Source organism: Streptomyces sp. NPDC091209, from assembly GCF_044757755.1.
Taxonomy (GTDB): domain Bacteria; phylum Actinomycetota; class Actinomycetes; order Streptomycetales; family Streptomycetaceae; genus Streptomyces.
Genome location: NZ_JBIVVR010000024.1, coordinates 1 through 56,591 on the forward strand (window position 1 = coordinate 1; position 56,591 = coordinate 56,591).

Here is a 56,591-nt window from a genome sequence, read left to right on the forward strand (position 1 = left end):
GTCCTCATACTGGGCGTATTCGGGCGATCCGACAACGCGGCGAGGTGCCGTAGCTGTCGTCGTGCGCCCGCCGGGGATTACGGGACAGCCCTTAGGGGCCGCGCTCCGATCACGCGGCGCCCCCCGGAACACCGCGGCGCGGCCGTTCAGGCGAAAGCGGGGTCGGTGAAGCGTGTGCGGTCGGCGGCGTGTCGACAGAAAGGCTGTGAATCCGCCGAACTTGCCGCATCTGCCGCTGATCGCGCCGATGCTCGCGACCCCCGGAACCCTGCCGGCCGCCGGACAGGACATGCGCTGGGCTTACGAGACGAAGCAGGACGGTCAGCGTGCCGTCGTCTATCTGCCCGGGGACGGCACGGTGCTGCTGCGGGCCCGCTCGGGCGATGACATCACGGCCGCCTATCCGGAACTGCGGACGCTCGGCGGCGTTCTCGGCACGACCGCGGCGGTCCTGGACGGTGAGGTGCTGGTCCTGGACGAACAGGGCCGGGGCGACTTCCAGCTCCTGCAGTCGCGGATGGGGCTCGCCCGGTCGCCGGACAAGGCCGCTCGGGCCGCGGACCGGGCGCCCGCTCATCTCGTCCTGTTCGACGTGATGCGTCTGGGAGGCGATCTCACGGGCCTGCGCTACGCGCGGCGGCGGCAGACCTTGGAGAGCCTGTCCCTCGACGGCCCGTTCTGGTCCACGCCGGCGGCGCTCGTGGGGCACGGGGACCAGGCCCTGCGGGCGACGCGGGAGAGCGGTCTGGAGGGGCTGGTCTGCAAGCGGCTGGACTCGGTGTACGAGCCCGGCGTGCGCTCGCGGTCCTGGATCAAGATCCGCAACATGAGGACCGCGGACGTCCTCGTCGGCGGCTGGGTCCCCGGGAAGGGGCGGCTGTCGAGACTGCCCGGCGCCCTGCTCATGGGCCAGCGCGACGCCGGGAGGCTGCGCTATGTCGGGAGCGTGGGCACCGGCTGGAGCGAGACCGAGCGCGCCGAACTCGCCCGTCTCCTGAGGGCCGCCGAGACCGGCCGCTGCCCCTTCGACAGTCTCCCGCGTGCGGCCGAGGCGCGCTGGGTGCTGCCCCGGCTGGTGGGCGAGGTCCGCTACAGCACCCGTACCCGTGCCGGACTGCTGCGCCAGCCGTCGTGGCTGCGGCTACGTCCCGACCTCGCTCCCGAGAACTCGGCCGCCGATCTGCCGGAGGCGTGACAGCCGATCCGCCGGAGGCGTGACAGGCCGATCTTCCGGGGGTATGACAGTCGAACTCCCGGAGGCGTGACACGAGGCAACGTGAAGGAGCCGGCCGCGCGCGGCGGCCGGCTCCTCACGTCCCGGTCAGGTTCTGCCGGGTCCGCCGCTGCCGAAGGACCCGCTGGATCCCGGTTGCCAGCGCTTACGATGCTGGTCATCAGCGTGTTTGGTACTCGCGGAGTGCATGTTGTACGGCAACAGCCGCTCGCTCTCGTCCGCGGCGTGCGGAACCTCGTCGGGTTCTCGCATCTCCCGCTCCTCGTGCACCGCCCCGCCGTCGGGCAGCCTGGGCTGCTCCTCGGGAGTGGGCGGGCGCGATTCCAGGTTCCGCACCCTGATGCCCATCCGGACGGCCCAGACGAGCGCGCCGGCGATGATGAGGCCGCCGATGAAGGCGGCGCCCGCGTTCAGCGTCGAACTTGCTGCGATCAGATCGTGGCTCGCGGTGTACATGGTGTTCGCGTACCCCCAATACCAGGGGAAATGTGCGTACTAGTCCGTCAGCGACGGCCATTCCATTGTATTCCGGATCATTCCGAACGGTACGCCGCGGGCCGGAACAGGATCATTCCGGACGGTGCGCCACGGCCCCGAACATCGTCACGGACATGTGCAGACCGCCCTGTCGCGCGGCCTCCGTGAGTTCCTCGTACAGGCGGTCGCGCTGCGTCTCGCCGATGAGTCCACGGCGCAGCGCCGAATCGCCGAGCATGCGGATGAGCGGCCACGCGACCGATTTGTGATCCTGGAGCAGGGCTTGGGATCCGCGGTCGTCGACCACCATCCCGGCGGCCGTCAGCCGTCCCACCAGCTTGCGTCCGGAGTACGGGTCGGCGGCCGCTGACAGCGCGCCGGTGGTGAGCGCGGCGATCGTCTCGGGGTCGCCGGGGTGCAGGATCGTGGTCGCCCAGTCGGTGTCCAGCAGGGCGACCCGCCCGCCGGGGCGCAGCACGCGCGCTATCTCGAAGACGGCCTTCTCCGGCTCGACGAGGTGCTGGAGCACCCGCTCGCACCACACCACGTCGACCGTGGCGTCCGGCAGCGGAAGGGCGAGGGCGTCACCGTCGGCGAAGCGGGCGGCGCTGCGCTCCTCGGTCCCCCGCTGTTCGGCCACGGCGCGCAGTCCGGGGTTCGGTTCGATGCCGAGCACCCGGCCGCGGGGACCCACGGCGGCCGCGAGACGCCGGGTCTGCGAGCCGGTGCCCGCGCCGATGTCGAGCGCCCGCTCGCCCGGGCGTACGGCCAGTGCCGCGTGAGCCCAGGAACGCAGGCGCTGTACGCCGTCGTTGACGTCCTGAGCATCCAGGGCGCCCACCAGACGGGTGGTGCTGTCCGCGCTGGTGTTCTGCGCGTGGAATTCCGAGGTAGGTCGCGTGTCCCCCATGGCCGTCACTCTAGAACCACCAAGGTCCATTCCGTATTCAGATCACTATTCAGATTGTGTAACGCCTCAAGGCCGGTGTGACAAAAGCGAGCGCAAGCACCGCAATGATCACCAGTACGCCGCCGCCGGCGACCGCGGCGGGTGCCCCGAAGGCCGAGCCGGCCGTGCCGTGCAGGACGTCGGCAACGCGCGGGCCGCCCACGACGACGACCGTGAACACGCCTTGGAGGCGCCCGCGCATCTCGTCGGTGGCGGCGGAGAGCAGGATCGCGCCGCGGAAGACCATGGAGACCATGTCGGCGACCCCGGCCATGGCCAGGAAGGCCACGGCGACCCACAGGCTGTCGCTGAGCCCGAACCCGGTGATGGCCGCGCCCCAGGCGGCGACGGAGAGGATGACCATCAGACCGTGCCGGCGGGCGCGGGAGAAGGTGCCCGACATCAGTCCGCCGAGGACCGCGCCGATGGGGACCGCCGCGAACAGCAGCCCGAGCGCGAGCCCCTCTCCGTACGGGGCGTACGTCTCGGCGGCGAGCTGCGGGAACAGGGCGCGCGGCATGCCGAGGACCATGGCGATGATGTCGGCGAGGAAGGACAGCAGCAGCACCTTGTGCAGGGCGATGTAGCGGAAACCGGCCACCACTTCGCGCAGCCCCGCGCGCTGGGCGGACGCTGCCGTGAGGGGTGGCAGCGCGGGGAGCCGCAGGACGGCCCACACGGTGACGCACAGGGCGAGGGCGTCGATCAGATAGAGCTCGGGCAGGCCGATGAGGGGAATGAGCGCACCGGCGAGCATCGGTCCGGCCACCGAGCCGGTCTGCATGACGGTCGCGCCGAGCGCGTTGGCGGCGGGCAGTTCGTCCGCCGGGACGAGCCGGGCGATGGACGCGCTGCGGGCCGGGGAGTTGAGACCGAAGAACGCCTGCTGAACGGCGAGCAGGACCATCAGGACGAGCACCGACTCCAGTCCGATGGCGGCCTGGACCCAGAAGAGCAGGGAGGTGACGGCTATGCCGGTGTTCGTGAGGAGGAGCAGCTTGCGGCGGTCCATGCTGTCGGCGATCGCGCCGCCCCACAGGGCGAAGACCACCAGCGGCAGCAGGCCGGCGAGGCTGGCGTAGCCGACCCAGGCCGAGGAGCCGGTGATGTCGTAGATCTGCTTGGGCACGGCGACGGCGGTGAGCTGGCTGCCCACGGAGGTGACGGCGGTCGAGGTCCACAGCCTGCGGTAGGCCGGCCGGCGCAGCGGCCGGGTGTCCATGGCCCAGCGACGCCATCCGGAGCGGCCGGGCCGCTCGGCTTCCGCGCTCCCGTCGGGCGTCGCGGCGCCGTTGTCCGTACTGCTCTGGCTCGTGTCCACGCTCACCCTGATTGCTCGATACATCTTTCGATTCGGGGATCACTATGGCCGAGCGTGAGCGGCTTGTGTCCCCCGGGGGACCGGATTGGTGCACCGGGCGCCCCGCGCCGGGCCGCGCGGGACGGACGTACGACCGGTGTACGGCGGCTCAGGCGCCGGCGATCAGGGTGGCGCCCATCGCGATCATCGTCGTGGCGACCAGGCCGTCCAGCACGCGCCAGGACGCGGGCCGGGCCAGGAAGCGGCCGAGCAGCCGGGCGCCGAACCCGAGGGCCGCGAACCAGCACAGACTGGCGAGCGCCGCGCCGAGACCGAACGTCCAGCGCAGTGATCCGCGGTCGGCCGCGAGCGAGCCCAGCAGGAACACGGTGTCGAGGTAGACGTGCGGGTTGAGCCAGGTCAGGGCGAGGCAGGTGAGGACGGCGCGGCGCCAGGAGCCCGGGGACCCGGTCGCCGCCCGCAGGGCCGAGGGCCTCAGCACCCGCCGGGCGGCGAGAACGCCGTAGCCGATGAGGAAACAGCCGCCGATCAGCCCGACCGCCGTGAGCGCCGCGGGCCAGGCCACCACGATCGCGCCGACCCCGCCGACCCCGAGCGCGATGAGCAGCGCGTCGGACAGGGCGCAGATTCCCACCACGGCGAGGACGGCGTCGCGGCGCACGCCCTGGCGCAGGACGAAGGCGTTCTGGGCGCCGATGGCGACGATGAGGGAGAGACCGGTGCCGAATCCGGCGACCGCGGTGGTGAGGGCGTCTGTCATGTCTTCGACGCTAGAAAGCGGATCGCCAGGAGTACAGCTAAAGATTCTTACGTATCATTAGCGCTTGTGATGGCGGAGCTCCCCCTCGACCAGGTGCGCACGCTGCTCGCGGTGGTCGACGAGGGCACCTTCGACGCGGCGGCCACGGCGCTCCATGTGACGCCCTCGGCGGTGAGCCAGCGGGTCAAGTCACTCGAACAGCGCACCGGACGGGTCCTGCTGACACGGACGAAGCCGGTGCGGCCGACCGAGTCCGGCGAGATCGTGGTGCGATTCGCGCGCCGGCTCGCCCGGCTGGAGCGCGACGCGCACGCCGAACTCGGCATGTCCGGATCAGGTGAGCCCACCCGGCTGTCGATCGCGGTGAACGCCGACTCGCTCGCGACCTGGTTCCTGCCGGCGCTCTCCCGGGTGCCGCCGGAGCTCCGGCTCTGCTTCGAGCTGCGCCGCGAGGACGAGGACCACACCGCCGCCCTGCTGCGCGCGGGAACGGTGATGGCGGCGGTGACCTCGTCGCCCGATGCGGTGGCCGGCTGCTCCGTCCGGGCCCTGGGACGGCTGCGCTATCTGCCGGTGGCGAGTCCCGGCTTCGCCGAGCAGTGGCTCGGGACCCCGCCCGGCACCCCGCAGCGCGAGGCCCTCGGCGCGGCCCCCGTGGTGGCCTTCGACCGCAACGACGGCTTCCAGGACGACTTCGTCCGCGCCTTCGCGGGCGGTCCGGGAGCGAGCGCCCTGCGCCACTTCGTCCCCTCCTCGGAAGGCTTCGTCGCCGCCGTCGTGGCCGGAATGGGCTGGGGCATGGTGCCCGAGGTGCAGGCCGGACCGCTGCTGCGCGCCAGGAGGCTGGTCCACCTCGTACCGGGCAAGGGCGTCGACGTTCCGCTGTTCTGGCAGCAGTGGAAGCTCGACTTCCCCGCGCTCGGCGCGCTGGCCGAGGCCGTGGCGGCCGTCGCCGCCGAGACGCTGGCGCCCGGCCCGGCTTCCTGAATCACTCGCTTCCGGACAGCTCCCGAACCACGCCCGACCCGGTATGTTCACGCTGGGCACATCCGGGCGCGGCCGGTGAGAATGGCCTCACGTCCTGGTGCCGCGGAGGACGTCGAGGTGCGGTCAGCGACCTGAGAGGCGCATTCTTGCTGTGTTACCCCCTTGGCGGCGGGCGGACGAGGGCAGATCGATGACAGGGAGCGCCGAGCGCGATGGCCAGGCGCTGGACAGCCTGGCCGCCCTGCTCAGTGACGCCGTGACGGACGCGATCAGGGCGGCCCGCGGCTTCGCGGGCGGCGTCTATCTGCGCTCCGGAACGCCCGGACTCCTGCGTCTCGCCGTGCTGGCGGGGCTTCCGAGCCCCCTCTTCCGCCCCTGGTGGCGGATGCACGTGGACCGGCCGTTTCCGGTCGCGGACGCCCATCGGCTCGGTGTGGAGGTGCTGCTCGCCGATCCGGCCGAGACGATGCGCCGCTATCCGCAGCTCGCGGCGGGACTTCCGTTCCAGTTCGGTTCGCTCTACGTTCCGGTCGTGGGCGACTCCACCCCGTACGGCGTCCTCACGGTGCTGCGCCCGCCCGCCTCGGACGCCACGGAGGTCCTGCCCGACCGCGACCGGATGACAGCGGTGGCGGAGGAACTGGGAGCCGGACTGGCGCTGCTGGACAAGGACGGCTCGCCGGTCCTGTGGGACGGCGAGCCCCTCGGCACCCGGCCCCCCGCCGACGGCCCGTCCACCCGCTGTGTCGGGGGCTTCACCTGGGATCCCGGCGACGGCACACTGATCGCCGACGACGCCCTGTGGGCGCTCCTCGGGATCCCTCAGGAGGACTTCGCGGGGACGCCGGAGGCCTTCGCGGACGCGCTGGCCCACGACGAACCCCGCTTGTTGCTGGCCGCGCTGCGCGAGACGGCGGCCGGCCGGCCGCCGCCGCATCCCATGCCGGTACGCACCGGCAACGGCGGACTGCGGCTCCTCGAACTGTGGACGGCGGGGGGAGCGGGTGTCCCGCCGTACCGGGTCAGCGGCGCGCTCGTCGACCCGGGACCGGGACCGGCGGCGGACGGAGCGGCCGACCAGCTCCCGGAGGGCGTCTTCGCGATCGACCGGCTCGGGCTGATCACCTACGCCAATCCACGCGCCGCCGACCTGCTCGGCCGTCCGCGCGCCGAGCTGCTGGGGCGGCTGCTGTGGGACGTGGTGCCCTGGATGGACCGCCCCGCGTACGAGGATCATCTGCGCAGCGCGCTGCTTTCGCCGGACCCGGTGCACTTCCGGGCCCGGAGCCCGCTGGGGAACGGCACCGAGACCTCCCCGGGGGACACGGCGGGAACCTGGCTGAGCTTCTCCGTCTTTCCCGGGCCCCGCGGTGTGACCTGCAAGATCATGCCGCTGGGGCGGGCCGCGGAGGCCTCCGGGAACGCTCCGTTCGAAGCGGAGGCGACGCAGGCCGTACGGGCCGACCTGGAGGAACCGGACGCCGGTGTCACGGGCACGGCACCGCAGTACCGGCCCATCGTCCTCGCGATCGCGCTGACCGAGGCCGTGACCGCACGGCAGGTGTCCGAGGTGGTGATGCGCGAGCTGCTGCCGGCGTTCGGAAGCCGCCGCCTCGCCATCTATCTGCTCCAGGACCGCCGGCTCTATCTGGCCTGGGAGACCGGCTTCCCGCAAGGGTTCCTCGCCCCCTTCGACGGCGTGGGCCTGGACGCCAAACTCCCCGGGGTCGAGACGCTCACCAGCGGCCGGCCGCTCTTCTTCGAGTCGATGCAACAACTCGCCGCCGCCTATCCGGGCATCGACCTGGACGCCACGGTCGGGGCCCGCGCCTTCCTTCCGCTCATCGCCTCCGGGCGGCCGGTCGGCTCCTGCATCCTCGGGTTCGACCGGCCCCGCACCTTCAGCACCGAGGAGCGTACGGTCCTCACCGCGCTCGCCGGTCTGATCGCGCAGTCCCTGGAACGGGCTCGGCGCTACGACAACGAGTCCGCGCTCGCCCGCGGGCTCCAGGAGGCCCTGCTGCCGCACCGTCTGTCGGCGCATCCTCTGGTGCAGACGGCGGGCCGCTATCTGCCCGGTACCGTCGGCATGGACGTGGGCGGCGACTGGTACGACGTCGTCGAGGCCGGCGACGGGCTCGCCCTCGTGATCGGGGACGTACAGGGGCACGGTGTCCAGGCCGCCGCCACCATGGGTCAACTCCGCAGCGCGGTACGGGCGTTCGCCCTCGGCGACCATCCTCCGGACGAGGTGATGAGCGGCACCAACCGGCTGCTCATCGACCTCGACCCGGGCCAGTTCGCGAGTTGCTGCTACGTCCGGGTCGACCCGCTGACCGGGGTCGCGCAGGCCGCCCGGGCCGGGCATCCGCAGCCGCTGCTGCGCCATCCCGACGGCCGCACCGAGGTCCTGGACCTGCCCGGCGGTGTGGTGCTCGGTGTCGACCCGCTGGCCGACTACCCCGTGACGGATCTGATGCTGGAACCGGAGGCCGTGCTGGCCCTGTACACGGACGGCCTGGTCGAACGGCCCGGCACCGACATCGACGAGGGGGTCGAGGCCCTTCGCGCGACCCTGGCCGCGGCGGGCCCCCCGCAGCACCTGAGATCGGGTGGACCGTCCCTGTCCAGCGCCGCCGATCTGCTCACCGCGGAGGCCCGGAAGGCCAACGAGCGCCCCGACGACATCGCCCTGCTGCTCACCACCCGGCGCGCGCCCCGAGGTGACGGACGCCAGTAGCCCGTGCGGTGAGCCTCCCCTGCCGGCCCGGCTTCGACGGGGTCAGTGGGCCGCGTCCGGGCGGGCCCGCTGTTCCGGGGCGAGTTCCAGGTCCACCGCCGCCAGGTTCAACTCCAGCCGGGCCACCGAGGAGGCTCCCGCCCGATCGTGCGTTGGCGCATGGTGGAGCTCCCGTCCGGGCCCGAAGCCCTCAGGCCCGAACGGGAGTCTGGAGCCTGAAGTGCTCTCCAGGTCAAGCCTTCTTGAACGGGCCCTCCAGAGCGGCCCACTGCAACAGCATGATGGTCTTGGCGTCGGCGATCTCCCCGGTGCGGACCATCGCCAGGGCGTCGCGGAAGGGAAGTTCGACCATTTCGATGTCCTCGCCCTCCTCGTCCAGCCCGCCGCCCTCATGGGTGCGGGTGGACGGGCCGTAGGAGGCGGCGTAGAAGCTCACCCGCTCGGTGACCGAACCCGGACTCATGTAGACGTCGAAGACGTGCTCGACCGCGCCGACGGTGTGCCCGGTCTCCTCGATGACCTCACGCCGTACCGCGACCTCGGGGTGCTCGTCCGCCTCGTCGAGCAGGCCGCCCGGTGTCTCGATCAGCATGCCGTCCGGATGCCCGTTGACATACACGGGATACCGGAACTGCCTGGTCAGCAGCACGGTTTCACGCTCGGTGTCGTACAGCAGGAGGGTGGCGCCGTTGCCGCGGTCGTGGGTCTCGCGTTCCTGGGTGCTCCAGGTTCCGTCGGCGAGCTGGAGGTCGAAGGTGGTGGTGCGCTCCACGTACCAGTGGCAGGACAGGAGTTGTACGTCGCGGATCTTGACCCGTGGATTGCCGGTGAGGTCGCGGCCCGCCCGGTCGAGTCCGGTGCGGCCGCGGCGGTCGGGGGTGTCGATGCCCGCGGTCATCGCGCGCCGGCCCGGTGGGCGCGGGAGATGTCGTTCATGGGCACTGTCTACCATCCCGAGACCAAGATCCCGGTCACAGCGGGCCTTCGCCCGTTTAGGCTCACGGCATGGAACAGACGGAGATCATCCTGCGCGCCATCGGCGTGCTCACCGAGACCAACGCCATGGTGCGCAGGATCGCCCAGGACGAGGAGGACGGGGTCGAGTCGGCCGAGAACAACCTGGGCGCGCTCGTCACCGAGGTGTTCCCGCGCGTCGAGGTGCCCGGCGACGCGGGTCCCGCCGAGGCCGGGCAGGCGGTGGCGGACGCCTATCTGCCCGCCGCCATCTCGTTGGTGGGCGCCTTCGCGTTCCTCTTCTCCGAACTCGCCGACCTCCACGACTCCGGTCGGACCGACGTCACGACGGCCGATCTGCTCCAGGATCTCGCCCTGCGCATGTCCCGGGCCGACAACACCTGACCACCGCGTCCGTCCCGGGCCGCCTCACCCGCAGGCAGGGCGTGGGGAACCCGGGTCGGCCGGGTACCCGCTGCCGACACGCGTTCCCCACGCCCTGGGCTCAACTATGAGTGGGCCCTGCCGACTTGAACGCGCCCGGCGGCGGGCCGGCCGCGTCGCGACGGCCTTCAGGAGTGCGGAACCACCGCCACCGGGCACGGCGCGTGGTGCATCACCGCGTGGGCCACCGAACCGATCCGCGCGCCCACCGCGGAGCGGTCGGCCCGGCGCCCGACGACCATCAACTGGGCCCGGTCGGAGAGGGACAGCAGCACCTGGCCGGCGCTGCCCATCTCGATGTGCTGGGTGACGGGCACCCCGGGGAAGCGTTCGCGCCAGGGCTGGAGCGCCTCGGCCAGCGCCTTCCTCTCGTACGGTTCCAGTCCGCCGACCTCGTCCAGCATCTTCAACGAGCCGGGGCTGTAGGCGAACACCGGCGGCAGGCTCCAGGCCCGTACGGCCCGCACCGCCGCGCCACGGGCCGCGGCGGTCTCGAACGCGAAACGAAGAGCGGCCGCGCCGTCCTCCGGCCCGCCCTGCTGGCCCACGACGATCTCCCGGCCGCCCGCTTCCGTCTCGGGGCGGTCCTCCGAACGCACCAGCACGACCGGGCAGGGCGCCTCGGAGATCACCCGCTGTCCGACGGAACCGAGCAGGAAGCCGACGAACGCGCCGTACCCGCGCGACCCGAGGACCAGTGTCCCGGTCTCCGCCGCCACGCCCAGCAGCGCCTCGACCACCTCGCCTCCGATGGAGTCGATCACGTCGACCGTCACCGGCAGGTCGCCGTGCCGGTCGGTCACCGTGCGGGCCGCGTCCTCGATCATGCCGCGCACCCAGCGTGCCTGGTCCTCCCGGTCACCACCGCCGACCATGTCGTGCGGCGGCCAGTGCCAGGCGTACACCACCCGCAGGGGCACATCCCGGCGTAGGGCCTCACGGCCCGCCCAGGCCAGCGCCGCCCTGCTCTCGGGCGATCCGTCCACGCCCACGGTGATCGGGTGGGTCATGCGCCTGCCTTCCGTCGCCGGCCCGCCTGTCCGGCCGGGTACTCGTCCATCCTGACCGGTCCAGTGTCCGCCACCGGCACCGGCGAACCCGCGGACCGGAGGGCGCGTGGTGCGCGACGGCGCATCCCGCGCACCACGGCCGGGGGCCGGGGTCCGCTGACACGGCCGCCCGCAGGACGGCACGCCGAAAGCGGCGGCACCCGGCTACGCCGACGCTCGGACCACGAGTTCCGGGTCGAAGATCAACGACGTGGGTTCGGTGCGTACACCCCGGATGTGCTCGTCGAGCAGGGCGGCCATCGCCGCGGCCATCTCCTCCACCGGCTGCCGCACCGTGGTCAGCGGGGGCCGGCACGTCACCGCCACGCTGGAGTCGTCGAAGCCGACGACCGCGACATCGTCCGGCACCCGTCTGCCCCGCTCCCGGAGCACCTGGCACACCCCCTGGGCCATCAGGTCGTTGGCCGCGAACACCCCGTCCACGTCCGGGTGTTCGGACAGCAGCCCGGACATCGCCGCCATGCCGCTGTCCAGGGTGAACCCGCCCTCGGCGACGGGAACGTACGGATGCCCTCCGCGGGCCATCGTGTCGCGGAACCCGGCGAGCCGGTCCTGGCTCGCGGCCACACCGAGCGGCCCGGTGACGGTGACGATCCGCCGGCACCCCCGGTTCAGCAGGTGCTCGGCCGCCAGCCGCGCCCCCTCACGGTGGGCGAGATCGACGTAGCTCAGCCGCACGGGGCGGGAGGGCCGGGCGAAGAGGACGGCGGGCAGCTCGGCGTCGGCGAGGAGTGCGGGCAGCGGGTCGTCGGCGTGGGTGGAGACGACGAGCGCGCCGTCGGCGCTGCCCTGCCTCAGATCGCTCAGTACCTGGCTCCTGGTCTCCGCGGACTCGGCGAACATCAGGAGCGGATGCATCGAGCGCGGACGCAGGTACCCCACCACGCCGCTGACGACCCGTCCGAAGAAGGGGTCCGCGAACACCCGTGCGGCGAAGGCGTTCTGCTCCTGTTCCGGGGTGTCGCCCGCGCCGGAGACGATCAGCGCCACCGTCTGGCTGCGCCGGGTCACCAGCGATCTGGCGGCCCGGTTGGGCGCGTACCCGGTCCGCTCGACGGCCTGACGCACCACTTCCTGAATCCCCGGGTCGACATTGCGGACACCGTTGATGACCCGGGACACGGTCGCGCGAGAGACTCCGGCCACCCGCGCGACATCCTCCAGCGTGGGAGCCTGTCTGCTCATGGCGGCACCCTAACGGCACGGCACCGCCTCGGGATAGAGCGCTCTCCCCGGCCGCCCCGGCGCTCAATCGGGGGCCCGGACCAGCACGGTGGCCGTCAGCGGCAGAGCGCCCGCGGAGCGGCCGGCGAGCACGCGGTAGGGGCCGGGCCGGGTGCGCCACGCGTGCTCGTCCGGTGCCCAGTGACGCAGCGCGCGGGCGGGTATCCGCACCGACACCGTGGCCCGCTCCCCCGGTTCAACGCTCACCGCGGTGTATCCGGCGAGCCATCGCTCCGGGCGGTCCAGGGGGCCGGGGGGTCCGGCGAGATAGACCTGGACGACCTCGCGTCCGCGTCGCGCGCCCGTGTTGCGCACCGCGACCCGCACGGTGAACGGCTCGCCGGCCACGATGCCCTCGGGGACGTCCAGCCCCTCGTACGCCCAGGTCGTGAAGCCGAGCCCGTGCCCGAACCAGTACGCCGGTTCACGGTCGTGGCGTGCCCAGGCGCGATAGCCGATGTGCAGCCCTTCCGCGTAGTCGAGGCGTCCGCCCCGGGGCCGGGTGCGGGTGACGGGCGCGTCGGCGAGGGCCGCCGCCCAGGTCGTCGGCAGCCGGCCGCCGGGTTCGGCGCGGCCGAACAGCACGTCGGCCAGGCCCGCGCCGCCCTCCTGCCCGGGGAACCAGGTCAGCAGTACGGCACCGGCCCGCGCGCGCCAGGGCAGTTCGACGGGTCCGCCGCTGTTGACGACGACGACCGTGCGCGGTTTGGCGGCGGTCACCGCCCGCACCAGCTCGTCCTGTCGTCCGCCGAGCCCGAGGTCCGTCCGGTCGTAGCCCTCCGACTCTCCGTGTTCGGTGGTGCCGACGACCACGATCGCCGCGTCCGCCGCCCCGGCCGCCCGCGTCGCGTCGGCCAGGGCCGCCGCGTCGTCGGGGCGCGGTGGGGCAGCGGTGACGACGGTGGCCCGTCCGGTCCCGGGTGCCAGTTCACGGCGCGCCACGACCCGCGCCGGGCGTCCGGCCGTGAGCGGCACCCGCACACAGTGGACGGGCGGGTTCACATGGACGACCGCCGGATCGTCGGTCTCCATGCCGAACTCCCCGTCCAGGCAGACGTGTTCGTCGACCGTGACGCTCAGGCGACCGAACCCGCCGACACCGAGCGTCCATGGCCCCGAGGTTCCCGGAAGCAGGAGCGCGCTGATCTCGACCGTGTGCGCGCCGGGTTCGAGCGGTGGCTCCAACTGGCGTCCGCTGCGTCGGTGTTCGGAGTGCAGTTCCAGCCCCGCCGCGTCCAGCAGGCGCAGGCGGACCCCGGGGTTGCCCGTGACCGGATCGGCGCACAGGTCCGGCGTCAGGGGTGGCGGAGGGGCGTCCGTCGAGGGGCCGGGTGCGTACACGACACGCACGTCGTCGCCGAGCGCCGCCCTGATGCCGTCCAACGGCGTGACGACCCGCTCGGGGAAGACCCCCGCGCTGCCGCCGCCCTGGGTGCGCGGCCGCGCGGCGTGCGCTCCGATCACGGCGACACGGCGCAACCGGCCGGGGTCGAGCGGGAGGACATCGCGGTTGTGCAGCAGGACGGCGCTCGCGGCGACGGCGCGCCGCAGCAGCGCACGTGCGGCGACGCGACGGGGGGCGGGCGGGTCGGCCCCCGGCGACTCCGGCGCGGACGGCGGCTCCAGCGGCTCCGACGGCACCGGCGACGCCGGTTCCGGCGCGGACGGCGGCTCGCCGAGGGCGCCGCAGGCCGCGGCGAGGCCGAGCAGCCGCCGCACCTTGTCGTCGACGGCCGCCTGCGGAACACGCCCCGCTTCCACGGCCCGTACCAACTCCTGCCCCCAGGCGCTCTCCGGCCCCGGCATCGCGAGATCGAGGCCGGCGCGCGCGGCCGGGTCGCCGGAGCGCACGGCGCCCCAGTCGGAGACCACCACGCCCTCGAAGCCCCATTCCCGTTTCAGCGGGTCGGTGAGCAGCGGACTCGCACTCATCGTGGCGCCGTTGACGCCGTTGTACCCGGCCATGACGACCCGGACGCCGGCCTGGACGGCCGCCTCGAACGGTGCCAGATACACCTCCCGCAGGACCCGCTCGGACACCCGGACGTCGACGGTCAGGCGGTCGGTCTCGGAGTCGTTGGCCACGTAGTGCTTGGCGGTGGCGGCCACACCGTGTGCCTGGATGCCCCGGACGAGCGCGGCGCCGGTGCGGCCGGTCAGCTCGGGGTCCTCGGAGAAACACTCGAAGTGCCGCCCGCCCAACGGCGTCCGGTGCAGGTTGAGGGTGGGCGCGAGGACCACGTCGACGCCCTTGCGGCGCGCCTCGGCGGCGAGCAGACCGCCGAGACGCTCCAGCAGTTCCTCGTCCCACAGGGCGCCGAGGGCGGACGCGGAGGGCAGCAGCAGAGCGGGATCGCGCTCGTCCCAGGACTGTCCGCGTACTCCGGCGGGACCGTCCGACAGGACCATCTCCCGCAACCCCAGGGCCGGTTCGGCCCGGGTGCGCCAGGTGGTCGCGCCGGTCAGCAGCCGGACCTTCTCACGGAGCGTGAGTTTACCGAGGAGCCGCTCACGCTCCGCCTCGTCGTCCATGCTCCGCACCCGTCCGGCCTCATTCCTGGGAGAGCGCTCTCCCCCGATGTCGTGATTCAGTTGTAGACCCCGAACTCGTACAGCGAATAGCCCCAGCCGGTTCCTCGGGCCGTGCCGTTCACCCGTACGTAGCGGCCGGTGCCGGACACGTCGTAGTCGTCGACGCCACCGTTGCCGTCGGTGACCGTGCGGACGGTGGTCCAGTTCTGCCCGTCGTCCGAGGTCTGCAGGGTGTAGGCCTTGGCGTACGAGGTCTCCCAGACCAGTTGCACATGGCGGAACGAGGTGCGGGTGCCGAGGTCGACCCGGAGCCACTGCGGGTCGCTCCAGTCGCTGGCCCAGCGGGTGTTGAGGTTGCCGTCGACGGCGCCCGCCGCGGTGCAGGGGCAGTCGCCGCCGCCCGTCTGGTACGAGGAGGCGGTGGCCGGCTTGCCGAGGGCGACGTTCGTGCCGCTCGGGGTGGGCGGTACCACCCGCACGGAGCGGGTCTCGACACCGACGTTGCCCTTGCCGTCCTTGGCCTTGACGTAGAACTTCCAGACACCGGGCCGGTCCGGCGCGGTCACCCGGAGCCGGCCGCCGCCGAGGTCGGTGAAGGGCAGCGAGTTGAGCTGTTTGTTCTGGTCGATGTACATGCTGTTGTCCAGCACCTCGTACGTGATCGGATCGCCGTTGGGGTCCGTGGCCTTGACGGCGAGCGTGAGGTCGCGCCCGGCGGGCACCTTGCCCGCGTCCCCCTCGACGGACAGATCGGTGATGACCGGCGGGGTGTTGTCACGGGAGGTGTCCGCGCCGTACGCCTTCTTCACCGCGTAGTACGAGAGCCTCTTCTCCCCCGCGGGCAGCAGGTTGAACCAGATGCCGCCGAAGTCGTACTCGGTGCCGTAGTGGAACATCGTCGCGCCGAGGGCGACGCCCTTGTGCCCGGTGACGCAGTTCCACGCCCGGGTGTAACCGTCGGCCTTCGCCCGGTCGGTGGGTTCCGCGGGGACGCCGTTGGCGTCGTCCGGGACCTCCCACTCGCCCGCGGGACCGGTTTCGGTGACGATGTAGGGCTTGGTGTAACCACCCTGCTCCCAGGCCGACTTGACGTCACAGATCGCGTTGTAGGCGTTCACCGCGTACAGGTCCAGGTCGGGCGCGTTCCGCTTGTAGTAGGGCCAGGCGCCGGTCCACGCGTCGGTGGAGGTGACGGGGTGGTTGGGGTCGACGGCGTGGATCTTCTTGGTGATGTCGTCGACGAGCGTGGTGTACGCGTCGCGCTGGCGCTCCAACTCGGCGCCGCTGTAGCAGTTCTGGAGTCCGAGCACAGACTCGTTCCCGACATTCCACATCAGGACACCGGGGTTGTCCTTGTAGGTGGCGGCCCATTGGGGGAACTCGGTGAGCACCTGGTTCTTGTAGGCGGTGTCGGTCAGGTAGTTCACACAGCCGCCGCTGCCGGGACCGCCGCCGGGCTGCAGCCAGAAGCCGGCGATCACTCTGATGCCCTGGGCCGCCGCCGCGTCGAAGAGGGGTTTGCTGGAGGCGTCGGTGCCCCAGGTGCGGACGGTGTTGACGCCCATCGACTTCAGGTCGGGCATATAGCGCCCGGCGTCGGCGACGGCCGGCCCCCAGGTGAGGCCCTTGATCTGGTACGGGCTTCCGTCGACGGTCAGTTGCCAGTTGCCCTGCGAGCCGGTGACCTTGACGACGCCGCCGGCCGCCTGGGCGGGCTGGGACGGCAGGACGAGTGCTCCCGCGGCGAGCAGGCCCGCGGTGAGGGGCGCCGCGATACGGCGCCGGGTGGTACGGGATCCGGTCATGGGTGTCCGTCCGGTGTACGGGTGAGGGGTGCGGGTGAGGAGTGCGGGTGAGATGGGGTGGGGGAGCCGGTGGAGTGCGGGTCAGGTGGGGGGCGTCCCGCCGGTCCGGGTGCGGGCCGGACCGGCGGGACGCGTCCGCGTCAGGGAAGCCGGTAGTTCTCGTCGAGTGCCGCGCCCGCTTCGGGGTGCGTCTGGTCGTAGCCGCGGGCGTCGCACTGGAGTCCGCCGACGACGCAGTGGTCGACGAGCGCCTTGAGCGTCGGCGGGTCCCACACGTTGAAGAAGTCGTAGTGGAAGGAGTAGCCCGCGCCGCTCGAGAGCCTGACCTGCGACATGTCACCGTTGACCGGGAAGGCCATCTTGAACTCGATCATCGGCAGGGCGACCGGGTGGTCGTCCGGGCAGATGTTGTTGTTGGTGCCGGGGTTGACCACCGGGTACGCCATGTGACTCTTGTGGTCGGGTGTGTCCAGGTACTTGCCGTCCCAGCAACTGGGCGCCTGGAAGCGGATGTTGAGCTGGACGTCGGCGGTGTTCGGGCACTGCTGCGGGAAGTCCACGTTGAAGTAGCTGTTGCCGCACTCCCATCCCTCCACGAACCCCCGGTGGTTGCGGAAGTCGGCCGCGGACTGCATCGGGCTGCCGACGACGAACCGCAGCCCCTTCGGGAAGGGCCGGACACTGGTGTAGTCGGTGACGCCGGCCTTGTAGTAGATGACCTGCGGACCGACCGGCAGAACAGGGGTGTTGCCCTTGAGCAGGGTCGGCATCCAGTACCCCGACTTGTCGCCCGGGGCCTTGCAGCTGGTCGAACCGGCGTCGAGCGAGGCGGTGGTGCTGGCCGCTTCGGTCGTGGTGTTGCCCAGGAAGGTGTGGTCGTGGGACTTGCCCGGCTGACCGGGATAGACGATCGGATCGTCCGGCCTGGTGCGGGTCACCGAACAGTTCGCCTGGAACTCGTGGAAGTAGCGGTGCGTCGGATCCGCCTTGGACGGGACGACCCCGGTCACCTGCGGGTTCGCGAGGATGTAGCCGTCGCCGTCAGGGTCCTCGGGCGAGGAGAGGGTCGAGGCGGCCATCGCGTGAGCCGCGTGGACGGGCGTCGAACCCGCCACGGACGAGGCCGGACCGGACGCGGGGTCGGCGCTCATCGCCACTCCGGCCAGACCGAGCGACGTCAGCACCAGCGCGCTGGACATCAGTAATCCTGAGACGATCTTCGATCTCCGTGCCATGGAGACCTCCTGCCACGTCGATGGGGACGGTGGGGGTCGGGCGGCCGGGAGCGGCGGTGAGCACAGTGCCGCTGGGGGCCGCCCGCGTGACGGTCCATCACATGTGCCGAGGGAAACGGGAGAGCGCTCTCCCGCTGAGGAGTGTTGTAGCGGTTGCGTGAGGGTGTCAAGGGAGTTGACTAAGGATCACGGCGGCGCATCATGCGCGCACCTCTTGAACACAATCCCAGGCCCCTCAGCGATCTCCCTTTGGGACCATAATCCCGTGAACCCTCCCAAATACGGGGCGAGTTGCCCGTCGGCCGCGCAATAACATCGGGGACTCCGGTCACAACTCTTGACGTGTCGTTCACCTGGATGAAGCATGCATCGGCGAGAGAGCGCTCCCCCGTACCTCCCATCGTTCACTTCCTGAACCAGGAGAGTCGCCCCCCATGTCTCGAACCCCCACAGACGTCCCGGAGCCCGGCCGTTCCACCGTCGCGCGGCGCACCGTCCTCGGTGCGATGGCGGCCGGCGCGGCGGCGCCAGGACTGCTCGCCCTGTCCTCACCGGCGTCCGCCTCGCCCGCTGTTCCCGCCGTATCCGCCCAGCCCGCCCAGCAGCCGTCAGCTCTTCCCGGCGGAGGCGATCTCGGCCCGAACGTGATCGTCTTCGATCCTTCGACGCCGGGCATCCAGGCCAGGCTCGACCAGGTCTTCCACCAGCAGGAGTCGGCGCAGTTCGGCACGGGCCGCTACGCGTTCCTGTTCAAGCCGGGTACGTACAGCGGCCTCAACGCGCAGCTCGGCTTCTACACCTCGATCGCGGGCCTCGGTCTGTCACCGGACGACACGGCGATCAACGGTGACGTGACCGTCGACGCCGGCTGGTTCAACGGCAACGCCACCCAGAACTTCTGGCGTTCGGCGGAGAACCTCGCCCTCACTCCGGTCAGCGGCACCAACCGGTGGGCGGTCGCCCAGGCCGCTCCCTTCCGCCGTATGCACATCAAGGGCGGCCTCAACCTCGCCCCCGACGGCTACGGCTGGGCCAGTGGCGGCTACATCGCCGACAGCCGCATCGACGGCTCGGTCGGTCCGTACTCGCAGCAGCAGTGGTACACCCGCGACAGTTCGGTGGGCGGCTGGGTCAACGCCGTCTGGAACATGGTGTTCTCGGGCGTCCAGGGCGCGCCCGCGCAGTCCTTCCCGAACCCGCCGTACACCACGCTCGACACCACGCCCGTCTCCCGCGAGAAGCCGTTCCTGTACCTCAACGGCAGCGAGTACCGGGTGTTCCTGCCGGAGAAGCGCACCAACGCACGCGGCGTCACCTGGGGCAACGGAACCCCGCGCGGCTCGTCGCTGCCGCTCAGCCAGTTCTACGTGGCCAAGCCCGGTGTCACCGCCGCCACCCTGAACGCCGCGCTCACGCAAGGTCTCCACCTGCTGCTGACACCGGGGATCTACCACCTCGACCAGCCGATCCAGGTGAACCGCGCGGGCACGGTGGTCCTCGGTCTCGGCTACGCCACGCTGGTCCCGGACAACGGCGTCACCGTACTCAGGACGGCCGACGTCGACGGGGTCCGGCTCGCCGGTTTCCTGATCGACGCCGGGCCCGTCAACTCCGCGACCCTCCTGGAAGTCGGTCCGGCCGGGGCCTCGGCGGACCACTCGGCCAACCCGACGACCGTGCAGGACGTCTTCGTCCGCATCGGCGGGGCGGGCGCAGGCAAGGCGACGACCAGCATGGTCATCAACAGCCGGCACACGATCGTCGACCACACCTGGATCTGGCGGGCCGACCACGGCACGGGCGTCGGCTGGGACACCAACCGGGCCGACTACGGCATCCGCGTCAACGGCGACGACGTGCTGGCCACCGGGCTGTTCGTCGAGCACTTCAACAAGTACGACGTGCAGTGGTACGGCCAGCGGGGCCGCACGATCTTCTTCCAGAACGAGAAGGCGTACGACGCGCCGAACCAGGCCGCGATCCAGAACGGGAGCGTCAAGGGATACGCGGCCTACAAGGTCGCCGACTCCGTGACCACCCACGAGGGATGGGGCCTGGGCAGCTACTGCTACTACAACGTCGATCCGACGATCGTCCAGCACAACGGATTCGCGGCGCCGAACAAGCCGGGCGTGAAGTTCCACGATCTGCTGGTCGTCTCGCTGGGCGGCCAGGGTCAGTACGAGCACGTCGTCAACGAGACCGGCGCGCCCACGTCGGGCACCTCGACGGTGCCGTCCACCGTGGTCTCGTACCCCTGACCGCCCCGCGCGGAGCCTGAGGTCAGCAGGACGCCAGGCTCCTGAGGTCCACCGCGTCGGCCATCGCCTGCATCCCCTTGTCGTTGGGGTGCAGGTGATCGCCGCCGTCGAAGAACGGCAGGATCAGTTGCGGGTCGTACGGATTGCGCGTGATCCTGTCGAAATCCGTCACGGCGTCGAGCGCGCCGCTGTTCCTGATCCAGTCGTTGACGCCCTGGCGCACGGCCTCGGAGGCGGCGTCGTACTCGGCCCAGCCCTTGAACGGCATGACGGTCGCGCCGACGACACATATGCCCGCCGCGTGGGCCCGGTCGATGATCTGCCGATAGCCGGCGATCATGTCGTCCACCGTGACACCGGAATGGGCCTTGATGTCGTTGATGCCTTCGAAGAGGAAGACCGTGCGGACCCCGGGCTGGGAGAGGACATCACGCTGGAGTCTGTTCGGAGCGGCCTGCCCGGCGCCGTCCGCGAGCACCTTGTTGCCCGAGATCCCCTCGTTCGCCACTCCCTTCACGGTGAGCCCGGACGCGGCCTGGAGCCGCCGCGACAGATAGTCGGGCCAGCGGCGGTTCTCGTCCGTGGTCGAGGCCCATCCGTCGGTGATGGAGTCGCCGAGGGTCACCACCGAGCCGATCGCCGCGGACGTCTCCACGTCGACCGCGTCCAGCCAGTACCAGGAGCCCATCGGATCCGTCCAGTCGGCCGCGCCCTCCTCGGCCGCGTGGTCGCCCGCGGTCGCGTAGTTGGTCTGCATGGCCATGCCGTGGCCGGTCGTCGGTCCCTGGGCGCCGGTCACGTACAGGCTGATGACCAAATCGCTCTGGGCAGCCAGATCTCCGGGCAGCGGGTCGCTGAGCACGGTCTCGCCGGCCGGGACGGTGACGGACGCGGCCCCGCCGAACGACATCTGCCGGTTGGAGCCGTGGACCAGTTCCGCACCCTGCTTCCGCAGCCCGGCGTACGCGCTCGCGAAGGTCACCGGGTGCTCGCCGAAGGCGTTGGACAGCCGGATCCGCAGGTTCGTGCCGCCGATGCTGGTACGCACGATCAGCCGGTAGCTTCGGTCGGCGGGGCCCGCGCCCTGCCGGTCGGCACTGGCGCCCCAGGTGACCACGGAGTGCTTCGCCCGCGACACGGCGACGGGCGTCGACGGCGTGCCCGACGAGGCCCCCGGCTGCGCCGCCGCCGAGGCGGTCAGGGGTCCGCAGAGCGCGAGGAGCAGCACCGATACGACGCCCACGGCACGGCGGCGGAACCGGGCGCCGCTCATCCGAGGCCCCTCAGGGTGACGGACTCACCGGGCTCGAGACTGACCTTGCGCGAGGCACCGCCCGCGACGACGGTCGTCTCGCGGCCGCCGACGCTCGTCAGCGTGGCCGCGGTCACCTTGCCGTCCTTCCAGCCGATGTCGGCGACGAAGCCGCCGCGGACGCCCACGCCGGACACCGAGCCGGATGCGGCCCAGGCGGCGGGCAGGGCGGGCAGCAGCTCGATGTGTCCGGGCCGTGAGTAGACCAGCATCTCGACGATCGCCGCGGGGGTGCCGAAGTTCGCCTCGATCTGGAAGATGCCGCGGCCCGTCTCCACCTCGTAGATGTCGAAGAGGTTCATCGCGCTGCCGTTGCTGCCGTTGACCGACGGCTTCAGGTTGTTGACGACCAGCTGGTAGGCGTTCTCCGCGTTCTTCAGCCGCGCCCAGCACAGGCTGCGCCAGGCGTTGGCCCAGCCGAAGCTGTGCATGCCGCGCGCGGTGAGCAGGGCGGTCGCGCCGTCGAGGATGTCCTTCGGCGTGGAGTCGTCGGGACGGATCCGGTCGCCGGGGAAGAGGCCGATGAGCGGGGAGAGGTGCCGGTGGGTGGTCTCGCCGAGGTTGTCGGGCGACATCCACTCCTCCAGCCAGCCGGTCTTGGGGCTGACCACGGGCAGATAGAGACGCGCCCGCAGTCCGTCGACGGTCCTGCGGTAGGTGGCGTCCTTGGCGAGCACCTCGGTCGCGGTGCGGTAGTTGCCGAAGAGGTTCCACACCAGTTCCTGGGCGTACGTGATGCCCTTGGCGTCGAGCGGACCCTGCTCGGGCGACCAGTCGCTGTCGGCGATCAGGACCTCGCGCTCGGTCCCGGACGCGTCGGTGACGGTCGTGGTGATGAGGCGGGCCTCCCAGAACTGCACGGCGCCCTTGAGGAGGGGGTAGATCTTCTTGAGGTAGGCGCGGTCCTGCGTGTACTCGTAGTGCTCGAACAGGCTCTGGCAGATCCAGGCGTTGCCGGCCGGGTGCCACCACCAGCCGCCCCCGCCATAGGGGTTGGTGGAGATCGCCACGGTCCAGCCGGCGATCTTTCCGCTGGAGTTGCGGTACCGGTTGCTGGAGTCGTTGAACAGCCGCTGGGTGACCTCCGTCCAGTCGGGGAGCTGGACGAGGCAGTAGTCGGTGAAGGCGTCGAAGCAGTCGGACAGACCCGCCCGGTCGGCCATCCAGTAGTTCATCTGGAGGTTGATGTCGGTGTGGTAGTCGGCCATCCAGTCCGGGTCGTTGCCGTCCAGCCAGGGGCCCTGGAGGCCCATCGGCAGGCTCCCCCGCGATCCGGAGATCATGAGATAGCGGCCGAACTGCAGGTAGGCGGCCTCGAGTTCCGGGTCGGGGATGTCGTCCCGGTGGCGCGCCCGCAGCCGCTCCGAGGTGTCCAGCTCGCGCTGCGCGGCGGAGGACGTACCGAGGTTGATGTCCAGCTGCCCGAACACGGCTCGGAAGTCGGCGACATGGGTGTGCAGCAGCGTGGTCGCCGAGTGACCGGCCGCGTTCAGGACCTTGGTCCTGGCGAGGCGCTCCGGGGCCAGGGACGGGTCGCGGAACTTCGTCGCCGCGTCGGGCACGTAGTTGGTACCGCCGCTGACGACGACGGTGAGGTCCTTGCAGCCGCTGAACGCGATCGACGTGCCGTCGACGCGGACCCTGCCCGTGCCGCTGTACGCGGTGACGGCGGCGCCGTACTTCAGGCCGTTGGCCAGGGAGGCGCCGAACGACATGCAGCGGCCCGCGCTGTTGACGGTGGTGGACTCGCCGTGGGTGCCCGCGAGGGAGACGGTACCGGTGTAGGAACCGCCGCCCTGCTGGGAGAAGTACAGGACGATGGCGTCGTCGGGTCGGCTGGCGAGGATCTGCCGCCGGTAGGTGACGCCGGAGACGTCGTACGAGGTGCTGATCAGGCCCTGGGCCAGGTCGAGGGAGCGACGGTAGTTGTTGACGTTGCCCAGGTCGTGGTCGGGGAGGGCGACGGTGAGCTCGGCCAGCATCGTCAGGGAGCCGAAGTCGTCGCGGCCGTACGGGAACTGACCGTCGCTCTGCAGCTTGTCGTTGAGACCGCCGGTCCACAGGGTGGCGTCGGTGATCATCAGGAGTTCGTCGGAGGGGTCGTTGCTCGCGAGCGCCGCGAGGCGCCCGTTCCCGATCGGCAGCCCCTGCTCGATCATCGACGGGGCGGAGCCGGGAGCCCCCCACCACAGCTGGTTCTTCGCGGCGTCGGCCGCGGCCAGCATGGGCGATGCGCTGGGGCGCAGGGGGGCGGCCGAGGCGGTGAAGGCGGGCAGACCGCCCAGTGCGGTGGCCGCGCCGGCTGCGGCGGCGAGGGCGAGGAAGCCTCTGCGGCTGGGGGTGTTGTCGCGTGCTGCGGTGTGCTGAACGTCCACGGTTGTGCACTCCATATCCGGGAGCTGCTCATGCGGGAACGACGGCTGCGGACCGTCGGCGTGGTGTGGGTCCCCGCGGGGCCCGGGTGGTGTCACCGGGCCCCGCGGGAAGCGGGTCGGGCGGACTGCTGAACCGGAGGGGCCTACGGAGCTCAGACCGACCGGGGAACGACGATCCTGTCGATGTCGGGGGCGTAGCCGCTGCCGCTGTCGAAGGTGATCGTGTTGGAGCCGGCCTTCAGCGCCAGTTGGACGCTGACCGTCTCGGCCGTGTTCCAGTCACCCGTGGAGGGGAACTTCTCGCTGGTGCCGTTGCCGCTGTCGGAGGAGACGGTCACCGAGCGGGGGTCGCCGCTGACGTAGCCGACCTGGACGGTGTAGATGCCGTCCTTCTGCACCGTGACGTCGTTGAACCGCAGCTTGCCGCCGGTGTAGAGGTTGCCGACCTTCTTCCCGCCGGAGCAGGCGTCGCAGCCGGCGACCGAGGCGTTGCCCGACAGGGTGTTGGCGGCGGACTCGGCCTCGTAGCTCGTGGTGGTCGACGTGCCGCCGCCTGGCTTGACGGTGAACAGCCGCGAGCCGTGGGCGGGCAGCGCCTCGGTGATCTTGTTCTTGTAGGTTCCGAGGTTCGTCTTGTTCCACAGGTCGCGCACGGAGGCGTTTCCGGTGAATCCGAGGGAGGCCCACTGGGCGGTGACGGAGGCCGGCGAGCCGGCGAGGTTGAACAGGGCGACGGTGTAGCTGCCGTCGGCGTTCTCGGTGCCCCAGACCTGCTGGTCGCCGACCGTGGTGACCGGACGCGCCACCGGCGAGTCGTTCTGGTCGACGGCGATGACTTCGTCGTCGGTCAGCAGGGAGACGCCGTAGCTGTCCAGCTTGGTGAGGTCGTCACCGGTGAACAGCGGCGACTTGTTGATGGCCCACAGGGTCATGTAGCTCTGCCGCTCGGCCTTGGTCAGGCCGTCCATCTCTCCGTTGCCGACATCGAGGCTGTCGAGGTCGTTCCAGCCGCCCGGGCCCGCCTTGCGGCTCCACGCGGGGGCGTCGTCCCACCGGTCGTTGACCGAGTTCTCCCAGGTGACGAGGGTGTTGCAGTAGCACTCGACGTCGGTGTCGATGCGCCAGCCGTTGGAGTACTTCTTCCAGTCGGCGGCGTGGCCGATGTCGAGCGACCAGGAGAGTTCGAGGTGGATCGGGCGCCCGGTGGCGGAGATGGCCTTCTGCCAGGCGGCGACGTCGGGGACGTTGTCGTAGTTGTCACCGGACTTGAAGGAGCCCGGCCCCACGCCGTCGAGCTTGAGGAGGTCGTAGCCCCAGTCGGCGAACTGCTGCGCCTGCGAGTCGATGTACTTCTGCGCGCAGGGGTTGTCGAAGTTCAGCTTGTAGGCGTTGTCCCAGCCGTTGGTGGTGCGCAGGTCGGAGTAGACGACGTCGGCGGTGGTGCAGCCGGGGGCGTTCCAGATCGGCGTTTTGCCCTCGCCGTACGCCTCCTTCTCCAGGCCGACGGGCAGGTAGATGCCGGCCTTGAGGCCCTTGGAGTGGATGTGGTCGGCGACCGACTTCATGCCGTGAGGGAAGCGGACCGGGTCGGGCGTCTGGCGTCCGTACTGGTCGAAGCCCGTCTTCCAGGTCTTGTCCATCCACCAGCCGGCGTCGATGTTGACATGGTCGTAGCCGTGGTTCTTCAGCTTGGCAGCGAGGGCGTCCGTCTGCTTCAGGACGTTCGCCTCGGTGAGGTAGCTGTAGTCGCCGTCCGGGTTGAGGCCCGGGTACTTCGACGACTGCATGCTCCAACTCGACCAGCCCATGTACGGCTTGGCCGCGACCGGGGTGATGGCGGGGGTCTCGCGCGGCACTGAGGTCTTGGCCTGTGCCGCCGGGACGGACGCCGCGAGGCCCGCCGTGAGGGCCAACACCACCACGGCTCTCAGGGTGCGTGCGGGCAGGACGGAATACGAGGATGACCGCATGGGTCGCGCCTCCTGTGGGGGGTCAGGGTTGGGGCGGCTCAGCCCTTGCCGGAGCCGATGGTGAGTCCGCTGATGCACTGGCGCTGGAGCGCGAAGTACACCAGGAGGGTGGGGATCGCGGTCATCAGGGCGCCGGCCGCGATGAGGTTGGGATTGGTGAAGTAGGCACCCTGGAGGTTGGCCAAAGCGGAGGTGACGGGGCGCTTGTCGCCCGACTCGATCAGCGCGAGAGGCCAGAAGAAGTCGTTGTAGATCCAGATCGATTCGAGGGTCGCGAGGGCCGCGAACGCGGGGCGGCACAGCGGCAGGATGATCTGGAAGAACTGGCGCCGGACGGGGGCGCCGTCCACCAGCGCCGCCTCGGAGATCTCATTCGGGATCGACTTCATGTGGGTGCTGAGGACGAAGGCGCAGAACCCGGACCGGTAGGCGATGTGGATCGCGGGGTGCTCTGCAGATAGGTGGAGATGCTCTTCTGGAAGGTGTCGTGGTCGACGGTGTTCGTCCTCACCGTCAGACCGGTGTCCTTGGCGAACGCGTCGGTGGCGGAGGCGTAGGCCTTCTTGGGGGCGGCGTCGGCGGCGTTGGATCCGAAGGTGACCGTCGTCGGGTCGGCCCCCGCTCCCCCGCCGCAAGCGGTCAGGACGGGCGCGGCGAGTGCGGCGGCGCCGAGTCCTAACAGTCCGCCGACGACTCCGCGGCGGCCCGGGTCACGCGCAGCCAGGGGATTGCGGCTCCGCTGCGTCATTGTTGCTCCTCACGCGTGTCCGTACAGGTCTGATCTTCAGTGCGTGGCTGTTCTTCGTTACGTGCTGGTCGGTGCGTGTGCGCTGTCCGGCGCGCGCTCGCCCCTCAGGGCGTGCTGCTCCTCAGCGCGCGTCCGAGGTGATGAAGGACTGGATCGCGGTGGCCGCCGCCCCGCGCGCCCACTCCTCGAAGGGCAGCGGCCGGGTCTGTACGTCGCAGTCCGCGGCCGAGCCGAAGGCGGCCGCGGCGAACGCGTCGCGGATCTGCTCGGCGAACAGGTCGTAGGCGGCCAGGCCCTCGCCGGAGATGATCACGCGCTCGGGGCCGAGGAGGTTGGCCACGGTCGCGATGCCCCGGCCGATCGCCGCTCCCGCCCGGGCGTACACCTCCCGGGCGCCTGGGTCGCCGGCGTGGGCGAGGGCCAGTGCCTCGGTGGCGTCGGCGACGCTCGCGCCGGTGACCTCCCGGATCCGGCCGACGATCGCGGGGTCCGAGGCGATCGCCTCGACGCAGCCCCGGTTGCCGCAGTGGCAGCGGGGACCGGCCGGGTCGATCGCCACATGCCCGATCTCACCGGCCACGCCGTGCGCTCCCGCCACCACCTGTCCGTGCACCACCAGACCGCAGCCGATGCCCGCGCCGACGGTCACCAGCGCGAAGTCGGACAGCCCCACCCCGGCCCCGAACCACTGCTCGGCCACCGTGAGCGCCCGGACGTCGTTGTCGAGGGTGACCGGTAGTCCGGTCGTGGTCGCCACCAGTTCGGCGAGGGGAACGTCGCGCCAGTCCAGGAACGGCGAGTAGCGCACCACTCCGGCCGCCCGGTCCACGTCGCCCGAGACGGCGATGCCGAGCCCTCGGACCTGCACCCCGAAGCCGTCCGCCTCCGTCAGCAGTTCCTGTACGAGCCCCGCGACCGAGGTCAGTACGGCCTTGGGTTCGCGGGAGGTGAGCGGAACGCGCCGGGCGACCCGGATGCGGCAGCACAGGTCGGTGAGTACGGCGATGAGCTCGTCGCCCGTCACCTTGATCCCGAGGAACAGGGCCCTCCCGCCGTCGACCCGCACCGGGTTGGCGGGCCGCCCGAGGACGGGCTGCGGTGCGTCCTCGGCGATGTCCTCCACGAGGTAGCCGGCCTCGATCAGCGGCCGGACCGCCTTGGTGACCGCAGCCGCCGACAACCGGGTCCGCCCCGCCATCTCCGACCGGGTGAGCGGGCCGTGGGACAGCACGGTGGTGAAGATCTGGGAAGCGGCCGGTGTGTGGGCCGGGAACGCCTCGGTGAGAGAGGTCGAGCGCATGGCCGGAACCTATGGCCCTTATTTTCTGCTGTCAATGAAAGAAACAGGATTCCCTTGAGGATGCCCAATGAGGCATCTGTGACCTGTGAATTCAGGAAGGTGAGCGCCCATTGACACACGATCCAAGGTCAGGGTTGGCTTTCCCGTGTCTCGTACGTGAGCACCACCCGAACGCGAGGACCCATGTCGCCGATCTCCTTCGCCCCGGACACCGGGGTCTGGCTGCTGTCCACACCGCGCACCTCGTACGCGCTGCGGATCGACGGGACCGGAGCGCCCTGCCATGTCGCGTGGGGCCCACGGCTGACGCCGGCGGAGGCCGAGGAGCTGGCTGTGCCACCCGCGCCCGAGGCCAGCAGCTTCGAGGGCAGACCACCCGTCGGGGAGGAACTGCCCGTCGACGGCGGCACGCGCTACGGACCGCCGTCACTGCAGGTGCGGTTCGCGGACGGCTCCCGGGCCTTCGAGTGGCAGCCGACCGGCCACCGTGCCGACGAGGCCGAGCTGACCCTGTCGTTCCGCGACCGCCGCTACCCGTTGCGGGTGGAGCTCCACTACCGGGTGCGCGAGGACACGGACGTCATCGAGCGCTGGACCGTCGTCCGCAACGACGGCGACGAGCCCGTCACCCTGCTCCGCGCCGATTCCGCCGCCTGGACCCTGCCGCCGCTGCGGGACTACCGGCTCAGCCGCGTCACGGGCCAGTGGTCCGCCGAGAGCCAGTTGCGCCGCGACCGACTGCCGTACGGCGAGACCGTGTTGACCAGCCGTCGCGGGATCACCAGCCACCACGCGAACCCGTGGCTGATGCTCGACGCGGGTGAGGCGACGGAGGACCACGGACGGGTGTGGAGCGCCGCCCTCGCGTGGAGCGGGAGTTGGCGCGTCACCGTGCAGCGCACCCCCGACGGGCGGGCCGGATTCACCGGCGGCCCCGGCCAGGACGGCACGACCGTGCCGCTCGCGCCGGGCGAGGAGTTCGCCACTCCCCCGTTCGCGGGACTGTGCACCGACGGCGGCTTCGGCGCGGCCAGCCGCGCCTGGCACGCGTACGTCCTGGCCCATGTCCTGCCCCATGCCGACGAGTTCGCCCCGGTGCTCTACAACTCCTGGGAGGCGACCGGCTTCGACGTCGACGAGGCCGGGCAGAAGGCGCTCGCCGAGCGGGCGGCGGCGCTCGGGGTGGAGCTCTACGTCGTCGACGACGGCTGGTTCGGGGCGCGCCGCAGCGACCGGGCGGGCCTCGGCGACTGGACACCCGCGTCCGACCGCTTCCCGGACGGGCTGGCCCCACTGGTCCGCGCGGTGCACGGGCTCGGGATGCGCTTCGGCCTCTGGGTGGAGCCCGAGATGGTGAACCCGGACAGCGACCTGTACCGCGAACACCCCGACTGGGTACTGCACTTCACCGGCCGACCCCGCTCCGAGCTGCGCAACCAGCTGGTCCTCAACTTCGCCCGCCGCGAGGTCGCCGACTGGGCCCACGGCTGGCTGACCCGGCTGGTCGGCGACCACGGCATCGACTTCCTCAAGTGGGACATGAACCGCGCGTTCAGCGAGGCCGGCTGGCCCGACCGGCAGGACGGCGCCGACCGTCTCGGCCCGGCGTACGTGCGCAATCTCTACGGTGTCCTCGACCGTCTGCGCGCGGACCATCCGGCGCTGCGGATCGAGACGTGCAGCGGTGGCGGCGGCCGGGTCGACCTGGGCATCCTGGCCCGTACGGACCAGGCGTGGGCGTCGGACAACACCGACGCCGCCGACCGGATGGGGATCCAGTGGGGCTACGGCCAGATCTACCCCGCCCGCACGATGGGCGCCTGGGTGACCGACGTACCCAACCAGCTCACCGGCCGTACGGTCCCGCTGCGCTTCCGCTTCCATGTCGCGATGGCCGGGGCGCTCGGCATCGGGGGCGATCTCACCCGCTGGTCCGAGGAGGAACGGTGCGAGGGGGCCGACCTGGTCGCCACGTACAAGAAGGTCCGCCATCTCGTCCAGCACGGCTGGCTGGACCGGCTGTCGCCGCCCGCCGAGGACTCGGACTGCGTGGTGCAGTACACCGCCGCGGACGCCTCGGAGACCCTGCTGCTCGCCTACCGGCGTGTCTCCCGCCACGGCGCGCCGAGGCTGCCGGTCCGGCCGCGCGGTCTGACCCCCGGGCGCCGCTACCGCGACGCCCGCACCGGCGCCGTGCACCACTCCACGGTGCTCGGCGAGTACGGGCTCGACCTCGACCTGCCGGCGGGCGACTGGTCCAGCACGGCGGTGCACCTTGTCCGGGAGGACTGACACTCCGTCAGTGCACCCGTGGGCGGCCCGTGTCGCTCTCGACCGCCGGGGGACTCGTCAGTACCGCTGGGCCTTCGCCAGGACCGGCGTGAGCTGGGGCTCCGCTGGCTGCCTGCTGATCACGACCGGCTGTGCCTTCTTCCCCGGGGCGAGGTTCTCCTTGCCGACGAACGCCGTCTCCACGACCTTGCCGTCGGGGTTCTTGAAGTCGACCTGCACGGCGTAGGAAGCCGTCTTGCCGGAGTTGTTGGTGATGGTGACGACCACGGCACGCAGCCCGCCGGTCTCCGCCGTGGGCAGGCCGGTCATGCTCACGTCGGCGGTGGCGTTGCCGCTGCCGCTGACGTTCTTGAGCTGCTTCTCGGCGGTGGCGGCGGCGCGGGCCGTGTCCGCGGAGACCGATGCCGCGAACTCGGACGCCCTGGCCGAGACGGAGGCGGCCGCCGACGACGCCCGTCCGCTCGCGGACTCGATGATCGAGGAGGCGGCCGAGGCGATCGCGGACGGCGGCGTCCCCGTGAAGTTGGACGCGTTCGGCGGGGTGGGCCGGGGGGTGATGGAGGCCGTACTGCTGCTGCCGCCGTTGTCCGAACTGCACGAGACGAGCAGGGAGCCGCACGCGATCGCGGACAGCAGGGCAGCGATACGCCGTGATCCGCTTCGGCCGTGCGGAACGCGTCTGCTCATGGGGGCTCGCCTCTTCCTGCCGTACGGGGCACGGGGGCTCGTCCTTTTCCTGCCGTACGGACTCCCTCATGCTCTGTGCCGCGCCGGGCGAGGGCGAACTGCGGGGGCCCATTGGGGTGGCGCACGGCACGTCAGCCCACGTGCCGTGCTCCGTCGAGCCACGCGTCCGAGACGGCCAGGGCCGCCGCCATGATGCTCAGCTGCGGGTTGACCTCCGGGCAGCCCGGCAGGACCGAGCCGTCCGCGACGAGAACACCGCGGACGCCACGGAGCCTGCCTTCGGGGTCGGCGGGCGCCCACTGCGGATCGGCACCCGCGGCGACCGTGCCGGTCGGGTGGAACGCCGACACGTGCAGATCGCGGACGCCGACGGAGGTGAGCAGTTCATCGAGCGCGTCGAGCGAGCGCGCGCGGGGCGCGCCGGGGACTCCGGTGAGGACCTCCTCCGCCCCGGCGGCGAACAGCAGGCGGCCCATGGCCCGAACGGCGGTCATCAGCCGGTCGCCGTCGCGCGGGTCGAGGCCGTAGCGGACGAGTGTCCGTTCCCTGCCCCGGACCTGCCCGGACGGACGGTCGGCGATCATGGCGCCGAGGGTCGCCAGACGGTCCGCGCCCTCCAGTTCGCGCCGCAGTTCCCGGCCGAGACCGGGCAGGACGAAGCTGCTCATGCCGGGCGGGCTCGCGGTCGCCTCGATCAGGATCCCGCGCGCGTGCAGTTCCTCGACGCCGACGCTCTGCAGCACGCCCCGCCAGGCGGTCACCGGCTCGGCGAAGCGTCCGGCGACGCTGGTGGCCGGGTGCACGCTGAGGTTGCGGCCCAGCCGGGGGTGCCCGCCGAGACCCGAGCGGCGCAGCAGGGGTGGCGTCTGCAGGGTCCCGGCCGCCGTCACGACGAGGGGGCTGAGGATCTCCAGTTCGCTGCCGTCGGAGCGGCGGACCCTGACTCCGGCGGCGCGCGGCGGGCCCGGCACGTCGTGGTCCAGCAGGACGCGGCGGACCCGTGCGCCGGTGACGATCCGGGCGCCGGCCGCACAGGCGTCGGGCAGGACGGACAGCTGCACGCTCTGTTTGGCGCCGGTGGGGCAGCCCACCACGCACTGGCACGAGCCTTTGCAGCCAGGGGCGTTGCGGCGCAACGGGGCGGCCCGCCAGCCGAGCCGTTCGGCGCCGGTGAGGGCGAGGAGTCCGTTGTTGCCGAGGACGTCGAGGGGTTGGGGTGCCACGCGCAGGGTGCGCTCGGCCTCGTCGAGGAAGGTCCCGAAGCGGTCGGCGAGCCCGAACCCGAACGCACCGCTCCATCGTTCCAGGACGTGGTCCGGAGTGCGGTAGCAGGTACCGGAGTTGACGACGGTGGTTCCGCCGACGGCACGGCCCACCGGCAGCAGGATCGGTGGATTGCCGAGGGCCACGGTGGCGCCGCCGTCCCGGTAGAGCTCGGCGAACCGGTCCAGCGGTGCCCGGCGGCCGAAGGAGGCGGTCGAGTGGTGCCGGCCCTCCTCCAGGACGATCACGCTCAGTCCGGCGAGGGCGAACGTCCGTGCGGCCGTCGCGCCGCCCGCGCCCGATCCGACGACGACCACGTCGGCCGTGCTGCGGGCCGGCCATTCCTCCGCCGGGGTGCAGTCGAGGGGCGGATCCACCGGCGTGGTCGCGGGGGCGGGCGCGGCCGGCATGCGTTCGGTGCCCGCGGCCAGCAGCACGGGGACCTTGAGGAGATCCAGCAGCGGGGCGAGCCGGGGGCGTGCGGCCAGCGAGCGGAGCACGTCCTCACGTTCGCCGGGGCCGAGGGCCGCCAGGCGTCTGCCGGTGCGCACGACGGCGTACGTCTCCAGGGCGGCGACGGCGGTGTGCACCGCGGCGCGGGCGGGCCGTGGCAGTGCGGCGAGCACGGCGTCGAGGCGGTGCGGCACGCGGGCGGTCCACGCGGTGTCACCCTCGTCGGCGAGCAGCGCGGCGACGAGTCCGTCGGCGGTCATCGTTCGCCCGCCTCGGCGTGCGCGGTGCCGTCCAGTACCCAGGAGGCTTCCGGGCGCCAGTGGCCCCACCAGCGTTCCAGGACGATCCGGGCGTCGGCGGACTCACTGTTGCGGCACACCGCGCGGGCGCCGTCCGGGTCGCGGTACTCCAGGGTGAGGGTCCGCTCCGGGGGCTGGTCCACCTCGACGCGGATGCGGCGCAGTGCCGTCCGGCCGGTGACCGTCCACTCGGGCAGGCCGAACGCGGCCCGGAACCGTCCGAGCCCCAGCCGGCCGATGGCCGAACGCTCCGGCCGCCGCGGCCAGGTACGCCCGTTCCGGCGCAGGCGCAGGAAGACGAGCGGGGGCAGCCGTCGCAGTACGGGCCGGGTGGACACGGCGGCGACGATCTCCAGGACGTCTCCGCCGCCGAGGTCCGCGTGCAGCCAGGTCCACCGGTGCGCGTTGCCGTGCCCGTAGATCCGGGCCGGGGCGCCGGGTGCGCCGCTCAGGTTCAAGGTCGTGCCCCCGTACGAGAACTCGCCCTCGTACGTGGCCCGGGCGGCCGGGAGCATCTGGGCGGCGGGCAGCAGGGGGCGGCGCCATGACCAGCGGGGGAAGGTGAACAGCGGCGGACCCTGGGGCTGTTCGGCGAGCTTCCAGCGGAAGTCGCCCGCGCTTCCGGTCAGTTGTCCGGGGGTACAGGTCACATCGCCGGTCACGAATCCGTCCGTCGGCCGGGTCCAGGGGACGGGTCCGAAGCGGGCGTGCCGTACCTCGCCCTCGCGGGGGAACACCGCGGCCCAGCCGTGGGCGACCGGCTCGGATCCGTCGGCGGGTGCGATGAGTTCGTGGTGCAGCCAGACTCCGGTGCCGCTCGCCGGGTCGGTGAGGGTGGTGTACCAGACCTCGGTGCGGCCGGGGGCGCCGTTCCATCGCGGGGCCAGGTGTTCCGCGGGGTTCTCCGGGCGCGGGAAGCGGAAGCTGAGCAGGAAGGGTGCGAGGCCGCCGGCCAGGGGGAAACGCAGGACGCCCCGGCCCACCCGTGCGTCGCCCTCGTACAGGGTGAACGGCAGCACGGTCATCGACGCGATCGGCCGGCGCGGGGTCACCGACTTCCAGCCGTCCAGGGTGAGGCGGCGCCCGTCGGCGGTGAACGTGAGCCGGTAGCGGATGCGCCGCCGGGCGATGGGCGACACCTCCAACTCGCCCTCGGCACACGGGTCGTCGGCGCGACCGGTGATCCGCGCCCGGCCGGTCAGGCGGGCTTGTGTCGTCCGGTGCGGGAGGAGGACCCGGTCGGCCGCGGCGCGCAGGTCGAGGCGGATGGGCAGTTCCTCCGGCTCGCCGTCGAGGCGGACCGTGCCGAGCATCGTCTCGGCGAACACCGTGCCCCTCACGCGAGGCCGTCCAGCATGATGCGCTCGGTGGCGCGGAGATAGGTGTCGGCCGCCGCGTGTGCCTGCCGCGCGTCCCCCGCCGTCACGGCCTCCACGACCGGCGCCAGCCGCTCGTGGGCGGCCTCCGCGTCGGTGAAGGGACCCTTCAGCAGGGAGCGGACCGGCAGGTAGGCGTTGAAGAGCGTGTTCGTCAGCAGGACGTAGACGCGGTTGCCGGTGGCGCGGGCCAGCGCGCGGTGCACCTCCACATCGGCGAGCTGCACCGCGTCGGCGCCCTCGGCCCGCCGTACGGCCGCGAGCAGCGCGCTCAACTCGGCCCGCTGTACCCGGGTGCCGCGCTCGGCGGCCCGTTCGGCGATCAACGCGCCCACCCCGCGCCGCACTTCGAACACCTCGCGCACCCAGCCGGCGTCGTGCCGCACGAGCATGGGCAGGAGATCCGCCCCACCGAGCCGGGTGTAGTCCCGCACCCGGGTCCCGACTCCGTGCCGCGTCTCCAGCAGCCCGGCCTGCACGAGCCGTCCGAAGGCGTGCTTGAGCGTGGTGCGTGTGACGCCGTACCCGTCGGCCAGCCGCCGCTCCGGGGGGAGGTAGCTCCCGGCCGGATGACGGCCGTCGAGGATGTCCGTACGCAGCCGGTCCTCCAGGACGTCCACGATGGTCTCGCGCGGCAGAGCCTCCACGACTTCCCCTCCGGTCAAGTGGCTGAGTGGATGAGCCACTGAACCAGTGGAGTTTCCCGGAGTCAACCCCCCGGACGCCGCCACCCGGCCCGAACCGGCTCTGGAATCAGGCAAGTTGGACCGGACCAACTTTGCGTGAATCGTTGACATGTACGTCACCTGAGCGCAATCCTGAGAGCGCTCTCAAGAGGAAGCGGACGATTCCCGTCCGCGGGATTCCCACCTCACTGAACCCCCACATCTAGGAGGCAGAGAGTGCGCGTGCACACCAGATGGCCGGCTTGGGCGTTGGCATCGGCCACGCTCTCCGCGACGTTGCTCACCTTCGGCGCGCCCTCCCGCGCCGAAGCCGCGGTCCCGGCGACCATCCCCCTCACGTTCACGAACAACTCCGGCCGCGCCGAGCAGGTCTACGTATACGACCTGGGCACGCAGCTCTCGACGGGGCAGCAGGGCTGGGCCGACGCGAACGGCACCTTCCACGCGTGGCCCGTGGGCGGCAATCCGCCGACGCCCGCGCCCGACGCGTCGATCGTGGGACCGGCCAACGGCCAGTCGATGACGATCCGGCTCCCCAAGTTCTCCGGACGGCTCTACTTCTCGTTCGGACAGAAGCTCGACTTCCGGGTGACGACCGGCGGGCTCGTGCAGCCTGCCGTGCAGAATCCGAGCGATCCGAACCACAACATCCTCTTCAACTGGTCCGAGTACACGCTCAACGACTCCGGCCTGTGGCTCAACAGCACCCAGGTCGACATGTTCTCCGCGCCGTACGCCGTCGGCGTCAAGCTCGCCGACGGGACGACGAAGAGCACCGGTCACCTCAAGTCCGGCGGCTACAACGGCTTCCTCAACGCACTCCGGAGTCAGCCGGGCGGCTGGGCGAACCTCATCCAGACCCGGTCCGACGGCACGGTCCTGCGGGCGCTCGCCCCGGGGCATGGCATCGAGTCGGGCGCGCTTCCGGCCACCGTCATGAACGACTACATCAACCGCGTCTGGACGAAGTACGGTTCGTCGACCCTGACGGTGACCCCGTTCGGCGACCAGCCGAACACCAAGTACTTCGGCCGGGTCTCCGGCAACGTCATGAACTTCACCGACAGCTCCGGAGCGGTCGTCACCAGCTTCCAGAAGCCCGACGCGGACAGCGTCTTCGGCTGCTACAAGCTGCTCGACGCGCCCAACGACCTGGTGCGCGGCCCCATTTCACGCACCCTGTGCGCGGGCTACAACCGCACGACGCTGCTGACCAACCCCAATCAGCCGGACACCAGTTCCGCGAACTTCTACGCGGACGCGGTCACCAACCAGTACGCCCGCAACCTCCACGCGCAGATGGCCGACGGCAAGGCCTACGCGTTCGCGTTCGACGACGTCGGCAACCACGAGTCCCTCGTCAACGACGGCAATCCGCAGGGGGCCTTCGTCACCCTGGATCCGTTCAGCTGACGGGAGTTCCGCCGAGCACGGGGCGGGGGCAGGTCCCGAAGGGGACGTGCCCCCGCCCCCTTGGCGACCGGTCCTCGCGGCCGGCACACACCGCCGTCGGGGTCACCTCTCGCCGTCGGAGTCCAGGCAGAGCACGGGGACGCGTTGGACGAGGTTGTTCTCGAAGCCGCCCCTGTTCCAGGGCTGGTCGAGCGGCTGGGTGTGGCCCTCGGCGTCGGTGGCGCGCGCGCTGAGGACATGGCGGCCGGGGGTCGCCGTCCAGGTGAAGCGCCACGCGCGCCAGGCCCAGCGATGCGTGTTCGCCCGGTCCAGTTCGGCCGGGCACCAGGAACGCCCCTCGTCCGTACTGACCTCGACCCCGGTCACCGGCGCACGCCCCGACCAGGCCCGTCCCGTCAGAGTGGCGGTGCCCGGCGGGACCACCCGCGCACGTGACATGAAGTCGGGGAAGCCCGGAGGGACCAGCAGGGCGCGCGGGGCGATCCGGGTGACCGGTTCGCCCTCGTCGTCGGCGTCCTGCCGCAGCCGGTACGCCTCGGCCTGCTGGAATCCCCGGAACGGCGTCTCCGTCACCGTGATCTCGCGGAGCCACTTCACATGCGCCATGCCGTACCAGCCCGGCACCACGAGTCGCAGGGGTTGTCCGTGCTGCGGTGGCAGCGGGGCGCCGTTCATCGCGTACGCCGCCAGGACCTCGGGCTCGTCGCCGCGTGCCACCTCCAGCGGAAGGGCACGCTGGTAGTCCTGCTCGACCCCGCGCTCGACCCCGTGGTCCGCGCCGGTGAACACCACGTCCACGGCGTCCTGTTCGACCCCGGCCTCGGCGAGCAGCACCCGCAGCGGCACACCCGTCCACTCGGCCGTCCCGACCGCCTCCACCAGCCACGGCTGGCTCACCGGACGGGGCATCAGCAGGGCCCGCCCGTTGCCCGCGCACTCCATGGTCACCCGCTGTCTGACCGCGGGATACGTCTTCAGCTCGTCGACTCCGAGCAGCAGTCGGCGCCGCACCCGCCCGCCGAGAACAAGCCGCCAGGAAACCTCGTCCGCGTACGGGATGTCGTAGTGCGTCAGCACATAGTGCAGCCCCGGCGGTGTGACCTCGTACCGCAGGGCCTCCAGCGGCAGTCCGTGGTTCCGGGCGGCGAGAGCCAGCTCCTGGGCGCTGATGCCCTCGTCCGGGCCGGCCAGCCGAGCGGGTGCGCTGATGTCCTCGAGCCGATGCCCCATGGATCCATTGTCCGCCCGCCCCGGGGAGCGGCGCTAGGCAGGGGGCTGGGCGGGGCGCGGACCGACGCTGCGATCCACCAGGTCGCGCCAGCCGAACTCCAGGCGCTCCGGCGACATACCGCGCTGGCGGGTCAGATGGCCGATCAGGGCGGGGTCCAGGTATCCCATGAGTGTCTGGGCGACGAGTTCGGTGTCCGCGCCGGGGCCGGAGCCCGTCTGCCGCACCAGCATGCACACATGCGTGTAGCGGACACGGTACGGCGCCGAGGTGAAGCGGCGGGTGGCCTCGGGCTCGGCGGCGAGATACAGGTCGAGCTGTTCGGAGGTCTGGCGCAGGGCTCGGCATCCGAAGGCGTACAGGCGCTCCACCGGGGACGCGCCGGGGCCGAGCGGGGCCGGACCGCCGATGAAGGCGGCCTGGAAACGCTGCTCGGTGTGGTCGAGCAAGGCCATCAGCAGGCCGGTGCGGTCGCCGAAGCGCCGGAAGACGGTCCCCTTGCCCACCGCCGCCGCGCAGGCGACGGCCTCCATCGTGAGCCTGGCCACTCCCTGCTCCTCGACCAGCCGGGCGGCCGCCTCCAGCAGACGCGCGCGATTGCGTGCGGCGTCGGCGCGCAGCGGGGCGTCCTCCAGGGCCGTGACCTGCATGAGGACGGGCTCGTCGGCGGATTCCGGTCGCTTCGGAAACGGCGGAAGTGGATGGGACATGAAGCCAGCGTAACGGCAATCCGGTCAACTGGACTGCGGTCCGCTTCGGTGGTACACCTTTAAGCGGACCTCAGTCCGTTTTGTTGCGGCAGTGTTTCATCGGTTCATCGGTTCAGCCTTTCCAGTCTCGGGAGATATCCATGTCCGTACGCATCCTCGCGCTCGTCGGCAGCCTGCGCGCCGGTTCCCACAACCGTCAGCTCGCCGAGGCGGCCGTCAAGCTCGCCCCGGAGGGTGCCGAGGTCGAGCTCTACGAGGGCCTCGCCGAGATCCCCTTCTACAACGAGGACATCGACGTCGAGGGCAGCGTGCCCGCCCCCGCCGCCCGACTGCGCGCCGCGGCCTCCGCCGCCGACGCCTTCCTGCTCTTCTCGCCCGAGTACAACGGCACCATCCCGGCCGTCCTGAAGAACGCCATCGACTGGCTGTCCCGTCCGTTCGGCGCCGGCGCCTTCGGCGGCAAGCCGGTCGTCGTGGCCGGCACCGCGTACGGCCAGTTCGGCGGCGTCTGGGCGCAGGACGAGGCCCGCAAGGCCGTGGGCATCGCCGGCGGCACCGTCCTGGAGGACGTCAAGCTCTCCGTCCCCGGCTCCGTGGTCCGCTTCGCGGAGACGCACCCGGTCGACGACGCCGAGGTCGCCGCTCAGCTCGCCGAGGTCCTGAACCGGCTGCACAGCCACGTCGGCGCGTCCGAAGCCGCCTGACAACTCCCTTGTGGGCCGGTCCGGTCGACCCGGGCCGGCCTTCGGCATGTCGCGACCCGGTCACCGCGTGTCGCAAGATCGCCACGCCTCTGGCGGAGCGTCACCCTCCGCGACAGGATGCCCGCATGCAGAGTGATCTCTTCTCCAGTGACCACATGGTGCAGCCCGCGGTCGCGGCGGGCATGACCGTCCAGAATGCCAAGTCCATCAAGTACGCCGTCCAGGGCGAGATGTTCGCGCGCCAGGGCGCGATGGTCGCCTACCGGGGCAGTCTCCAGTTCGAGCGCAAGGGCCAGGGCGTGGGCGGGATGCTCAAGCGGGCGGTCACCGGTGAGGGACTTCCGCTCATGACCGTACGCGGGCAGGGCGAGGCCTGGTTCGCGCACGAGGCGCAGAACTGCTTCATCGTGGGCATCGAGCACGGCGATGTGTTCACGGTCAACGGCCGCAACGTCCTGTGCTTCGACGCGTCGTTGTCGTACGAGATAAAGACCGTGAAGGGCGCGGGCATCACCGGCGGCGGTCTGTTCAACAGTGTCTTCACCGGCCACGGCAGCCTGGGTCTGATCTGCGAGGGCAACCCGCTGGTCATTCCGGTCTCGCCGCAGCAGCCGGTGTTCGTCGACACCGACGCGGTCGTGGGCTGGACGGCGCATCTGCGCACCTCGCTGCACCGCTCGCAGTCGATCGGCTCGATGATCCGAGGAGGCTCGGGCGAGGCCGTGCAGCTGAAGCTGGAGGGCGAGGGCTACGTCGTCGTACGTCCCAGTGAGGCGACGCCGCAGAAGACGCAGCAGCACTGATCCGGGGAACGGCGAAGGGTGCCCCGCCGGACGGCGGGGCACCCTTCATCCGTCGGTCAGGGGTGTCCGTCAGTGGCCGGCGGCCGGGGTGTTGGCGACCGTGACGTTGACGGCGGCCCAGGCCGTGTCCACCGCCTTGTACTCCGTGCTGCTCGCCCCGTACATGTCCGCGGCGGCCTTGAGCGTGGCGATGCGCGCGTCATGGAAGTCGGTCGTGGAGACCATGTAGCGGGTGAGCGCCCGGTAGAAGATGGCGGTGGCCTTGGTGCGGCCGATCCCGGTCACCGGCGAACCGTCGTACGTCGGCGAGTCGTACGTCACGCCGCCGACCGTCTTGCGGCCGCTGCCCTCGGCGAGCAGGTAGTAGGCGTGCGAGGACACACCGGAGCCGGCGTGCACCTCGGTGTCGTAGGCGGCGGGCGACCAGTAGTCGATCGTCTGCTCGAGCAGGTCGAGGGACGGGTGGTCGAGGCGGCGCAGGAACTTCTGGGCGAGCCCGAGCTTCTCCCCCACCAGGTAGTTCGGCGGGTTCTTCGGGTTGTTCGCCGAGAACTCGACGTTCGAGCCGAAGACGTCGGCGAGCGACTCGTTCAGGGCGCCGGGCTCGCCGTACTGGTTGCCGTCCTGGTCCACGCGGGTGGGTTCGAGGGCGGCCGTCGCGTCGACCACGCCATGGGTCAGTTCGTGACCGGTGACGTCGAGGACGACCAGCGGCTTCTTGAACAGATCGCCGTCGCCGTCGCCGTACAGCATGCAGCCGCACGTCGAGTCCCAGAAGGCGTTGCCGACCTTGTTGCCGAAGTGGACCATCCCCCGGGCGCCCGCGCTGTTGTTCTTGATGCCCTTGCGGCCGAAGGCCTTCTTGTAGAAGTCCAGGGTCTGGGTGATGCCGTACTGGGCGTCGACCGCGGCGGTGGTCCGGGCGGCCGTGGTGCCGGTGCCCCACTTGTTGTCGGCGTCGGTGAACGTCTTGCCGCGCGCGAACGACTCCAGCTCCTGCCCCTTGGCGTCCCGGGTCTCGGTGTTCCACCGGGTCGGGTCCTTGAGGAGATAGCTGGTCCGCGCGGTCCGGGTGGTGATCAGCGGCACCTTGCCGGCGAAGAGGGAGGCCCCGCTGCCGGTGGCCTTGACCGGGTAATGGCCCGCGGCGGCCGCACTCGTGAGTGCGGCCGGCCCGGCGGCCGTCCCGGTCCGCGGGGTCGCGCTCTCGCCCCGCTTGCGCAGGGTGTCCGCCAGGGACGGGGATATGAACTCGTCGGTGTTCGGGGTGTTGCTGCGGATCCGGCCGGTGTGGGCGTCCACGACGACCGTGCTGGAGCCACCCGCCTCCGTGGTGTCGCTGTCCGTGACGAGCACCTGGTAGGCGAGGGCGGCGGCGCCGTCGCGGGCGTCCACGACGAGCCGGGCGCTGCCCGCGTCACCCTTCGCGACGGCCTCGGCCTTCCGCTCCGCCTGCTCGGGCGTCAGCTTCGCCTCGACGGTGGAGGGCTTCACCACGTGGTCGGCGGCCCGGGTCACACCGAGGTACTCCCCCCGCTTGCCGAGGTGGACGACCATGTCGCCGCCGAGGACCGGAAGGCCCCGGTGGGTGCGGACGAAGCGGACGTGCTGCTTTCCGTCCGGGTCCGTCATCACGTCCTTGACCTGGAGGCCGTCGCCCTGGGTGACGCCGGTGGCCGAGGCGTGCGCGAACGCCGCCGCCCTGGCGGCGGCCACCGGCGACGAGGCCGAGGTCGCCGCACGGACGGGCCCTTCGGGGGCCGACGCGAAGGCGGGGCCGGGGAGCGTGGCGGCCGTGGTCACCGCAACGGCGATCGCCACGCGGCGTATGTGGGGTCTACGCACTGAGTTCCTTTGCACAGGGGCGGCCGGTATCGCCAACCGCCTTACGGCGCGGCGCTGTCGGGCGCCGCGGGGGCTGTCGGGCCCCGATGCGCCACCCTCACCGATTCATCATGTACATGTAAAGGAGAAAGATCCCTTTTCTTGCTTTTTGAGGCATCTCTTTACACATGTTTGCTTCTCGGTGATCAATAAGTGACCAACAGTGCACCGCCCGGACAGATGTGAGGGGGAATGAGGAGGTTGCCCGGGGAGCCCGATCGGCGCGCGTATGTGACCCATGTCGCACCGCGCGGAGGCGTCAGATCGTGCGGTCGGCGAGGGCGGCCAGCAGCGTGCCCAAGTCCGCCGCCGGCCCCGGGGCGAGGGGCAGGCCCGCCAGGAGCGTGTCCGCCGCGGCCAGTTGGCGGCGCGCCTCGCGGACGGCCACCGCGCGACCCCCGGCCCGTTCGACGAGGGCCGCCGCGCGGCGGACACCCTCGTCGTCGAGAGCGTGGGGCTCCGCGAGGAGTTCGGCCAGTTCGGCCTGCCCGGGCGCGCCCAGCGCGGCGAGGACCGGCAGGGTCTTCTTCCCCTGCCGCAGGTCGCTGTGGACCGGCTTGCCGGTGACCGACGGATCGCCCCAGATCCCGAGCGCGTCGTCGGCGATCTGGAAGGCGACGCCGAGATGGCGTCCGGCGCGGTCCAGCGCGGCCACGGTCCGGTCCGGCGCTCCCGCCAGTCGGGCGCCGAGCGCTGGCGCGCAGCCGAGCAGGGCACCGGTCTTCCCCTCGGCCATCGTCTCGTACTCCCGTGCGCTCACCGCCCCGGGCCCGGTCCAGGGCCGCTCGGCGAACAGCAGGTCGTCGGCCTGGCCGCGCACCAGGTCACCGAGAGCCCTGGTCAACTGCCGTACGGCGGAACCGGCTTGGGGAGTCAGGGCCACGGTCTCGACGGCCAGCGCGAACAGCGCGTCGCCCGCGAGGACGGCGGGACCGGTGCCGTACGCCTTCCACACGGCGGGGCGACCACGGCGCAGCGCGTCCCCGTCCATGATGTCGTCGTGGAGCAGCGAGAAGACGTGGACGAGCTCCACCGCGACGGCCCCCGGCACCCCCGCGTCGGCCGGTCCCGAGACGATCTCCGCCCCGAGGACGGCCAACGCCTGCCGCACGCCCTTGCCCTGGCTGTGGTCGGCGGGGGCGCCACCGACCTCGCAGCGGCCGAGCGCGTACCGGGCCATCTCGGCGACCCAGGGGTGCAGCGTGTCGATCGCCTCCGACAGGGCGGGCGCGGTGAGTTCACGGCAGCGGCGCAGCACCTGCGCGGCGCCGGGCGGCGCCTGGGTGGCCAGCGCCACGGGATGCGCCGAGGCCGCCGGGACCTTCGGGCGGTGCGGGGCGGCAGAGGTCTTCACGCGGCCTCCGCCTCGCCGGTCCCGGCAGTCAACCCGAGTTCTGTCCGCGCCCGTTCGACCATCAGCCGGGCGTGCCGCAGCCCGATGCCCTCCAGCGCCACGGCCAACTCGTCCAGTTCGGCGGCCGTTTCGGTTTCGTCCCGGCCGAGGCGGGCGAGGGACTTGACCAGTCCCAGCCGGGACAGGGCCCGGCCGCGCGGCTCGCTCATCGCCTCGAACTCGGCGAGGGCGCCCGCGTAGACCTCGCGGGCCTGCTCGTAACGCCCGGCGCGGTAGAGGACGTTGCCGCGCATCTTGTGGTTGTAGGCGAGCGCGCCGGACAACTTCATCGCGCGGCAGGACACCTCCGCCTCGCTCAGCAGCTCAAGCGCCCGGTCCGCGTCTCCGTCCCGGATGGAGACGATGTCGGCGAGGCCCCGCAGCGCCCAGGCGTGGCCACGCCGGTCCTCGGCACGGGCGGCTATCCCGGCCGCCTCCTCGAACATGGCGTAAGCACGCTCGTACGCGCCGGTGTTGCGGTGGATCTGGGCGATGCCCTCCAGCGCCCACACGGTGTGCCGGGCCTCGCCGCGCTTGCGGGCCTCCGCCAGCAACTGCTCGTGCAGCGCGGTCACGGCCGCGTAGTCGCCCTGGATGCGGCCGGTCTCCGCCATTCCGGCCAGCGAGTAGCCGCGCACGACGACATCCCCTGCCAGACCGCCGAGTTCGGCGGCCAGCCGCAGCAGCCGCCACGCCAGCGGGAACGCTCCGCGCTGGCGGGCCAGCGTGCCGCCGCTCCACAGCGCCCACGCCATCGCGGCGCCGTCACCGGCCTCCCGGGCGGTGCGGTAACTCGCCTTCCACGCGCGGTCGGCGTCGGCCACCTGCCCGAGCCGGCGGTGCGCCTCGGCGACCGCGAGGCCCGAGCGGGCGGCCTCGGCGTGTGCGCCGGTGCGCTCGGCGGCGCGCAGTTGCTCGGTGCCCGCCGCGAGGACGTCGGTCAGCGAGGAGTTCACCGACAGGCTGGTCAAAGCGCCCTGGTACTCCGGGGCGAAGGCCTTGCCGTACATGATTGCCTTTCCGTCTGCCACCGCCCGTCCGTATGCGGTCATGGACCGGTGGTGGTGCTGAGACTGACTTCTTCGAGGCGGTGACCTGCGGTGACCTCGCTATGCACTCGACGTATACATGGCATGTATACGCAAGGTGTATAGTGCGTCCGATTTCCATCGGTGAAGTGCCGCTTCATGGAGGTCGGCGTGCCATCCGCCCGTTGCCGATCAAGACGACGATCGCGTCCGCGAGGTTGCCTGGCCGCCCGAAACACGTTGCGAGGCGGTCCGAACGGGACGCAGGATGACGAAAGCCGACCCCCTTCCCCGCGGAAAGCAGGCCGCCGTGTCAGCAGCCCCGATGCACCTCGACGAGGCACGGATCGATGCTTCCCTCGTACGGCGCCTGCTGGCCGAGCAGTTCCCGCGGTGGGCCGAACTGCCCCTGAAGCGTGTGGAGTCGGCCGGAACCGTGAACGCGCTCTACCGTCTCGGCGGCGACCTGGCCGTCCGTCTCCCGCGTATCGCGGACGGCGCCGACGACGTGACCAAGGAACACGCGTGGCTGCCGCGGCTCGCCCCGTCGCTCCCGTTCCCGGTCCCCGAGATCCTCGGCCTCGGCACCCCCGCGGCGGACTTTCCGTGGCACTGGGCCGTACTGCGCTGGCTCGACGGCGATCTCCCGGTGGCCGGCGCCCTCACCGACCCGTACGCGCTGGCCGCCGACCTCGGCGCGTTCGTCGCCGCCCTGCGCGGAATCGACCTGCCCGGCGGGCCGACCGCCTACCGCGGCACACCACTCGCCACGGTGGACGCCGAGACGCGCTCGGCGATCGAGGACCTGCGCGGCGCGATCGACACGCGGGCCGCGACGGCGGCCTGGGAAGAGGCACTCGCGGCACCGTCGTGGGCGGGCCCGGCGCGCTGGCTCCACTCGGACCTGATGCCGATGAACCTCCTGATCCGCGGGGGGCGCCTCGCGGCCGTCCTCGACTTCGGCACCCTCGGCACCGGCGATCCGGCCTGCGACTTCATCCCCGCCTGGAACCTCCTGCCGGCCGAAGCGCGGTCCGCCTTCCGGGAGTCGGCGGGTGCCGACGACGCCGGCTGGGCACGCGGCCGCGGCTGGGCCCTGTCCATGGCCCTGATCCAACTCCCGTACTACCGCGCCACGAACCCGGTGATCGCGGCCAACGCCGAGCACGTGATCCGCGAAGTACTCGCCGACCGGCGGGTGTTGTAGACGACGTCACTCCACGAGGGCCTGGGTGCCGAGGACGCCGAGGAGGGCGACGCGTTCGGCGTCCTGCGTGCCGGGCTCGGCGGTGTAGACCATGATCCGCAGGTCGCTGCCCGCGACGCTGAGCACGTCGCAGTCCAGGGTCACCGTGCCGACCTGGGGATGGTCGATGGTCTTGCGGGAGGCGTCGTGGCGGGCGACGGCTCCGGACTCCCACAGCTCCGCGAACCGGACGCTGTTCGCGCACAGGTCGTCGATGAGCTGGGTCAGGTGCCGGTCCGTCGGGTACCGGCTCGCGGTCGCGCGCAGATCGGCGGCGAGCGTCGCCTCGAAGGCGCGGCGCTCCCGCGGTGTGTGCCGCACCCGTCCGGGCGGCCCGACGAAGTTGCGCCAGACGCCGTTGCGCTCGTTGCCGCGCCACCCGGAGGGATCGCCCAGCAGGGCCGCGTACAGCGGGTTGGCCAGCAACAGGGTCCACGCCGCGTCGTACACCGCCACGGGCGTCCCGTTCAGCCGGTCGAGCAGCCGGTGCACCCCCGGGGTGATGTGGGCGGGCACCATGCCCCGGCCGGGCGGCACCAGCCCGGCCACCTGGAAGAGGTGCTCACGTTCCGCCCCGGACAGCCGCAGCGCCCGGCCCAGGGCCTCGACGACCTGCTCCGAGGGGTGGGCCGCCCGGCCCTGTTCGAGGCGGGTGATGTAGTCGACCGAGATGCCGGCGAGCAGGGCCAGCTCCTCGCGGCGCAGTCCGGCCGCGCGCCGGTTCCCGCCGCCGGGCAGCCCGGCGGCCTCCGGCGTGACCCGGTCGCGCCAGCGCCGCACCGTCCGCCCGAACTCCGTGTTCGCCATGCCACCAACTGTGCACCTGCGCGCCCGGACCTGCCTGGTACCGGCAGTCCCAGGAAGACCGGACTCCTGGCTGTCCGCGCCGCGCTGCCGGACTCTGGACACATGACCACAACACTCATCACCGGAGCGAACAAGGGTCTCGGCTTCGAGACCGCCCGCCGGCTCGTCGCGGCGGGCCACACCGTCTACGTGGGCAGCAGGGACCCGGAGCGGGGCCGGCGGGCGGCCGAGGCGCTCGGGGCGCGCGCGGTCGTCATCGACGTCACCGACGACGCGTCCGTCACCGCCGCGGCGAAGACCATCGAGGCCGAGGGCGGTCTGGACGTCCTGGTCAACAACGCCGGCATCGAGCGGCGCGGCGAGGGAAACCGCGTGATCGGCGCGGCGGAGATGACGGCCGCGATGATGCGCGAGCTGTTCGAGACGAACGTCTTCGGTCTCGTCCGGGTCACCCACGCCTTCCTGCCCCTGCTCCAGCGGTCCGCCGCCCCGGTCGTGGTGAACCTGAGCAGCGGCCTGGCCTCGCTGACCCGGATCACCGACCCCGCGAGCCCGACCCACGCCTACCCGGGCGTCGCCTATCCGGCGTCCAAGACCACCGTCAACATGATCACCGTGCAGTACGCGAAGGCGTTCCCCGGAATCCGGGTCAACGCGGTGGAGCCGGGCTACACCGCCACCGACCTGAACGGCAACACCGGAACGCAGACCGTCGAGGAGGGCGCCGAGATCATCGTGCGCATGGCGCGGATCGGCCCGGACGGACCGACCGGCGGCTACTTCGACGCGGCGGGCCCCATCCCCTGGTGACCGCGACACCCGCCCGCCCAATGGAACAGATATTCGATTTGGCGTAGGCTGGCCGTATGGCCACGCACCTCCAGGGCTCGCTCTTCGATCAGACCGACGAGCTCCGACTCGGTCCGCTGAACGGTCTGCACCGCACCACGCTGGGCGACGGGGCCTGGATCGACCTGTTGCCCGGCTGGCTGAGCGGGGCCGACGAGCTCTTCGCCCGGCTCGCCGCCGAGGTGCCGTGGCGGGCCGAACGGCGCCAGATGTACGAGCAGGTCGTGGACGTACCCCGGCTGCTCGCCTATTTCCGTGCGGACGATCCGCTGCCGCATCCGATCCTGGACGAGGCCCGGAGCGCGCTGTCCGCGCACTACGCCGAGGAACTGGGCGAGCCGTTCAGCACGGCCGGGCTCTGCTACTACCGCGACGGCCGCGACAGTGTGGCCTGGCACGGGGACCGGATCGGCCGGGGCGCCCGCGAGGACACGATGGTCGCCATCGTGTCCGTGGGCGCCCCGCGCGATCTCCTGCTGCGGCCGCTCGGCGGCGGGGAAACCGTGCGGCGCCCGCTGGGGCACGGCGACCTCATCGTGATGGGCGGCTCCTGCCAGCGCACCTGGGAACACGCGATCCCCAAGACGGCGCGGGCGGCGGGGCCCAGGATCAGCGTCCAGTTCCGCCCGGCCGGGGTGAACTGACCCTCGCGGTCCTGCGCGCGGGGGCCGGCGGGCTCACGGCGCGAGCTGGGCCTGCACCGCCGGCGCGTACCGGTCGACGATGTCGTCGATGGTCGTGGCACGCAGGTTCGGGCCCCGCGCGATGCCGTACATCACGCCGAGGCCGAGCAGCGTGCTCACGGCGAGTTCGGCGCGCAGGCCCGCGTCGGCTCCGCTCAGGCGCCCGGCGAGGCGGTCGCTGATCTGGGCGCGGAAGTTGGCGCGCAGTATCTCGCCCTGCTCGCCCTGGAGCGGGGCGAAGACGATCCGCAGGACGGGGTCGGCGCCGCGCTGGGTCTGGCCTTCGAGGAGGTGGCGGACCATGTGCCGGCCGAGCTCCTCCAGCGGGGCGTCCAGCAGGGCGTCGGCGTCGGACTCGAAGGACATGACGCGGGCGAACAGCGCGTCCTTGTTGCCGAAGTACTTGAGGACCAGCGGCGCGCTCACCCCCGCCCGGTCGGCGACCGCCTTGAGGGTGATGTCCGCGTGGGCGTGCCGGGCCAGCAGATACCGGGCCGCGCGCAGGATCTCCGCCTTGCTCGCCTCGGCGTCGCGCCGGGGTGCGGTGGGCGCGGCCTCCGGCTCCCGGTGCGGGGCAGCGGCGGGGGCCGGCCGCTCACCAGGCCCCGGGACGGTCGGGGACGCCGTGAGACCGGAGTGCGGGGTGGTCACGGTGCTCAAGCTCCTTCGAGGGCCTCGTCGCGGGGTGCTCCGGTACGGCGGCCGGTGCGCGGGGTCGCGCGGGAGGCGGGGTCGGTGGGTATCGACAGTGCGGCGGCACAGGCCACCAGTGCGACGGTACCCGCCATGACGAAGGCCAGCAGATAGCCGTGCAGGGTCGGCACCGGGGCGCCTGCCACGAGACTCGTGTGGTGCACCAGGATGGCGGCGACGGCGGCGCTGCACACGGCCTGCCCGATGGTGCGCATCAGGACGTTGACGCCGTTGGCGGACGCGGTCTGCCCGGCGGGCACCGCGCGCAGGATCAGGGTGGGCAGCGCGGAGTAGGCGAACGTGGTGCCGATCGCGCAGACCGTGGCACCCACGATGATCATCCACAGGTCGCGGCTGTCGGCGATCCGCAGGGCATAGCCGGAGGCGATGATCGCCGTGCCGAGGGCCAGCGTCACCCGGGGACCACGGGCCGCCGATATGCGCGCCGAGACGGGCGAGAGCAGCAGCATGGTCACGCCGCCGGGCAGCAGACACAGGCCGGTCGCCACGATGGACAGGCCGAGTCCGTAGCCGGTGGACTTCGGCGCCTGCACGAGCTGCGCGGTGACCAGCGAGTTGCCGTAGAAGGCGAAGCCGGTCAGGAGTGCGGCGATGTGCGGCAGGGCGACGCGCGGGCGCGCGGCCAGCTTCAGGTCGACGAGGGGGCGCGCGGTACGCAGCTGCTGTCGCCACCACAGCGTGAGGACCACGGCGCAGGCGGCGAACAGGCCGAGGATCCTGGGGCTGGACCAGCCCCAGGTGCCGCCCTGGGACACGGCGAGCAGCAGACACGCCAGCCCGGCGGCCAGGCCGAACGCGCCCACCGTGTCGAAGCGGCCCGGCTCCCGTACGGGCGACTCGCGCACCGCCCACCAGGCCAGCGCCAGGCCGACGACGCCGAGCGCGGTCGTCGCCCAGAACATGACGTGCCAGTTGGCGTACTGCACCACGAGGGCGGCGAGCGGGAGGCCGAGTGCGGCGCCGATGCCCACGGTGGAGCTCATCAGCGAGACGGCGGAACCCGTCCGCTCTGGCGGCAGTTCGTCGCGCAGGATGCTGATCGACAACGGGACCACGGCGGCCGCCGCGCCCTGCAGCGCACGCGCCACGATCAAGACGGCGATGTCCGAGGTGAGCGCGCACATCAGCGAGCCGACGGTCATCATCCCGAGGGCCATGAGCAGCACACGCCGCTTGCCGTACATGTCTCCCGCGCGGCCGAGGACGGGGGTCAGCACCGCTCCGGCGAGAAGGGTCGCCGTCACCATCCAGGAGACCGCTCCGGCCGAGGCGCCGGTCAGCCGGGGCAGGTCGGGCAGCAGCGGGACGACCACCGTCTGCATGACGGCCATGAGAATCCCGCCGAACGCCAGGACGGGGATCGTGAGGCGCTCGCGCAGAGCCGCCATCGGCACTCCAGAAGTAGACGCGACAAAGGGGTGAATGACAATTCACCTTACCGGTGAATTGTCATTCACCCCAAGTGCCGTCCGCTGTCTAACGGCGGGTGCGGGCCTGTACGCCGCGGGCCACCTTCGGGCCGAGCCATCGCTTGAAGCGGCGCAGCGCCTCCAGCCGCCCGGCCGCGCGGTCGATCCGGTAGTAGAGCTGCGGCGGGACGTACGGCAGGAGGGGCGAGTGCCGCTGCCCGAGCAGGGCGAACATCTGCGCCGGCGGAAGGCGGATGTAGCGCGGCAGGTTCTCGTACCACTGCGCGCTGTGGCGGGCCGCGCTCTGCACCGGCAGGAGCTCAGCCTGCCGCCGGCGCTCGTAGCGGGTGAGCGCGGTTTCGAGGTCCGTGTGCTCCCGCAGCGCTTCCGCCAGAGCGATGGCGTCCTCCAGGGCGAGGGTGGTGCCGGCGCCGATGGAGTAATGGGTGGTGTGGGCGGCGTCGCCGAGCAGGACCAGGTTGCCGCGGTGCCATGTCCGGTTGGTCAGGGTGCGGAAGGTGAGCCACTGGGCGGTGCCGTCGGACTGCGCCCGGCCGATCAGCCCGTGCCCGTTCAGCAGGTCGGCGAAGAGCTTCTCCAGCAGCGCGAGACCGTCGGCCTCGCCCGCCGTGTCGAGCCCGAGGCCGGTCCAGGTCCGCGGGGAGCACTCGATGACGAGGGTGCTCCGGTCGTCACTGAACCGGTAGGCGTAGCACCAGATCCAGCCGTGGTCCGTCTCCACGAAGGAGAAGGTGAAGGAGTCGAAGACCTTGGTGGTGCCGAGCCAGATGTAGTAGTTGCGCCCGACGTCGGTCTCGCTGCCGAAGTGGTCGGCGTGGCGCTCGCGGAGCGCGCTGTTGACCCCGTCCCCGGCGACGACGAGGTCGGCGTCGGGCAGCCGGTCGGCCGCGATCTCGCTCTCGTACTCGACGCGGACCCCGAGGGACCGGGCCCGCTCGGCGAGCAGTTCGAGCATCCGGCGGCGGCCGATGCCGAATCCCTCGTCGCCCGGGTGCACGGTCGTGCGGCCGCCGACATGGGCCACGCCGTCGCTCCAGCTCACCGAGTTCTCGCTGACGGCGAGCGCGGACGCCGGGTCGCCCTCACGAAGTTTGTCGAGCAGGCCCGCCCAGTAGGTCACTCCCCAGCCGTACGTCGATCCGGCCGGGTTCCGCTCGTGGACGGTGATGTCATGGGACGGGTCCTGGAGCTTCATCAGGATCGAGAAGTACAGGCTTGCGGGTCCGCCACCGACGCACGCGATCTTCACGCGCACTCCCCTATGTTGCACAATGCGGTCAATTGATCACGAAGAGTAGCAGGGCGTCGCACCCGCGGTTCGCGTCGGACAGGGCCCGCGGTTCACGCCGGATCACGCCCGCAGTTCGCGCCAGATCGCGGGCGTGAGCCGCGCCACGGGCCGATGGCCGCGACCGCAAGATCATCGGCACGGGGGCTCCCCGCGGAAGGATTTGCGCCCGCCGATCCACCGCGAGCACCCCGGACAGCAAGATCATCTTTGTTCAATCCTGCACGACATATACGTGATTGTCCGGATCGCAGCCAACCGACATGCGGCGATTTCTCCCGCTGTTTGACCATCCGATAGGCATATCGGGTCATCAACACCGCTGATCACAGGAGGTCTCCGCATGCCGGAGCTCACTCGTCGCCGTGCCCTCGGGGCGGCCGCCGCGCTCGCAGCGGGCGCAGGTGCCGCCCAGATCCTCGCCGCGCCTTCCGCGTCCGCTTCACTCAACGGGCCTGTCGGCTCGGGCCGTTCGATGGCCGAGCACCACCACGGCGGCCCGGAGGCCTTCGACGAGGTCTTCCAGGGGCGCCGCATAGAAGGCCGCCCGGTCACCGGGGGCGGTCACCATCACGGCGGCGGATACGCCGTGTTCATCGACGGCGCGGAGCTGCACGTGATGAGCAACGCCGACGGCAGCTGGATCAGCGTCGTCAGCCACTACGCCCCCGTGCCCACCCCGCTCGCCGCCGCCCGCGCCGCCGTCGTGGAGCTGCAGGGGGCGCCGCTCGTGCCCTTCGCCGCCAACTGATCCACCCAGCAAGCAGATCGTGGAGTCCCGCACATGACCGTACGCAAGAACCAGGCGAACCTGACCGCCGACGAGAAGCGGCGATTCGTCGACGCGCTGATCCAGCTCAAGCGCAGTGGAAAGTACGACGCCTTCGTCACGACGCACAACGCCTTCATCATGGGCGACACCGACAACGGCGAGCGCACGGGCCACCGTTCACCGTCGTTCCTGCCCTGGCACCGCAGATTCCTTCTCGAGTTCGAGCGGGCCCTGCAGTCCGTGGACTCCTCGGTGGCACTCCCCTACTGGGACTGGAGCAGCGACCGCACGACGCGCTCGTCCCTGTGGGCGCCCGACTTCCTCGGCGGCACCGGACGCAGTCTGGACGGCCGGGTGATGGACGGGCCGTTCGCCGCCGCGTCGGGCAACTGGCCGATCAACGTCCTCGTGGACAGCCGGACTTATCTCCGCAGATCGCTCGGAAGCGGGGTACGGGACCTGCCGACCCGCGCCGAGGTGGACTCCGTGCTCGCCATGACGACGTACGACATGGCGCCCTGGAACAGCTCCTCGGACGGGTTCCGCAATCACCTCGAAGGCTGGCGGGGCGTCAATCTGCACAACCGGGTGCATGTCTGGGTCGGCGGCCAGATGGGCACCGGCGTATCCCCCAACGACCCGGTGTTCTGGCTCCACCACGCTTTCATAGACAAGCTGTGGGCCGAGTGGCAGCGCCGTCACCCCGGCTCCGGCTATCTGCCGCTCGCGGGCACCCCGGACGTCGTCGACCTCGGCGAGACGATGAAGCCGTGGAACGACACCCGGCCGGCCGATCTGCTCGACCACACCGCGTTCTACACGTTCGACACGGCCTGATCCCGGCCGCGCCCGTGACCGGCGGACCCGTTCGCTGCCCCCTTCGCGGAGGCCGACCGGTCATCGGCAGCCCGGCAGACCCGGATCATCCGCACGGCAGGCGCCTGGGGCGCGGAATCGACGACGCCAGGGGACGCCTGCGGCACGGTGACGCCGAGGCGTCAGGCGCCGCCCGGCTCCTCGGTCCGGCACTCCGGGTGGCCCCAGCCCTGGGCGTTCTTGGCGATCAGCTCACCGGCGGCGTACGAACGGCCGCACACGCAACGGCCGTTGAACTTGGCCTTGATGGTGCGGCTCGACGTGCCCGGCCGGCTCGCCGTGCCCTGCCCGGCCTTGGCCGCGGGACGGCGGCGAGCCGCTCCGGAGGAGGCCGGGGTGTCGGGTGACGCGGGCGGCTCCGGGGACCCGAGGTCGCTGCCCGCGGGCTGCTGCACGATCGCGGCCTGGCTGGCGGCACGGTCGGCGAAGTCGTTCAGGCGGTCGCCGTCGACCTGGTGCGCGGGGACGTAGCGGAACTCCACCGTGCGGCCGGTGAGGAGTTCGTCGATACGGGCGACGAGTTCCTGGTTGGCGACGGGCTTTCCCGCGGCCGTCTTCCAGCCCTTGCGCTTCCAGCCCGGCAGCCACGTCGTGACGGCCTTCATCGCGTACTGGGAGTCCATCCGGATCTCCAGCGGAACGTCCGGCGCGATCGCCGTCAACAGGCGTTCCAGCGCGGTCAGTTCGGCGACGTTGTTGGTCGCCGTGCCCAGCGGCCCCGCTTCCCAGCGGGTCGGGGTCTCGTCCCCGTCGGCGACGACCCAGGCCCATCCGGCGGGTCCCGGGTTTCCCTTCGAAGCCCCGTCACAGGCGGCCACAACGCGTTCAGGCATGACCCCGATCATGCCACGCCCCGGCGGGGGCACCGCGCACGGGGCGCGGGGCCCCCGCCGGGGCGGGACGGTGTGGACCCACCCCGCCGGTGACCACCGGCGGGCGGAGGAGGTGCGTGTCGACCATGCGCCTGACAGCGCGTCCCGCCCGTGTGCGGGAGGCCGTCGTCAGGACACGTCCGTCAGCCCGGGCATCTCGCCCTGGGTCGTCTTCATGTCGATGACGGAGAACGGCGCGCCCTGCGGGTCGCTCAGCGCGGCGAACCGGCCGAACGGGCTGTCCATCGGCCCGAAGCGCAGGACCGCACCGCGCTCGGTCGCCTTGGCCACCGCGGTGTCGCAGTTCTCGACGGTGAAGTAGACGTTGACGTACGGCGGCACCTCGGGCGGGAAGTCGTCCGTCATCTTCATCCGGCCGAGGACCGGTTTCCCGTCGAGGTTGAAGATGCGGAAGTCGATGGCGTCGTCGCGCACCTGTTGCGCGGTGAACGGGAAGACCGCCGGGAAGAACGCGTCGGCCTTCTCCACGTCACGCGTGAAGACCTCGGCCCAGGCGTAGGCGCCGGGCTCACCGATCGACTCGAAGCCCTCGTGGACACCCGCCTGCCATACGCCGAAGACCGCCCCGCTGGGGTCCCGGGCCAAGGTCATCGTGCCGAACTCGCCGACCTGCATCGGCTCCATCAGCACCTCACCGCCCTGGTCCTTGATCTTCGCGGCGGTCGCGGCGGCGTCGGGCGAGGCGAAGTACAGACACCAGGCGGACTGGCCCTCCTGCCCCGGCATCGGCGGCACGACCGCGGCCACGGCCTTGCCGTTGGAAAAGGCCTGTGTGTAGTTCCCGTACTCCGAGGACGCCTCGCCGAACGTCCAGCCGAGCACGTCCCCGTAGAAACTCTTGGCGCCTTCGACATCGCTGAACATCGCGTCCGCCCAGCAGGGCGTTCCTTCAGGCTGTACGGCCATGACCCGACCTTCTCCTGTTCGGTGAACGGTTTGCGCTGTTCACGCTAGCCAGCCTTCACGCGGGCCGCGCGCCGAAGCGCGGGCGCTGCACGACACTGGAGAACGGGCCGACCTGGCCGTCGACGGGACGGGGCACGGGATGATGCGGGCGTGGGAAGTGATCCGGCCGGGGCCGATCGAGGGGGAGCCGCTGCGCCTCGTCGAAAAGCCGGTGCCGACGCCCGGACCCGGCGAACTCCTGGTGCACGTCCGCGCCTGCGGGGTGTGCCGCACCGATCTGCACGTGAGTGAGGGAGACCTGCCCGTGCACCGCCCCGCGGTGACGCCGGGCCACGAGGTCGTCGGCGTGGTGGCGGGAACAGGCGCCGGGGTGAGCGGCTTCGCCCCCGGCGACCGGGTGGGGGTCGCCTGGTTGCGCCGTACGGACGGCACCTGCGGGTACTGCGCGCGCGGGGCCGAGAACCTCTGCCCGGCGTCCGAGTACACGGGCTGGGACGCCGACGGCGGTTACGCGGAGTACACGACCGTGCCGGCCGGCTTCGCCTACCGGCTGCCCGACGACGTCGACGACGTCGCCCTGGCGCCGCTGCTGTGCGCGGGCATCATCGGCTACCGGGCGCTGCGCAGGGCCGCGCTGCCGCGGGGCGGCCGACTGGGCCTGTACGGCTTCGGCGGCAGCGCCCACCTGTGCGCGCAGCTCGCGCTCGCCGAGGGCGCCACCGTGCACGTACTGACACGGGATCCGGCCGCGCGCCGACTGGCTCTGGACCTGGGGGCCGCGTCCGCCCGCGAGGCCTACGACGAGCCGCCCGAGCCCCTGGACAGCGCGATCCTGTTCGCGCCGGTCGGCGATCTGGTCCCGGTCGCCCTGCGGGCGCTGGACCGGGGCGGCGTCCTGTCGGTCGCGGGCATCCATCTGAGCGACGTCCCGCCGCTGCGCTACGAGAGCGACCTCTTCTACGAGAAGGAGCTGCGCAGCGTCACCTCCAACACGCGTGAGGACGGCGGGGAGTTCCTGGCTCTCGCGGCCCGCCACGGCATCCGTGCCACGACGCACGCCTACCCGCTGGAGCGGGCGCCACAGGCCCTGCGGGATCTCAAGGCGGGCCGCTTCGACGGAGCGGCCGTACTGGTGAACGACCTCTCGCCGACGGGCTGAGCATGCGGGCGCGCCGCCCCCGTGCGTGGATGGAGCCAGGCGTGTGCTGCGGTGGAGGTGCGATGGCGGGCCGGGGCGGTGACGACACGGCGGGTGCGGGGGCGCCGCCCGACGCCTTGGAGGACGCCATCGAGTCGATCGGCACGACGCTCGACGAGCGGACCACCTGTGCGGAACTCGTGGCGTTCGTGTGCCGGCACTTCTGCGAGACCGCCGCCGTGGACCTGCTGCCGACGGACGTCGCGGCCGACCGCCACTCCCCGGACCCGGATTTCTTCCGCGTCGCCACCGCCGGCCGCAGCCAGTTGCTCACCCCGTCGGGCGGTCCGCGCCCGCTGTCCGTCCGCGCGCTCGACGAGGGGCATCCGATCGCCGCCTCGATCGACCTGTCCGGCCGTGTACCCCGGCAGGTCATGACCGTGCCCCTGCTCGCGCGCGGACGCCTGTACGGGGTGCTGCTCGCGGTCCGGCGGGGAGCGCCGTTCACGGACGCCGACACGTCGGGCACGCACTACGCGGCGCGTCTCGCGGCCGTGCACCTCGGCCATTCCCGCCGGCACGACACCGTCCGCCGTACGGTCCTGGATCTCCAGCGGGCGCTGCTGGCCGAACCCGGCCGGCCGCATCCGAACCTCGACCTCGCCACCCGCTATCTGCCGGCCGGAGGCGGCACCCTGGTCGGCGGGGACTGGTTCGAGACCGTACGGCTGCACTTCGGGCGGACCCTGCTGGTCGTGGGCGACGTGATGGGCCACGGCCTGGACGCGGCGGTGGACATGAACGCGTACCGCTCGATGCTGCGCTATGTCGCCTCGACGGATCTGCCGCCGCACCGGGTGCTGCGCCGGCTGGACGCGGCGGTCTCCGAGGACGGCACCCGGCGTCCGGCCACCTGTCTGCTCGTCCGCGTCGATCCGGCGCGCGGGATCGCGGTGATCGCGGGCGCCGGGCATCTGCCTCCGGTGGTGTTCGCCGGGGACGGCTCGGGCGAACTGCTGCCGCTGCCGGTCGGTCCGCCGCTGGGCACGGGGGTGGGCGGCTACGAGCAGGT

Annotated in this window: 46 protein-coding genes and 1 pseudogene (1 of these 47 running past the window's edge); 16 read left to right on the top strand and 31 right to left on the bottom strand. The window is 71.7% G+C overall.

All coding sequences use genetic code 11. The annotated features are described in order from the left end of the window. Window positions 1-247: 247 nt before the first annotated feature. The gene (locus ACIQRL_RS39900) at window positions 248-1,195 is read left to right on the top strand and encodes an ATP-dependent DNA ligase (protein WP_401341219.1); all 948 of its coding nucleotides are present in this window, start codon (window positions 248-250) and stop codon (window positions 1,193-1,195) included. A gap of 126 nt (window positions 1,196-1,321) precedes the next feature. On the opposite strand, the gene ACIQRL_RS39905 is transcribed toward ACIQRL_RS39900, so the two are convergent. The 4 genes from ACIQRL_RS39905 to ACIQRL_RS39920 form a co-directional block, all read right to left on the bottom strand. Then, the gene (locus ACIQRL_RS39905) at window positions 1,322-1,690 is read right to left on the bottom strand and encodes a DUF6479 family protein (RefSeq protein ID WP_401341068.1); all 369 of its coding nucleotides are present in this window, start codon (window positions 1,688-1,690) and stop codon (window positions 1,322-1,324) included. Window positions 1,691-1,802: 112 nt separating this feature from the next. After that, window positions 1,803-2,621: a methyltransferase domain-containing protein gene (locus ACIQRL_RS39910; protein ID WP_401341070.1), complete on the bottom strand. Its 819-nt coding sequence runs from the start codon at window positions 2,619-2,621 to the stop codon at window positions 1,803-1,805. A gap of 49 nt (window positions 2,622-2,670) precedes the next feature. Further along, entirely contained in the window at window positions 2,671-3,981 is a 1,311-nt protein-coding gene (locus tag ACIQRL_RS39915) for an MFS transporter (protein ID WP_401341220.1), read from the bottom strand. A gap of 148 nt (window positions 3,982-4,129) precedes the next feature. Beyond that, window positions 4,130-4,741 (bottom strand): LysE/ArgO family amino acid transporter, encoded by a 612-nt coding sequence (locus ACIQRL_RS39920; protein ID WP_401341072.1) that lies wholly within the window; start codon window positions 4,739-4,741, stop codon window positions 4,130-4,132. Window positions 4,742-4,807: 66 nt separating this feature from the next. Here ACIQRL_RS39920 and ACIQRL_RS39925 point away from each other — a divergent pair, with 66 nt between their 5' ends. Further along, window positions 4,808-5,728, top strand: coding sequence for a LysR family transcriptional regulator ArgP (locus tag ACIQRL_RS39925; RefSeq protein ID WP_401341075.1), 921 nt, complete (start codon window positions 4,808-4,810; stop codon window positions 5,726-5,728). 190 nt (window positions 5,729-5,918) lie between these two features. Then, entirely contained in the window at window positions 5,919-8,468 is a 2,550-nt protein-coding gene (locus ACIQRL_RS39930) for a SpoIIE family protein phosphatase (RefSeq protein ID WP_401341077.1), read from the top strand. A gap of 232 nt (window positions 8,469-8,700) precedes the next feature. On the opposite strand, the gene ACIQRL_RS39935 is transcribed toward ACIQRL_RS39930, so the two are convergent. Next, window positions 8,701-9,366 carry an NUDIX domain-containing protein gene (locus ACIQRL_RS39935; protein WP_401341080.1) on the bottom strand — a complete coding sequence of 222 codons (666 nt, stop codon included), beginning with the start codon at window positions 9,364-9,366 and terminating at the stop codon, window positions 8,701-8,703. A gap of 107 nt (window positions 9,367-9,473) precedes the next feature. Between ACIQRL_RS39935 and ACIQRL_RS39940 the strand changes: the two genes are divergently transcribed. Next, window positions 9,474-9,827 (top strand): hypothetical protein, encoded by a 354-nt coding sequence (locus ACIQRL_RS39940; protein WP_261707414.1) that lies wholly within the window; start codon window positions 9,474-9,476, stop codon window positions 9,825-9,827. 167 nt (window positions 9,828-9,994) lie between these two features. Here ACIQRL_RS39940 and ACIQRL_RS39945 read toward each other — a convergent pair whose 3' ends face one another. The 5 genes from ACIQRL_RS39945 to ACIQRL_RS39965 form a co-directional block, all read right to left on the bottom strand. Continuing rightward, window positions 9,995-10,876, bottom strand: coding sequence for a universal stress protein (locus ACIQRL_RS39945; RefSeq protein WP_401341083.1), 882 nt, complete (start codon window positions 10,874-10,876; stop codon window positions 9,995-9,997). A 204-nt stretch (window positions 10,877-11,080) separates the two neighbouring features. Continuing rightward, the gene (locus ACIQRL_RS39950) at window positions 11,081-12,121 is read right to left on the bottom strand and encodes a LacI family DNA-binding transcriptional regulator (protein WP_401341085.1); all 1,041 of its coding nucleotides are present in this window, start codon (window positions 12,119-12,121) and stop codon (window positions 11,081-11,083) included. Between the two features lie 63 nt (window positions 12,122-12,184). Next, the gene (locus ACIQRL_RS39955; RefSeq protein ID WP_401341087.1) at window positions 12,185-14,692 is read right to left on the bottom strand and encodes a glycoside hydrolase family 3 C-terminal domain-containing protein; all 2,508 of its coding nucleotides are present in this window, start codon (window positions 14,690-14,692) and stop codon (window positions 12,185-12,187) included. A 56-nt stretch (window positions 14,693-14,748) separates the two neighbouring features. Continuing rightward, complete coding sequence (locus tag ACIQRL_RS39960) at window positions 14,749-16,497, bottom strand: discoidin domain-containing protein (protein ID WP_401341089.1); 1,749 nt, start codon at window positions 16,495-16,497, stop codon at window positions 14,749-14,751. Between the two features lie 140 nt (window positions 16,498-16,637). Further along, window positions 16,638-17,732, bottom strand: coding sequence for a DUF1996 domain-containing protein (locus ACIQRL_RS39965; protein ID WP_401341092.1), 1,095 nt, complete (start codon window positions 17,730-17,732; stop codon window positions 16,638-16,640). A 434-nt stretch (window positions 17,733-18,166) separates the two neighbouring features. On the opposite strand from ACIQRL_RS39965, the gene ACIQRL_RS39970 reads away from it, so the two are divergent. After that, the gene (locus ACIQRL_RS39970; RefSeq protein ID WP_401341094.1) at window positions 18,167-19,993 is read left to right on the top strand and encodes a coagulation factor 5/8 type domain-containing protein; all 1,827 of its coding nucleotides are present in this window, start codon (window positions 18,167-18,169) and stop codon (window positions 19,991-19,993) included. A gap of 22 nt (window positions 19,994-20,015) precedes the next feature. Here ACIQRL_RS39970 and ACIQRL_RS39975 read toward each other — a convergent pair whose 3' ends face one another. From ACIQRL_RS39975 to ACIQRL_RS40000, 6 genes and pseudogenes are all read right to left on the bottom strand, one after another. Next, entirely contained in the window at window positions 20,016-21,266 is a 1,251-nt protein-coding gene (locus ACIQRL_RS39975) for an SGNH/GDSL hydrolase family protein (RefSeq protein ID WP_401341096.1), read from the bottom strand. Beyond that, complete coding sequence (locus ACIQRL_RS39980) at window positions 21,263-23,680, bottom strand: glycosyl hydrolase family 95 catalytic domain-containing protein (RefSeq protein WP_401341098.1); 2,418 nt, start codon at window positions 23,678-23,680, stop codon at window positions 21,263-21,265. The genes ACIQRL_RS39975 and ACIQRL_RS39980 overlap by 4 nt, the downstream gene beginning before the upstream one ends. Before the next feature lie 152 nt (window positions 23,681-23,832). After that, window positions 23,833-25,650 (bottom strand): alpha-galactosidase D, encoded by a 1,818-nt coding sequence (locus ACIQRL_RS39985; protein ID WP_401341101.1) that lies wholly within the window; start codon window positions 25,648-25,650, stop codon window positions 23,833-23,835. A 38-nt stretch (window positions 25,651-25,688) separates the two neighbouring features. After that, window positions 25,689-26,090, bottom strand: a pseudogene (locus ACIQRL_RS39990) (carbohydrate ABC transporter permease); the annotation flags it as partial. After that, complete coding sequence (locus tag ACIQRL_RS39995; protein WP_401341236.1) at window positions 26,036-26,398, bottom strand: hypothetical protein; 363 nt, start codon at window positions 26,396-26,398, stop codon at window positions 26,036-26,038. The gene ACIQRL_RS39995 and the pseudogene ACIQRL_RS39990, both read right to left, overlap by 55 nt. 121 nt (window positions 26,399-26,519) lie before the next feature. Then, window positions 26,520-27,698, bottom strand: coding sequence for an ROK family protein (locus ACIQRL_RS40000; protein ID WP_401341103.1), 1,179 nt, complete (start codon window positions 27,696-27,698; stop codon window positions 26,520-26,522). Between the two features lie 183 nt (window positions 27,699-27,881). On the opposite strand from ACIQRL_RS40000, the gene ACIQRL_RS40005 reads away from it, so the two are divergent. Beyond that, the gene (locus ACIQRL_RS40005; protein WP_401341105.1) at window positions 27,882-29,990 is read left to right on the top strand and encodes an alpha-galactosidase; all 2,109 of its coding nucleotides are present in this window, start codon (window positions 27,882-27,884) and stop codon (window positions 29,988-29,990) included. Between the two features lie 57 nt (window positions 29,991-30,047). On the opposite strand, the gene ACIQRL_RS40010 is transcribed toward ACIQRL_RS40005, so the two are convergent. The 4 genes from ACIQRL_RS40010 to ACIQRL_RS40025 all read right to left on the bottom strand — a co-directional run bounded on the left by ACIQRL_RS40010 (window position 30,048) and on the right by ACIQRL_RS40025 (window position 34,715). Next, complete coding sequence (locus ACIQRL_RS40010) at window positions 30,048-30,677, bottom strand: hypothetical protein (RefSeq protein ID WP_401341106.1); 630 nt, start codon at window positions 30,675-30,677, stop codon at window positions 30,048-30,050. A gap of 131 nt (window positions 30,678-30,808) precedes the next feature. Next, window positions 30,809-32,653 carry a GMC family oxidoreductase N-terminal domain-containing protein gene (locus tag ACIQRL_RS40015; protein ID WP_401341107.1) on the bottom strand — a complete coding sequence of 615 codons (1,845 nt, stop codon included), beginning with the start codon at window positions 32,651-32,653 and terminating at the stop codon, window positions 30,809-30,811. Further along, a complete protein-coding gene (locus ACIQRL_RS40020) occupies window positions 32,650-34,032 on the bottom strand; it encodes a hypothetical protein (protein WP_401341109.1) in 1,383 nt (460 codons plus the stop codon). The genes ACIQRL_RS40015 and ACIQRL_RS40020 overlap by 4 nt, the downstream gene beginning before the upstream one ends. Beyond that, window positions 34,029-34,715 carry a FadR/GntR family transcriptional regulator gene (locus ACIQRL_RS40025; protein ID WP_401341222.1) on the bottom strand — a complete coding sequence of 229 codons (687 nt, stop codon included), beginning with the start codon at window positions 34,713-34,715 and terminating at the stop codon, window positions 34,029-34,031. Before ACIQRL_RS40025 ends, ACIQRL_RS40020 begins: the two co-directional genes overlap by 4 nt. A gap of 261 nt (window positions 34,716-34,976) precedes the next feature. Between ACIQRL_RS40025 and ACIQRL_RS40030 the strand changes: the two genes are divergently transcribed. Then, entirely contained in the window at window positions 34,977-36,167 is a 1,191-nt protein-coding gene (locus tag ACIQRL_RS40030) for a glycoside hydrolase family 64 protein (RefSeq protein WP_401341225.1), read from the top strand. 102 nt (window positions 36,168-36,269) lie between these two features. On the opposite strand, the gene ACIQRL_RS40035 is transcribed toward ACIQRL_RS40030, so the two are convergent. Continuing rightward, a complete protein-coding gene (locus tag ACIQRL_RS40035) occupies window positions 36,270-37,397 on the bottom strand; it encodes a sulfite oxidase (protein WP_401341111.1) in 1,128 nt (375 codons plus the stop codon). 33 nt (window positions 37,398-37,430) lie between these two features. Beyond that, on the bottom strand, window positions 37,431-38,105 hold the full coding sequence (locus ACIQRL_RS40040; protein WP_401341113.1) for a TetR/AcrR family transcriptional regulator: 675 nt from the start codon (window positions 38,103-38,105) through the stop codon (window positions 37,431-37,433). A gap of 140 nt (window positions 38,106-38,245) precedes the next feature. Between ACIQRL_RS40040 and ACIQRL_RS40045 the strand changes: the two genes are divergently transcribed. Together ACIQRL_RS40045 and ACIQRL_RS40050 are read left to right on the top strand one after the other, a co-directional pair. Continuing rightward, window positions 38,246-38,809: an NAD(P)H-dependent oxidoreductase gene (locus ACIQRL_RS40045; protein WP_401341115.1), complete on the top strand. Its 564-nt coding sequence runs from the start codon at window positions 38,246-38,248 to the stop codon at window positions 38,807-38,809. A gap of 125 nt (window positions 38,810-38,934) precedes the next feature. Continuing rightward, a complete protein-coding gene (locus tag ACIQRL_RS40050; protein ID WP_401341117.1) occupies window positions 38,935-39,612 on the top strand; it encodes an AIM24 family protein in 678 nt (225 codons plus the stop codon). 69 nt (window positions 39,613-39,681) lie between these two features. Here ACIQRL_RS40050 and ACIQRL_RS40055 read toward each other — a convergent pair whose 3' ends face one another. The 3 genes from ACIQRL_RS40055 to ACIQRL_RS40065 form a co-directional block, all read right to left on the bottom strand. Continuing rightward, window positions 39,682-41,457, bottom strand: a complete 1,776-nt coding sequence (locus tag ACIQRL_RS40055) for a M4 family metallopeptidase (RefSeq protein WP_401341119.1) — start codon at window positions 41,455-41,457, stop codon at window positions 39,682-39,684. A 298-nt stretch (window positions 41,458-41,755) separates the two neighbouring features. Then, complete coding sequence (locus ACIQRL_RS40060; RefSeq protein ID WP_401341122.1) at window positions 41,756-42,850, bottom strand: polyprenyl synthetase family protein; 1,095 nt, start codon at window positions 42,848-42,850, stop codon at window positions 41,756-41,758. Further along, window positions 42,847-43,899, bottom strand: coding sequence for a tetratricopeptide repeat protein (locus tag ACIQRL_RS40065; protein ID WP_401341227.1), 1,053 nt, complete (start codon window positions 43,897-43,899; stop codon window positions 42,847-42,849). The genes ACIQRL_RS40060 and ACIQRL_RS40065 overlap by 4 nt, the downstream gene beginning before the upstream one ends. Window positions 43,900-44,227: 328 nt before the next feature. On the opposite strand from ACIQRL_RS40065, the gene ACIQRL_RS40070 reads away from it, so the two are divergent. Further along, a complete protein-coding gene (locus ACIQRL_RS40070) occupies window positions 44,228-45,124 on the top strand; it encodes an aminoglycoside phosphotransferase family protein (protein ID WP_401341124.1) in 897 nt (298 codons plus the stop codon). Between the two features lie 6 nt (window positions 45,125-45,130). Here ACIQRL_RS40070 and ACIQRL_RS40075 read toward each other — a convergent pair whose 3' ends face one another. Then, window positions 45,131-45,970: a helix-turn-helix transcriptional regulator gene (locus ACIQRL_RS40075; RefSeq protein WP_401341126.1), complete on the bottom strand. Its 840-nt coding sequence runs from the start codon at window positions 45,968-45,970 to the stop codon at window positions 45,131-45,133. A 102-nt stretch (window positions 45,971-46,072) separates the two neighbouring features. Here ACIQRL_RS40075 and ACIQRL_RS40080 point away from each other — a divergent pair, with 102 nt between their 5' ends. Both ACIQRL_RS40080 and ACIQRL_RS40085 read left to right on the top strand, forming a co-directional pair. After that, window positions 46,073-46,780 (top strand): SDR family NAD(P)-dependent oxidoreductase, encoded by a 708-nt coding sequence (locus ACIQRL_RS40080; RefSeq protein ID WP_401341128.1) that lies wholly within the window; start codon window positions 46,073-46,075, stop codon window positions 46,778-46,780. Between the two features lie 56 nt (window positions 46,781-46,836). Beyond that, the gene (locus ACIQRL_RS40085) at window positions 46,837-47,463 is read left to right on the top strand and encodes an alpha-ketoglutarate-dependent dioxygenase AlkB (RefSeq protein ID WP_401341130.1); all 627 of its coding nucleotides are present in this window, start codon (window positions 46,837-46,839) and stop codon (window positions 47,461-47,463) included. Window positions 47,464-47,496: 33 nt separating this feature from the next. Here the strand turns inward: ACIQRL_RS40085 and ACIQRL_RS40090 are convergent, their stop codons facing one another. From ACIQRL_RS40090 to ACIQRL_RS40100, 3 genes are all read right to left on the bottom strand, one after another. Continuing rightward, window positions 47,497-48,162, bottom strand: coding sequence for a TetR family transcriptional regulator (locus ACIQRL_RS40090; protein ID WP_401341133.1), 666 nt, complete (start codon window positions 48,160-48,162; stop codon window positions 47,497-47,499). Continuing rightward, the gene (locus ACIQRL_RS40095) at window positions 48,159-49,604 is read right to left on the bottom strand and encodes an MFS transporter (protein WP_401341134.1); all 1,446 of its coding nucleotides are present in this window, start codon (window positions 49,602-49,604) and stop codon (window positions 48,159-48,161) included. The genes ACIQRL_RS40090 and ACIQRL_RS40095 overlap by 4 nt, the downstream gene beginning before the upstream one ends. A gap of 88 nt (window positions 49,605-49,692) precedes the next feature. After that, window positions 49,693-50,895, bottom strand: a complete 1,203-nt coding sequence (locus ACIQRL_RS40100) for an FAD-dependent monooxygenase (RefSeq protein WP_401341137.1) — start codon at window positions 50,893-50,895, stop codon at window positions 49,693-49,695. Window positions 50,896-51,277: 382 nt separating this feature from the next. Here ACIQRL_RS40100 and ACIQRL_RS40105 point away from each other — a divergent pair, with 382 nt between their 5' ends. After that, complete coding sequence (locus ACIQRL_RS40105) at window positions 51,278-51,685, top strand: tyrosinase cofactor (protein ID WP_401341139.1); 408 nt, start codon at window positions 51,278-51,280, stop codon at window positions 51,683-51,685. Between the two features lie 33 nt (window positions 51,686-51,718). Next, window positions 51,719-52,543, top strand: coding sequence for a tyrosinase family protein (locus ACIQRL_RS40110; protein ID WP_401341141.1), 825 nt, complete (start codon window positions 51,719-51,721; stop codon window positions 52,541-52,543). Window positions 52,544-52,704: 161 nt separating this feature from the next. On the opposite strand, the gene ACIQRL_RS40115 is transcribed toward ACIQRL_RS40110, so the two are convergent. Both ACIQRL_RS40115 and ACIQRL_RS40120 read right to left on the bottom strand, forming a co-directional pair. After that, window positions 52,705-53,427 carry a ribonuclease H gene (locus ACIQRL_RS40115; protein ID WP_401341142.1) on the bottom strand — a complete coding sequence of 241 codons (723 nt, stop codon included), beginning with the start codon at window positions 53,425-53,427 and terminating at the stop codon, window positions 52,705-52,707. A gap of 156 nt (window positions 53,428-53,583) precedes the next feature. Continuing rightward, entirely contained in the window at window positions 53,584-54,381 is a 798-nt protein-coding gene (locus tag ACIQRL_RS40120) for a VOC family protein (protein WP_401341144.1), read from the bottom strand. 142 nt (window positions 54,382-54,523) lie between these two features. Here ACIQRL_RS40120 and ACIQRL_RS40125 point away from each other — a divergent pair, with 142 nt between their 5' ends. Continuing rightward, window positions 54,524-55,540, top strand: coding sequence for a zinc-binding alcohol dehydrogenase family protein (locus ACIQRL_RS40125; RefSeq protein WP_401341228.1), 1,017 nt, complete (start codon window positions 54,524-54,526; stop codon window positions 55,538-55,540). A gap of 62 nt (window positions 55,541-55,602) precedes the next feature. Next, window positions 55,603-56,591 carry the 5' portion of a PP2C family protein-serine/threonine phosphatase gene (locus ACIQRL_RS40130; protein WP_401341147.1) on the top strand. It continues 235 nt past the right edge of the window, so 989 of the gene's 1,224 nt are visible here — the first part of the coding sequence; the start codon lies at window positions 55,603-55,605; the stop codon falls past the right edge of the window.

Bases quoted from the DNA above. Each gene is read 5' to 3' on its own strand.
- ACIQRL_RS40115 (WP_401341142.1), bottom strand. From the start codon at position 53,427: ATGATCGGGGTCATGCCTGAACGCGTTGTGGCCGCCTGTGACGGGGCT.
- ACIQRL_RS40075 (WP_401341126.1), bottom strand. From the start codon at position 45,970: ATGGCGAACACGGAGTTCGGGCGGACGGTGCGGCGCTGGCGCGACCGG.
- ACIQRL_RS39910 (WP_401341070.1), bottom strand. From the start codon at position 2,621: ATGGGGGACACGCGACCTACCTCGGAATTCCACGCGCAGAACACCAGC.
- ACIQRL_RS40125 (WP_401341228.1), top strand. From the start codon at position 54,524: ATGCGGGCGTGGGAAGTGATCCGGCCGGGGCCGATCGAGGGGGAGCCG.
- ACIQRL_RS39905 (WP_401341068.1), bottom strand. From the start codon at position 1,690: ATGTACACCGCGAGCCACGATCTGATCGCAGCAAGTTCGACGCTGAAC.
- ACIQRL_RS40050 (WP_401341117.1), top strand. From the start codon at position 38,935: ATGCAGAGTGATCTCTTCTCCAGTGACCACATGGTGCAGCCCGCGGTC.
- ACIQRL_RS40065 (WP_401341227.1), bottom strand. From the start codon at position 43,899: ATGTACGGCAAGGCCTTCGCCCCGGAGTACCAGGGCGCTTTGACCAGC.
- ACIQRL_RS39985 (WP_401341101.1), bottom strand. From the start codon at position 25,650: ATGCGGTCATCCTCGTATTCCGTCCTGCCCGCACGCACCCTGAGAGCC.
- ACIQRL_RS40035 (WP_401341111.1), bottom strand. From the start codon at position 37,397: ATGGGGCATCGGCTCGAGGACATCAGCGCACCCGCTCGGCTGGCCGGC.
- ACIQRL_RS39920 (WP_401341072.1), bottom strand. From the start codon at position 4,741: ATGACAGACGCCCTCACCACCGCGGTCGCCGGATTCGGCACCGGTCTC.
- ACIQRL_RS39930 (WP_401341077.1), top strand. From the start codon at position 5,919: ATGACAGGGAGCGCCGAGCGCGATGGCCAGGCGCTGGACAGCCTGGCC.
- ACIQRL_RS40085 (WP_401341130.1), top strand. From the start codon at position 46,837: ATGGCCACGCACCTCCAGGGCTCGCTCTTCGATCAGACCGACGAGCTC.
- ACIQRL_RS39900 (WP_401341219.1), top strand. From the start codon at position 248: ATGCTCGCGACCCCCGGAACCCTGCCGGCCGCCGGACAGGACATGCGC.
- ACIQRL_RS40120 (WP_401341144.1), bottom strand. From the start codon at position 54,381: ATGGCCGTACAGCCTGAAGGAACGCCCTGCTGGGCGGACGCGATGTTC.
- ACIQRL_RS39940 (WP_261707414.1), top strand. From the start codon at position 9,474: ATGGAACAGACGGAGATCATCCTGCGCGCCATCGGCGTGCTCACCGAG.
- ACIQRL_RS39970 (WP_401341094.1), top strand. From the start codon at position 18,167: ATGTCTCGAACCCCCACAGACGTCCCGGAGCCCGGCCGTTCCACCGTC.
- ACIQRL_RS39945 (WP_401341083.1), bottom strand. From the start codon at position 10,876: ATGACCCACCCGATCACCGTGGGCGTGGACGGATCGCCCGAGAGCAGG.
- ACIQRL_RS40095 (WP_401341134.1), bottom strand. From the start codon at position 49,604: ATGGCGGCTCTGCGCGAGCGCCTCACGATCCCCGTCCTGGCGTTCGGC.
- ACIQRL_RS40110 (WP_401341141.1), top strand. From the start codon at position 51,719: ATGACCGTACGCAAGAACCAGGCGAACCTGACCGCCGACGAGAAGCGG.
- ACIQRL_RS40045 (WP_401341115.1), top strand. From the start codon at position 38,246: ATGTCCGTACGCATCCTCGCGCTCGTCGGCAGCCTGCGCGCCGGTTCC.
- ACIQRL_RS40015 (WP_401341107.1), bottom strand. From the start codon at position 32,653: ATGACCGCCGACGGACTCGTCGCCGCGCTGCTCGCCGACGAGGGTGAC.
- ACIQRL_RS39950 (WP_401341085.1), bottom strand. From the start codon at position 12,121: ATGAGCAGACAGGCTCCCACGCTGGAGGATGTCGCGCGGGTGGCCGGA.
- ACIQRL_RS40040 (WP_401341113.1), bottom strand. From the start codon at position 38,105: ATGTCCCATCCACTTCCGCCGTTTCCGAAGCGACCGGAATCCGCCGAC.
- ACIQRL_RS39935 (WP_401341080.1), bottom strand. From the start codon at position 9,366: ATGACCGCGGGCATCGACACCCCCGACCGCCGCGGCCGCACCGGACTC.
- ACIQRL_RS40080 (WP_401341128.1), top strand. From the start codon at position 46,073: ATGACCACAACACTCATCACCGGAGCGAACAAGGGTCTCGGCTTCGAG.
- ACIQRL_RS40000 (WP_401341103.1), bottom strand. From the start codon at position 27,698: ATGCGCTCGACCTCTCTCACCGAGGCGTTCCCGGCCCACACACCGGCC.
- ACIQRL_RS39965 (WP_401341092.1), bottom strand. From the start codon at position 17,732: ATGGCACGGAGATCGAAGATCGTCTCAGGATTACTGATGTCCAGCGCG.
- ACIQRL_RS39975 (WP_401341096.1), bottom strand. From the start codon at position 21,266: ATGAGCGGCGCCCGGTTCCGCCGCCGTGCCGTGGGCGTCGTATCGGTG.
- ACIQRL_RS40005 (WP_401341105.1), top strand. From the start codon at position 27,882: ATGTCGCCGATCTCCTTCGCCCCGGACACCGGGGTCTGGCTGCTGTCC.
- ACIQRL_RS39955 (WP_401341087.1), bottom strand. From the start codon at position 14,692: ATGGACGACGAGGCGGAGCGTGAGCGGCTCCTCGGTAAACTCACGCTC.
- ACIQRL_RS39960 (WP_401341089.1), bottom strand. From the start codon at position 16,497: ATGACCGGATCCCGTACCACCCGGCGCCGTATCGCGGCGCCCCTCACC.
- ACIQRL_RS39995 (WP_401341236.1), bottom strand. From the start codon at position 26,398: ATGACGCAGCGGAGCCGCAATCCCCTGGCTGCGCGTGACCCGGGCCGC.
- ACIQRL_RS40105 (WP_401341139.1), top strand. From the start codon at position 51,278: ATGCCGGAGCTCACTCGTCGCCGTGCCCTCGGGGCGGCCGCCGCGCTC.
- ACIQRL_RS40010 (WP_401341106.1), bottom strand. From the start codon at position 30,677: ATGAGCAGACGCGTTCCGCACGGCCGAAGCGGATCACGGCGTATCGCT.